The sequence below is a fragment of the Brucella anthropi genome (assembly GCF_046630315.1).
In the GTDB taxonomy this organism is placed as follows: Bacteria; Pseudomonadota; Alphaproteobacteria; order Rhizobiales; family Rhizobiaceae; genus Brucella; species Brucella anthropi_A.
On sequence record NZ_LQBD01000005.1, the window covers coordinates 114,286 to 166,446 of the forward strand.

The following is a 52,161-nucleotide window of genomic DNA, read 5'->3' on the forward strand; positions in this document are numbered from 1 at the left end:
AGGCAAAAATTAAGCATATCTGCCGGTTTCTTACCGGGTTATGCACCGGTTGGAAACCCGCCTGAAAACGCTTTCGCGATAGCGGATTTCCCCATCCACAGCCATGATCACTGGCCGAAAGAACCGGCAGCGCGAAATATGCCCTCCAGATTCACATTCAATTTCAATATATTACAGATATATCACACTCTTGGAGGAAAATTTGCGAAAGAAATATGACGCCGCAGAAGATTTTTCGTGACAAAAGCTGTGCAGTTCGCTATTTTTTTCATCATAAGAGCAACAACGGAATAAAACCGTTGGTTTCACGCGGTCAAAGTCTTGGGAGGATGGATCCAGGCGCGACTTTCGCAGCCGCCAGTCAAATGGAAACGGGTCGAACGCGTATTTGATTAGCAAGGCGAAAGCCTTGCTTTTTTTTTGCACGTGCCGCGCCGCTCATGCTTTCCGCAATCGCGCTGTTTTACGGCCTTCAATAACACATTGATTTTGTAGGATTTATATCGACCTTTTTCGGAAGGTCAAGTATTAAACTTCTCTTAAATATAGAATAATTTAATTTGAAATTATCAGATATGGGAAAGCCGCCCGCCGCGCCGACAAGGCCGGACCATGGCATGTCGGAAATTCAACAGGTTACGCCGTCGCGCTCAATATCCGATGCAACTTTTGGTCGTGCATCCACTTTTCTTTATACAAAAGAAGAGCTGCCTAATTTTTAGGCAGCCCTTCGATGCAAGCCGGATCGTATCGTCAAAATGCGCATCGCAGCCCAAAACCGCCTCATGGTTTGCGCAATGCGCTTCCCGAAAAATCAGGTCAGATCGGGGAAGAAATGCGGAATGTCATCCAGGCCGAAACCGCTGATCTGCGTGACATAATAATAGAGCGCGAAGATGAGCGTTGCGACAATGGTGGTCCGCAGAAAGGCCCGGCCGATGCGCGGTTTCGCAGGCGCGCTGGCAACCGTGCCCAGGGTCACTTCGTTTTCTTCCGCCTGCGTGCGCAGGCCGACCGGCAGGAGAGCGAACAGCGTCGTCCACCAGATGATGAAATAGATCGCGATTCCCGACACCAGAGACATGATTACACCTCTTCGAGTTCGATCAGCGTACCATTGAAATCCTTGGGGTGCAGGAACAGAACCGGCTTGCCATGCGCGCCGGTCTTCGGTTCGCCGTCGCCCAGAATGCGCGCGCCTTCCGCCTTGAGGCGGTCGCGCGCGGCGATGATGTCCGTGACCTCGTAGCACAGATGATGCATACCGCCGGAGGGGTTCTTTTCCAGAAAGGCCGCAATCGGCGACCCCTCGCCCAAAGGTTCCAGCAGTTCGATCTTGGTGTTGCCGACATCGATGAAAACCACGGTCACGCCATGTTCGGGCAGCGCCTGCGGCTCGGTCACTTTCGCACCGAGCTTGCCGCGATAAAGCGCTGCGGCGGCATCAATATCCGGAACGGCAATCGCCACGTGGTTCAAGCGTTCAAGCATCAGCACCTCCCATGCCGGTATTCATGTTTGTCCGGTTACCGTACCCTATTGACGAACACCGTCACTACCGGCTTTTTGCCCCATGCCTCATTTGCCGCAGCACGGACGGCACGGCGAACGGATTCCCGAACGAGTTCGATATCCTTGCGGCGAACGCGCGGAATGCTGTCGATGGCTTCGATCGCCGCATCCAGCAGGATGTCTTCCATCAGGTCGCCCACGGCGTTTTCTTCCGGCACGCCGAATGTCACAAGGTCGGGCTCGTCGATGATCTTGTGTTCGCGGTCGAGCAGAACCGAAACCGCGACATGGCCGACATAGGCAAGCTTGCGGCGCTCGACCATGCCGATTTCTTCCTCGTCGCCGATCAGCTTGCCGTCCTTGTAGATGCGGCCCACCGGCGCTTCATCGATGATCTCGGCCTTTCCAGGCGCCAGACGCAGCATGTCGCCGTCGCGTACCTGCGCGATCTGACCGATGCCTTCCATCGCGCCAAGCGAGCCTTGCGCCACCAGATGGGCGGCCTCGCCATGCACCGGCACCAGAATTTGCGGGCGCACCCAGGAATACATGCGGCGCAATTCGCTGCGCCGTGGATGGCCCGACACATGGACCAATGCATCATCATCGCCGATGATCTTGATGCCGCGATCGATCAGGCGGTTCTTGATGTCGAGAATGGCCTTCTCATTGCCCGGAATGGCGCGCGATGAATAGATGACCGTATCGCCCGCGGTCAGCGCGAGGCTGCGCATTTCATCCCGCGCCAGCTTGGCCAGCGCCGCGCGCGGCTCGCCCTGACTGCCGGTCAGGATCATCACCACGTTTTCACGCGGAATATAGCCGTAATCCTCTTCGCTCAAATATTCCGGCAGGCCTTCCATATAGCCAAGCTCGGTCGCAACGGAGATGGCGCGCTTCATCGAGCGCCCGACCACCAGCACCTGACGGCCCGCATCGCGCGCGGCTTCCGTGATCGACCGGATACGCCCGACATTGGAAGAGAAAGTGGTGATGGCAACACGTCCGCGCGCATTTTCGATCAGGTCGCGCAGGCTCTCGCCCACCTGACGCTCCGACGGAGATTCCCCCTCGCGCAGCGCATTGGTGGAATCGCAGATCAGCGCCAGCACGCCCGCATCACCGAGAGCGCGAAAACGCGCCTCATCGATAACGGGCCCGAGCGACGGTTCCGGGTCCATCTTCCAGTCGCCCGTATGCACGACCGTGCCGAGCGGGGTCGTGATGGCAAGCGACACGGGTTCCGGGATGGAGTGCGTGACCGCGACCGCCTCGACCTTGAAGGGGCCGACTTCGAATGCATCGCCCGCCTTGTAGATGGTGATCGGAATTTCAGGCGCGCCGTCTTCCGACTGCCGCTTGGCTTCCAGCAGACCGGCAGTGAATGGCGTCGCATAGACCGGAACCTTGAGGCGCGGCCACAGGTCGAGCAGCGCGCCGAAATGGTCTTCATGCGCGTGCGTGATGACGATGCCGCGCAGATTGTGCTTTTCAGCTTCGAGATAGCGGATATCCGGCAGGATAAGATCGGCGCCCGGCTGTTCCGGCCCGGCAAAGCTCACGCCCATATCCACGACCAGCCACTCACGGTTATCCGCAGGACCGAAGCCGTACATGGCCAGATTCATGCCGATTTCGCCGACGCCGCCGAGCGGCAGAAAGACGAGTTCCGTCGTGTTGGATCGGGCCATGAAATTTCCTCTGTAACTAGGGCGCATTCCTGCGGCATCAACTGGACCTAAATTTGGCCCGTTGCAACCCCGGCAAGATGCGACAAGGCAATTATTTGCGTATTGTAGCAGCCGTTCCGAAATAGACATCGCCAGCCGTTACCGCAACCCGCGAGCCGTCATCTTCGCGGATGACAAAACGGCACGCCTCATCGATCGTCTCAAAACGGCCTTCGACAAGGCGGCCTTCAACCTGCATGGTGACGTGCTGGCCAAGGCCATGGGCGCGTGTCAGCCAGCGCTTGCGAATATCATCGAGGCCGCGCCCTTCATTCCAGACGCGATAATTGACCGACCATGCATCCGACAGCGCCGCGAACAGCGTTTCGGCATCGCATTTGCTGCCGAGCGCCTGCAATGACGTTGCCGGATAAGGCAGATCATCCGGAAAGGCGACCACATTGGTCCCGATGCCGATGGCAACGGCGAAAAGGTTCTTCGCCAGAATGGAGGATTCCAGCAGGATGCCGGTCAGTTTGGCGCCATTGACCAGAATGTCATTCGGCCATTTGAGGCCGATTGTCGGCGGCACGGCAGGCCCGGTTGCGGCGAATACGGCATCGAGCGCATCGGATAGCGACAGGCCCGCGACGAAACCGAGCGTCGCCGCCGTCTTCATTTCATAGGATTCGACCAGAAGAAGCGTGGAGGCCAGATTGCCTTCCGGCGTGGACCAGGCGCGGCCCCGTCTTCCGCGGCCGCTTTCCTGCTTCTTGGTGACAAGCCAGAGCTTGCCCGGATCACCCGCGGCTGCCCTTTCCAGGGCGACCGCATTGGTGGAGCCTACCGTCTCGAAACTTTCCAGACGGTAGCCTTCATGTGCCGCCACAGGCGAAAGCGCAAAACTCATCCCGGCTTCCGCCTATAGCTTTGATTAAAAGAACGTCTTGGCCGCGGCTTCTGCAAGTCCGCCAATCGGACCGGCAAGGAAGACGTAGAAGAGCACGAAGGCACCCGTCACACCAAGCACGAGGCGAAGCTCGCCCGCGACCGGAACGAAACCGCCCGTCGGCTCATCGAACCACATGATCTTGATCATGCGCAGATAGTAGAACGCGCCTACGACCGAAGCCACGATGCCGATGATGGCAAGCGGATAGAGGCCCACTTCCACGGCGGCAAGGAAGGTATACCACTTGCCGAAGAAGCCTGCGAGCGGCGGAATGCCTGCGAGCGAGAACAGGAAGATGGTCATGATCGTTGCCAGCACCGGATTGGTGCGGGACAGACCGGCCAGATCCTCGATGTTCTCGACATTGCCGTCCTTGGTGCGCATGGCCAGGATGAAGGCAAAGGTGCCGAGCGTCATGGCAAGGTAGATCGCCATATAGATCATCACGCCCTTCACGCCGATCACCGTTCCGGCGGCCAGACCAACGAGCGCATAGCCCATGTGGCTGATCGAGGAATAGGCCATCAGGCGCTTGATGTTGCGCTGGCCGATGGCGGCAAAGGCACCGAGGACCATCGAGGCAAGCGCGATGAAGATCACGACCTGCTGCCAGTCATGGGTGACGGGCGCAAAGGCTTCCGAGACGACGCGGATGATGAGCGCCATGGCGGCCATCTTCGGCGCGGCGGCAAAGAAGGCCGTTACCGGGGTCGGCGCGCCTTCATAGACGTCCGGCGTCCACATATGGAACGGAACGGCGGAAATCTTGAATGCCAGGCCGGCCAGAATGAATACCAGACCGAAGACCAGGCCGAGTTCACGCTGGCCGCCCGAAACGGCCTGTGCGATTTCGGCAAAGCCGATATGGCCGGTGTAACCATAGACGAGCGAAATGCCGTAGAGCAGCATGCCCGAGGACAGCGAGCCAAGAACGAAATATTTCAGGCCGGCTTCCGTCGAGCGGACGCTGTCGCGGTTGAACGCCGCCAGAACATAAAGCGCCAGCGATTGCAGTTCGAGGCCGAGATAGAGCGACAGCATGTTGGATGCCGAAACCATCAGCAGCATGCCGAGCGTGGAAATCACGATCAGGACCGGGAATTCGAACTTGTCGAATTTTTCCGCCTTGGCGAAGCCGACCGACATCACCAATGTCACGATGGAGCCGATCAGCGTCAGCACCTTCATGAAGCGGCTGAAACCGTCCGTGACGATGGCGCCGCCGAATGCGGTGCCGTTCGTCGGGAAAAGGACCACCAGTGCCAGCGCCGCAATAAGCACCGCGACGGATAATCCGTTGACGAGCGTGGTCGCCCGTTGGCCGGAGAACACGCCAATCATGAGCAGTGCCAAGGCGCCCACAGCAAGGAGAACCTCCGGTGCTGCCAGGGTCAGATGAGCTATGAGATCAGTCTGCATGACCTACGCCTTTATTTCTTACTGTGCCGGCACGGCACTCGCGGTGCCCGCGAGTGCTGCGTCGTAATGTTGGACCAGGGCGTTCACGGCACCGGCGGTCACGTTGAAGACCGGGGTCGGATACACACCGAAGAAGATGGTGAGCGCCACAAGCGGATAGAGAATGAGCTTCTCACGCGGGCTGAGGTCAAGGAGCGCCTTCAGGCTTTCCTTGGTCAGCGCGCCGAAGATCACCTGACGGTAGAGCCAGAGCGCATAGGCCGCCGAAAGAATGACGCCCGTGGTTGCAAACAGCGCCACCCAGGTATTGACCCGGAACACGCCGAACAGCGTCAGGAATTCACCGATGAAGCCCGAAGTACCCGGCAGGCCGACATTCGCCATCGTGAAGATGAGGAAGGCCACCGCATATTTCGGCATGTTGTTCACCAGACCGCCAAACGCCGCGATCTCACGGGTATGCATGCGGTCATAGATCACGCCGACGCAGAGGAAGAGCGCGCCCGACACGATGCCGTGCGACAGCATCTGGAAGATCGCGCCCTGGATGCCCTGCTCATTGGCTGCGAAGATACCCATGGTCACATAGGCCATGTGGGCAACCGACGAATAGGCGATCAGCTTCTTCATGTCTTCCTGCACCATCGCGACGAGCGAGGTGTAGATGATCGCGATCACCGACAATGCGAAGATGAACGGCGCGAAATCAGCCGAAGCCAGCGGGAACATCGGCAGCGAGAAGCGGAGGAAACCGTAGCCGCCGAGCTTGAGCAGGATACCGGCCAGAATGACCGAGCCCGCCGTCGGTGCTTCCACGTGCGCATCCGGCAACCAGGTATGGACCGGCCACATCGGCATCTTCACCGCGAAGGATGCGAAGAAGGCAAGCCATAGCCATGTCTGCATCCCCGCCGGGAAGTCATGCTTCAGCAGTTCGACGATATTCATCGTGCCGGCCTGCCAGTACATGGCCATGATGGCGATGAGCATCAGCACCGAACCCAGAAGCGTATAGAGGAAGAACTTCAGGCTCGCATAGACGCGGCGCTTGCCGCCCCACACGCCGATGATGATGAACATCGGGATCAGGCTTGCCTCGAAGAACACGTAGAACAGGAACAGGTCGAGCGCGCAGAACACGCCGATCATCAGCGTTTCCAGAATGAGGAACGCGATCATATATTCCTTGACGCGCTTTTCCACCGACACCCAGCTTGCCAGAATGCAGAAGGGCATGAGGAAAGCCGACAGCACCACGAACAGGACGGAAATACCGTCCACGCCCATGTGGTAGCTGATGCCGCCGCCCATCCAGTCGACCTGCTCGACCATCTGGAAGCCGGGGTTCGAATTGTCGAACCCTGCCCAGACGACGAGCGACAGGATGAAGACGAATATCGTCGTCAGAAGCGCGACGTTGCGGATATTGCGACGCGAAGCCTCGCTGTCATCCTTGATCAGAAGGATCAGTAACGCGCCGACGAGCGGCAGAAACGTGACCGTTGAGAGAATTGGCCAGTCGGTCATCAGAAAGAGCTCCCGAGCATCATCCAAGTGACGAGCGCGGCGACGCCGATCAGCATCGCGAATGCGTAGTGATAAAGATATCCGGACTGCATCTTGACGACGCGGTTGGTGACATCGAGCACGCGGGCCGAGATGCCATCCGGGCCGAAGCCGTCAATAAGCCAGCCGTCGCCACCCTTCCAGAACAGGCGGCCAAGCCAGCGGGCCGGACGCACGAAGAGGAAGTCGTACAGTTCGTCGAAATACCACTTGTTGAGCAGGAACTGGTACAGGCCACGGTGACGGGCCGCCAGCGCCTTCGGCATTTCCGGCGAACGGATATAGAAAATCCAGGCGACGATGAAGCCGAGCACCATCGCAATGAAGGGCGACAGCTTAACCCACAGAGGAACATGGTGGTATTCCTCAAGGATCTGGTTGGTGTTTGCCGTGAACAGCGACCCTTTCCAGAACTCGACATAGTCGTGGCCGAAGAACAGATCCTTGAACACAACGCCTGCAAGAATGGCGCCGATCCCGAGGATCAGAAGCGGCACGAGCATGACGGGCGGGGATTCATGGACATGGTGCATGACTTCCGTCGAAGCGCGCGGCTTGCCGAAGAAGGTCATGAAGATCAGGCGCCAGGAATAGAAGCTCGTGAAGAGCGCGGCGACGATGAGCAGCGTCGAAGCGTAGCCGCTGGCAGCACTGTGCGAAGCGAAGACGGATTCGATGATCGCATCCTTGGAGAAGAAGCCCGCAGTGCCGATGACGGTGCCCGGAATGCCGAGGCCGGTGATCGCAACCGTGCCGATGACCATCATCCAGTAGGTGACGGGGATCAGCTTGCGCAGGCCGCCCATGCGGCGCATGTCCTGCTCTTCCGAAACGGCATGGATGACCGAACCGGCGCAAAGGAACAGAAGCGCCTTGAAGAAGGCATGCGTGAACAGGTGGAACACGGCGGCGCCGTAAGCGCCGACACCGAGTGCCGCGAACATATAGCCAAGCTGCGAACAAGTCGAATAGGCGATGACGCGCTTGATGTCGTTCTGCACGAGGGCGACGGTTGCCGCGAAGAAGGCGGTTGTCGCGCCGATGATGGTCACGACCAGAAGAGCGGTCTGCGACAGTTCGAAGATCGGCGACATGCGGGCCACCATGAACACGCCCGCGGTCACCATGGTGGCGGCGTGAATGAGGGCCGAAACAGGCGTCGGGCCTTCCATCGCGTCGGGAAGCCAGGTGTGCAGCAGGAACTGCGCCGACTTGCCCATCGCGCCCATGAAGAGCAGCAGGCAGGTGATGGTGATCGCGCCCTGCTTGTCGAGCTGATAGCCCAGGAAATTCAAAACGACCTGATTGGCATCGGCAGCGCCTTCAGCCGGCAGATAATGGGCGGCAGCGGCGAAGATCGTGTTGTAGTCGACCGACTGGAACAGCGCGAACACGCCAAAGATGCCGAGCAGGAAGCCGAAGTCGCCGACGCGGTTGACGACGAAGGCCTTCATGGCGGCGGCATTGGCCGAAGGCTTCTGGAACCAGAAACCGATCAGGAGATACGAAGCCAGACCCACGCCTTCCCAGCCGAAGAACATCTGGACCAGATTGTCCGATGTGACCAGCATCAGCATGGCGAAGGTGAACAGCGACAGATAGGCGAAGAAGCGCGGACGGTGCGGATCGTGGTGCATATATCCAATCGAATAGATATGCACGAGGGCCGACACCGAGTTCACCACGACCAGCATGACGCCGGTGAGCGTATCGACGCGCAGCGCCCAGTCGAAGGTCAGCGCGCCCGACGTCACCCAATGGAGGACCGGGATGCGGATGGTTTCCGCGTCAGGCCCTAGCGGAATCCGGAAGAACACGACCCAGGACAGGATCGCGACGATGACCATGAAGCCGGAAGTGATGTATTCGCTCGCCTTGGCTCCGATCTGATTGCCGAAAAGACCGGCAATCAGGAAGCCCAGAAGCGGAAGGAAGACGATCGCGTAGTAGAGCATTTGCCCGTCAACCTTTCATAACATTGACGTCTTCCACCGCGATGGAGCCGCGATTACGGAAGAAAACAACGAGGATTGCCAGACCGATGGCCGCTTCGGCAGCCGCGACGGTCAGTACGAAAAGGGCGAAGACCTGCCCGACCATGTCGCCGAGCTGGCTGGAGAACGCCACGAAGTTGAGATTGACCGAAAGAAGGATCAATTCGATCGACATCAGGATGACGATGACATTCTTGCGGTTCAAAAAGATGCCGAAGACGCCAAGCGTGAACAGGATGGCCGAAACGGTGAGATAGTGGGCGATACCGATTTCCATATGCTTATCCTCAGATGCCTTTGCCCGTTTCGACCTTTTTGATCTCGATCGCCGTTTCGGGCGTGCGAGCAACCTGGGCCGGGATGGACTGGCGCTTGACATTCGGCTTGTGCCGCAGCGTCAGAACGATGGCGCCGATCATCGCCACCAGAAGGACGAGACCTGCGACCTGGAAGTAGAAGACGTAGTCGGTGTAGAGAATGTCGCCAAGCGCAGCGGTATTGGTCCGCGTGGCAACATCGGGGATCGGCACGGCGCCCTGCCCCAGCTTCGGCGCAAACATGTTGCTTGCGAAAACGAAGATCAGCTCGCCGAGCAGGATGAGGCCGACCAGAGCGCCGACGGGTGCATATTGCAATGCGCCGCGCTTCAGTTCGGCAAAGTCCACATCCAGCATCATGACGACGAAGAGGAAGAGAACCGCCACCGCGCCGACATAAACGACGAGCAGGATCATGGCGAGGAACTCGGCCCCCGTCAGCAGGAACAAAGCTGCCGCATTGAAGAATGTGAGGATCAGAAACAGCACCGAATGCACGGGGTTGCGTGCCGCGATCACCATGAACGCGGATGCGATCATGATGAAGGCGAACAGATAGAAAAACGCTGCCGCAATACCTGTCAGCATGGGGTTCCCCCAACACCTTTCCGTGAGCAAAGCCCTATTGCTTCGCCCGCTTTATTCAAATTCATGTTCAAGTATCGGATTAAAAAGGCTTTTCCAATCCAATGCCTAAACCCTTTATCGCATCGTCCCGTGCAAAACCGCTTCGCGCTTCTGCCGGACATGCTCAAACCAATCAGCGATATGGCGCATCCATCGCGATATTGCGCGCGATTTCGCGTTCCCAGCGGTCGCCATTGGCAAGGAGCTTGTCCTTGTCATAGTAGAGTTCCTCGCGGGTTTCGGTCGCGAATTCGAAATTCGGACCTTCCACGATGGCGTCCACCGGGCATGCTTCCTGGCAGAAACCGCAATAGATGCACTTCACCATGTCGATGTCGTAGCGCACCGTGCGGCGGGTGCCGTCATTGCGGCGCGGACCGGCCTCGATGGTGATGGCCTGCGCCGGGCAGATCGCCTCGCAAAGCTTGCAGGCGATGCAGCGTTCCTCACCGTTCGGATAACGGCGCAGCGCATGTTCGCCGCGAAAGCGCGGCGAGACAGGGCCCTTTTCATGCGGGTAGTTCAGCGTCGCCTTGGGCGCGAAGAACTGGCGCATGGAAAGAAAGAACGCGCCGACGAATTCCTTGAGCAGGAGCGATTTGGCTGCTTGAGCAAATGTTGCCATGGGTTTTACTCCTTACGCCAGACCGAAGACTTTGAGGAAGGTCGCGGTTGCGACAACCATGAAGAGCGAGATCGGCAGGAACACTTTCCAGCCAAGGCGCATCAGCTGGTCGTAGCGGTAACGCGGAACGAAAGCCTTCACCATTGCGAAGAGGAAGAAGCAGAAGCAGAGCTTCAGCATGAACCAGATAATGCCCGGAACCCAGCTGAGGAACCACACATCCACCGGAGGCAGCCAGCCGCCGAGGAAGAGCACCGTCATCAGGGCGCACATCAGCGTGATCGCCACATATTCGCCGAGGAAGAACAGAAGGAACGGCGTGGACGAATATTCGATCATGTGACCGGCCACGAGTTCGGATTCGGCTTCCACAAGGTCGAATGGCGGGCGGTTCGTTTCGGCAAGCGCCGAAATGAAGAAGATCACGAACATCGGGAACAGGCAGAGCCAGTTCCAGTCGAGGAACGAAGCCGGCAGGCCAAGCATGGTGCCAAGGCCGGTATTCTGCGACAGCACGATGTCGGTCAGGTTGAGCGAGCCGACCGTCAGGAGAACCGTGACGATCACGAAACCGATGGAAACTTCATACGAAACCATCTGCGCGGCGGAACGAAGCGCGCCGAGGAACGGATATTTCGAGTTCGATGCCCAGCCGCCCATGATCACGCCGTAAACTTCGAGCGAAGAAATGGCGAAGATATAGAGAATGCCGACATTGATATTGGCGATGGCCCAGCCTTCATTGACCGGGATGACCGCCCAGGTCGCCATTGCCAGAACGGCGGAAATGAAAGGCGCAAGGAGGAAGACACCCTTGTTTGCGCCAGACGGGATGATCGGTTCCTTGAAGACGAACTTCAACAAGTCGGCAAAAGCCTGGAACAGACCCCAGGGACCGACGACGTTCGGGCCGCGACGAAGCTGCACCGCCGCCCAGATCTTGCGATCCGCGTAAAGCAGGTAAGCGACGACGATCAGCAATACGACGAGCAGAACGACCGACTTCAGCGCTATGATAAGCGCGGGCAAGACGTAAGCTGCAAAAATTCCTTCCATTGTTCCGTCTCTCTCTCGCTTACTCAGCTGCCTGTTGGAAGCCGCCGGCCGCGAGCGCCGAGCATTCGGCCATGACGGCGGAAGCGCGCGCGATTGGGTTCGTCAGGTAGAAGTCCTTGACCGGGGAAACGAACGCAGCGCCGTTGCCCGGATTGGATGCTTTCGCCGCCAGCGCGACGAGATCGTCGGCCGAAGCGGGCGTGATGGTGTCGATGGCCAGCATATGCGGATAGTCCGCATAGAGCCTGGCGCGAAGCTGCTGCAACGAATCGAACGGCAGGCGCTTGCCAAGGCTGTCGGAAAGAGCGCGCAGGATTGCCCAGTCTTCCTTCGCCTCGCCCGGTGCGAAACCGGCGCGGCTGCCAAGCTGCACGCGACCTTCGGTGTTGAGCCAGGTGCCTGACTTTTCCGTATAGGCCGCGCCGGGCAGGATCACGTCGGCGGCATGTGCGCCGGCATCGCCATGCGTGCCGATATAGACGACGAAGCTCGATCCCTTTCCGGTCATGTCGAGTTCGTCCGCGCCGAGCAGGAACACGATGTCGAGATTGCCCAGCATGTCGCCAGCCGCCTTGCCGCCCTCGCCCGGCACGAAGCCGAGGTCCAGAGCGCCAACGCGCGAAGCGGCGGTGTGCAGAACGGAGAAGCCATTCCACCCATCCTTGATCGCGCCGACTGCCTCCGCGAGCTTGGCGGCGGTCGACAGAACCGCGCGGCCGTTTTCGCCGGTCAGCGCGCCCTGGCCGATGATGATCAGCGGACGCTCAGCCTTGGCCAGCACGTCGCGGAAGGCGTTGGTGCCAGCAGCGACGGATGCCAGTGTGTCGGCACCTGCGCCCAGATATTCGTAATCGTAACGCAGTTCGGCCTGTTCACCGATCAGGGCGACCGGGAAATGGCCCATGCGCTGACGCTTGCGGATGCGGGCGTTGAGGACCGCGGCCTCGATGCGCGGATTGGAACCGATGATGAGCAGAGCATCAGCGTTTTCAATGCCTTCGATCGTGGAATTGAAGAGATAGGTTGCGCGGCCCAGTGCCGGATCGAGCGCTGCGCCATCCTGGCGGCTGTCGATATGGACGGAGCCCAGCGAAGCCATCAGGCCCTTCAGCGCATAGATTTCCTCAACCGAAGCCAGATCACCGGCAACAGCGCCGATCTTGTCGGCGGAGGTTGCGGAAACCTTGGCGGCAATGGCGGCAAAGGCTTCCGGCCAGCTTGCGGCAACCAGACGGCCATCCTTGCGCACATAGGGGCGGTCGAGGCGCTGGGTGCGCAGGCCATCCCAGATGAAGCGGGTCTTGTCGGAAATCCACTCTTCGTTCACCGCTTCATTGACGCGCGGCATGATGCGCATCACTTCGCGGCCACGGGTGTCGACACGGATGTTCGAGCCGACCGCATCCATCACGTCGATGGTTTCGGTCTTGTTCAGTTCCCACGGGCGGGCCTGGAACGCATAAGGACGCGAGGTCAGTGCGCCGACCGGGCAAAGATCGATCACATTGCCCTGCAATTCCGAGGTCATGGCGCGTTCGAGATAGGTGGTGATCTCGGCGTCCTCACCGCGGCCGATGAGGCCGAGTTCGGAAATGCCAGCCACTTCCGTCGTGAAGCGGACGCAGCGCGTGCAGTGGATGCAGCGCGTCATCACCGTCTTGACGAGCGGGCCGATATATTTGTTTTCGACCGCACGCTTGTTCTCGCGATAGCGCGAACCGTCCGTGCCGAAAGCCATTGCCTGATCCTGCAGATCGCACTCGCCGCCCTGATCGCAGATCGGGCAATCCAGCGGGTGGTTGATGAGCAGGAATTCCATCACGCCTTCGCGGGCCTTCTTGACCATCGGCGTGTTGGTGAAGATTTCCGGCGCCTCGCCATTCGGGCCGGGACGCAGATCGCGCACGCCCATGGCGCAGGATGCCGCCGGCTTCGGCGGTCCGCCCTTCACTTCAACCAGGCACATACGGCAGTTTCCGGCGATGGAAAGCCGTTCGTGGAAACAGAAACGCGGGACTTCCGCACCCGCGGCTTCGGCAGCCTGAAGGAGCGTATAGTGATCGGGTACTTCGATCTCTGTGCCGTCAACCTTGATCTTTGCCATCGCTTATCCAAACCTGCGGCTTAGGCCGCATCTTCCAGATCTCAAACTCTTGCGCCTGCCCTTGTATCGGCATGGCCTTTTCCGAAAACCACCAGGCACTTTTCGGGGCCATGCCCTGCCGGGCAGGCTCACACAACCTATTCAGCCGCTTCCAGACGGATATTGCGGCTTTGAACGGCGTTGCGGGTATAATCGTCAATGCGCTTTTCAATTTCCGGACGGAAATTGCGGATCAGGCCCTGGATCGGCCATGCAGCCGCATCACCAAGCGCGCAGATCGTGTGACCTTCAATCTGCTTGGTGACATCGAACAGCATGTCGATCTCGCGCTTCTGCGCATTGCCCTTGACCATGCGTTCCATCACGCGCCACATCCAGCCGGTGCCTTCGCGGCATGGCGTGCACTGGCCGCAGCTCTCATGCTTGAAGAAGGCGGACAAGCGCGCAATCGCCTTGATGATGTCGGTGGACTTGTCCATGACGATCAGGCCGCCGGTGCCGAACGACGATTTCTTGTCGCGCATGCCGTCAAAGTCCATGATGGCGTCCATCATGTCCTCGCCCTTGATGACCGGGCACGACGCGCCGCCGGGAATGACCGCCAGCAGATTGTCGAAACCGCCGCGAATGCCGCCAGCGTGCTTTTCGATCAGTTCGCGGAACGGAATGCCAAGGCCTTCCTCCACGACGCAGGGCGTGTTCACGTGGCCCGAAATCTGGAACAGCTTGGTGCCGACATTGTTCGGGCGTCCGATGGACGAGAACCAGGCCGCGCCGCGACGCAGGATCGTCGGCGCAACGGCAATCGATTCCACATTGTTCACCGTCGTCGGGCAGCCATAAAGGCCCATATTGGCCGGGAATGGCGGCTTGAGGCGCGGCTGGCCCTTCTTGCCTTCAAGGCTTTCGAGCAGCGCCGTTTCCTCGCCGCAGATATAAGCGCCGGCGCCGTGGGAGACGAGAACATCCATATCCCAGCCGCACTTGTTATTCTTGCCGAGCAGGCCCGCTTCATAGCATTCGTCGATAGCGGCCTGAAGGGCTTCGCGCTCGCGCATGAATTCGCCGCGAATGTAAATATAGGCGGTGTGTGCGCCCATGGCGCAACCGGCGATCACGCAGCCTTCGATCAGCGTGTGCGGATCGTGGCGCAGGATTTCGCGGTCCTTGCAGGTGCCGGGTTCGGATTCGTCGGCGTTGACAACCAGATAATGCGGGCGGCCGTCGCTCTGCTTGGGCATGAACGACCATTTGAGGCCCGTCGGGAAGCCGGCGCCGCCGCGGCCGCGCAGGCCCGACGCCTTCATCTCCTCGATGATCCAGTCACGGCCCTTTTCGATGAAGCCCTTGGTGTTGTCCCATTGGCCGCGCGCCATGGCACCCTTCAGGGACTTGTCCTTGAAGCCGTAGATATTGGTGAAGATGCGATCTTTATCAGCCAGCATGTCTCACCTGTTTCCGTTCGTGTTTGCCAATATCGAAGTCATCATACCGGCTTCTTTCCGAATACCTTGATGTATTCCTCGACGCCGCCCTTGGCCAAAGCCTTGGCCTGCTTCACCCAGTCCTCACGCTCGATGCGACCGTGGAAGTTGAGATAACCGTCGACCCATTCGCGCTCGGCCTTCTTCCAGGAAGCGACCTGCCGGAAGGTGAAGATGCCCAGCTCATGCAGGGTTTCCTCGATCTTCGGACCGACGCCCGAGATCAGCTTCAGGTCGTCGACCGCTTCCGGGCGCTCCATGGCTTCCGGACGGTTCTTGTCGTCAAGCTTGACGCCCTGCCCGGCTTCGACCGATGCGGCCTTTTCGGCGGCATTGGAAACCTTGACCGGCGAAGGCGTCTTCAGCGCCGGATCGGTTTCCGGTGCGTTGGTGACAGGCTTTGCCGTGTTCGACGGCGTGGCCGCCTTGGCTTCGGCTTCCGCCTTGGCCTTGGCTTCCGCTTCGGCCTTCGCCTTGGCTGCTGCGGCGTCCGATGCCTTGCGGGTTTCAAGGCCGATCTTCTTGTAGTCCAGATCTTCGGTGAGCGACGTCAGGCCGTTGATCGGCTCGGACGTCACGCGACCGTCCTGCGGGCCCGGCTTGACCGTGTCGCCCTTGCCCGCTTCGAAAGCGTCGATGATTTCGGCAAGGCGTTCCGGCGTCAGGTCTTCATAGGCGTCCTTGAAGATCATGACCATCGGTGCATTGGCGCAGGCGCCCTGGCATTCCACCTCTTCCCACGACAGCGTGCCGTCGGCATTGAGCTCAAACGGGTCGTGGTTGATCTTGTGGCGGCAGACATCCATCAGCGCTTCCGAACCGCGCAGCATGCAGGGCGTGGTGCCGCAAACCTGGATGTGGGCGCGCGTGCCGACCGGCTTCAGCTGGAACTGCGTATAGAAGGTTGCCACTTCCAGAACGCGGATCAGCGGCATGTCGAGCATGGCGGCGACATATTCGATCGAAGCCTTCGTGACCCAGCCCTGCTGTTCCTGCGCTCGCATGAGCAGCGGAATGACAGCCGACTGCTGGCGGCCTTCGGGGAATTTTGCAATCGTCTTGCGCGCCCAAGCCTCATTTTCCGCGCTGAACGCGAAAGTAGCTGGCTGGACGGCATCATCTGCGAGACGGCGAACGGACATCAGCGGTCAACCTCACCAAACACGATATCGAGCGAGCCAAGAATTGCCGACACGTCGGCCAGCATATGGCCGCGGCACAGGAAATCCATGGCTTGAAGATGGGCAAAGCCCGGAGCGCGCAGCTTGCAGCGATAAGGCTTGTTGGAGCCGTCCGAGACGAGGAAGACGCCAAATTCGCCCTTCGGGGCTTCAACTGCCGCGTAAACTTCACCGGCAGGCACATGGTAGCCTTCCGTGTAAAGCTTGAAGTGATGGATGAGCGCTTCCATCGAACGCTTCATCTCGCCGCGCTTCGGCGGCACGATCTTGTTGTCGGTGTTGGAAACCGGACCGACGCGCTCCTTGCCGAGCAGGAGATCGACGCACTGGCGCATGATCTTGGCCGACTGGCGCATTTCTTCCATGCGGATCAGGTAACGGTCATAGCAGTCGCCGTTCTTGCCGACCGGAATGTCGAATTCCATCTCGTTGTAGCACTCGTAAGGCTGCGACTTGCGCAGATCCCATGCAGCGCCCGAACCGCGAACCATGACGCCCGAGAAGCCCCATGCCCATGCATCTTCCAGCGAAACCACGCCGATATCGACGTTGCGCTGCTTGAAAATGCGGTTGGGCGTGATGAGGTCATCGAGATTGTTGAGCGTGGTGAAGAACGGATCGATCCATTTGCCGATGTCTTCAACAAGCTGATCCGGCAGGTCCTGATGGACGCCGCCCGGACGGAAATAGGCGGCGTGCATGCGCGCGCCGCAGGCGCGTTCATAGAACACCATCAGCTTTTCGCGTTCCTCGAAGCCCCAGAGCGGCGGCGTCAGCGCGCCAACGTCCATGGCCTGCGTGGTCACGTTGAGAAGGTGGTTCAGGATACGGCCGATTTCCGAATAGAGAACGCGGATCACCTGGCCGCGCTTGGGCACATCGATGCCCAGCAGGCGTTCGACGGCAAGCGCATAGGCGTGCTCCTGGTTCATCGGCGCCACATAGTCGAGGCGGTCGAGATAAGGCACAGCCTGAAGATAGGTCTTGGCTTCCATCAGCTTTTCGGTGCCGCGATGCAGCAGACCGATATGCGGATCGACGCGCTCGACCACTTCGCCGTCGAGCTCCAGCACCAGACGCAGCACGCCGTGCGCGGCAGGGTGCTGCGGACCGAAGTTGATATTGAAATTGCGGACCTGAGTCTCAGCCATGTTCAGCTTCCTGTTTGGCTGCAAGAGCCGCCAAGAACTCCTCGCCGGTCATCCGGTGGGTGTCATTGGCAAAATCGTAATTCGCAGGCTTGTTATCGATGAAGATTTCTTCGGCGAAATGGAACCGTTCCGGCTCGGCGAAAGCCTGCATCGAAACGACCGTCATTCCATCATGGACACCGCGCCAGAACAGCGAAGAACCGCACGTCGTGCAGAAGCGGCGCTCGCCCCATTCCGAAGAGGAATAGGTCGTCAGGGCAGCCTCGTCCTCGATCTCGACGGACGTGCCGCAATTGACGGCCATGAATGTGCCGCCCGACCATTGCCGGCACATGCTGCAATGGCAGACATCCATCTCCATCTTGGCCGGAACGGCGGTGAATTTCACCGCTCCGCAAAGACATTGACCGTTCAATCTTTCGCCTGCGCCCATGAGTCTGTCCTCAGTTCGCCTTGGCTTTCTCGTCGCCCGGCAGAACGTAATCCGTTCCTTCCCATGGCGAGAGGAAGTCAAAATTGCGGAATTCCTGACGCAGCTGCACCGGCTCGTAGACGACGCGCTTCAGCTCGTCATTGTAACGAACCTCGACGAAGCCGGTCGTCGGGAAATCCTTGCGCAGCGGATGGCCTTCGAAACCATAGTCGGTCAGGATGCGGCGCAGGTCCGGATGGCCGGAGAACAGAACGCCGTACATGTCGTAGGTTTCGCGCTCGTACCATTCGGCGCCGACGAAGACCGAAACGGCCGACGGCACCAGCGTGTCCTCATCGGCCTGAACCTTGACGCGGATGCGCTGGTTCTGGCGCGGGGACATCAACTGGTAGACGACATCGAAGCGCTTTTCGCGCTGCGGATAGTCGACGCCCGAAATATCCGTCAGATTGACGAACTGGCACTGCACGTCGTCACGCAGGAAGGTCAGGACGCTGATGATGCTGGCGGCCGGAACCGACAGCGTCAGCTCGCCATAGGCCAGCTTCGCCTCCTCGATCGCGTCGCCGAGACGTTCCCTGATATAGCCGGAAAGTTCACCCAGAGCTTCTTCGCTCATGATCAAATGTCCTTTTCTTCGGCCTTAGCGTTCAATGGTGCCGGTGCGGCGGATCTTCTTCTGGAGAAGAAGAATGCCGTAAAGCAGCGCTTCGGCAGTCGGAGGGCAGCCCGGAACGTAGATATCGACCGGAACCACGCGATCACAGCCGCGCACCACCGAATAGGAATAGTGGTAGTAGCCGCCGCCATTGGCGCAGGAGCCCATCGAAATGACGTAACGCGGCTCCGGCATCTGGTCGTAGACCTTGCGCAGCGCAGGCGCCATCTTGTTGGTCAGCGTGCCGGCGACGATCATCACGTCGGACTGACGCGGTGAAGCGCGCGGCGCGATGCCGAAACGTTCGGCGTCGTAGCGCGGCATGGAAATATGCATCATCTCCACGGCGCAACATGCGAGGCCGAAGGTCATCCACATCAGCGAACCGGTGCGCGCCCAGGTGATCAGGGCATCGGCCGAGGTGACGATGAAGCCCTTGTCGGAAAGCTCGCTGTTCAGATCGTTGAAGAATGCATCGTCGGAACCGACAGGCTTGCCCGTGCGCGGGTCAAGAATGCCCTTCGGCTGCGGAGCCACGAGCGTCGTGGTGGCTGAGGTCAATCCCATTCCAGCGCTCCCTTCTTCCATTCATAGATGAAGCCGATGGTCAGAACGCCAAGGAACACCATCATCGACGCAAAGCCGAACCAGCCGATTTCACCGAAGGACACGGCCCACGGGAAAAGGAAGGCGACTTCCAGGTCGAAGATGATGAAGAGAATCGACACCAGATAGAAACGGATGTCGAACTTCATACGGGCGTCATCGAAGGCATTGAAGCCGCACTCGTAAGCGGAAAGCTTTTCGGGGTCGGGCTGTCTATAGGCGACAAGAAACGGTGCAACCAGGAGGGCTACACCAATTACCATCGCAATGCCGAGAAAGATGACGATCGGCAGGTAGGAACTTAAAAGCTCGTTCATGGTCCTTTATCCGGCTTGAATACGAGGCTGCGCCGCCTGTCATAAGCTTTTTGAAGCTGACGACCATGCGACACATTGCATCTGTTGCAACCTCGTCGCCCCAAGCAGCTTCAAAAGGCATGCCGTGCGAACTAAGCGCTTTTCGCCGGGACGGTTATCGCAGCGCGTGCGCAAGCGCAACCCCTCCGGCACGATCTATTGGGCAAAGACGAACCAAGATGCTTAACAACACATGGCATCAAGCCCGCTTATCCCACTGAAAAACCCTATAACATGAAAAGATCATAATTTCGTGAGGAAAACTTGCACGCTCTCCCCTGTCAAGCGGTCTTGTTCAGTGATTTGGCAGGCATTTGCAGCCGCCGCGCGGGGACGCCGGGCAAATGCCGGAAGAATCAATCGAACGGGAGTTCGGGTCGGCGCCCATTGGGGATAACTTACGGAGCAGCGGAAGCCGTCGCCCCCACCAGCCGCCCCGGCAGATACAGCACAAGCGACGCGGCGCCCATGATTGCGGAAGCGCCATCCGCCAGCACCGCCTCCCCGGATGGCCGGCCTTCACGCCCGTTCAGGGCATCCAGCGAAAGAGCGCCGTTGCGGACCAGCGCCATCAGCGACGGCGAGGACGCAAAGACATTATGCGCGCCGCCATCCAGATTGGTCGCGTCGATCACGGCTATTCCATATTTCTGGAGCGTCGGAATACTGGTCCCTTCCCCCACCCGCGCATGACCGCCCGTGATGAAGGAGGAGACACTGAGCGCGCGGTCGCTGCGCGATGTCATCACCGCTATCGGGTGCGGCAGGGGATCAATATCCCTGATCTGCCTTTCAAAGACATCGAGATCGATGTCGGGCGCCGCGAGCAGCAATGCCGTGATGCGGCGCAGCACATTCTTCTCGCCTTGCAGCGACAGGGTTCTCAGCGCTTCCATGGTGACGAAGCTGCCCATGGAATGCGCGACCAGAACGATGCGCTCCGCCTTGCTGCGGGCGACAAGCTCCAGCAAACGCGCCAGACCGTCGCGCGCGAAATTCGCGCTGTCGCGATCATAGACATAAAGGCCAAGATCCCCGCCCGATGGCCAGGCATATTCCACCGTCACCGAATTCATCTTGTAATCATGGACGAATTGCGCGGTGCGGAATGTGCTGTCGGCAAAATTATTGTTGTAGCCATGCACGAAGATGAGGATTTCCCTGTCCTTCGGGGCCCGTTTTTCAAGGGCGGCATTCAGTTGGGCGAGAAACTGGTCGGCATTGGCGTAGGGCTGGAATGCCGTCGCGGCGAAATGTTTGGCGGGGTTGGGCTTGTAGCCGGTCGACTCGACCTGCCCTCTCACATGGGCCGCCGGAATGCCGACATCGACCAGGGCAAAATTCAAGGTTTCCGAGCGCTTTGAATTGTAAGGCTGCGAGAAATCATCCGAGCGCTGGCGGGTTGTCGCCACATAGATGGGCACAATGGCCGCCGGCTTGGCGGGCTTGACGATGGCGGCCTCGGCAGCGGCGACCGATTGCGGGCTCGAATGCGGGCCGTGCCACAAAACCGCGCGGGGCGTGTCGCAGCCGGCGAGAATCAAAAACGTTGCAAGCACACCAAGAATAGCGCGTCGGGTCATCGGCAGCGATCCGTTCCTGTCATCCCGTCCCGTGCGATTGAAAACAGGAAATTCGTCCCAAGGCAATGCATCAGCCGGACGGCTGGCTGTTTGCCCACTCATATTCCCGCGACAGGACTGATCCATGCCGGTTAAAAAATTCCATTCGCGTTTGCGAATAAAGTTGGAATGGAACCGCCCCAAAAGGCGAAAGCCCTGCCAAGCCATGCCTTCATATCCAGACAGGGGGCGTTATCATGAAAAGCATAATCGGCGAGGACACAATAAGGAGGTCACGCATGAGCCATTATCTGCTCGCCAGCGGCGATCTTCTCGCCATTGCAGCGATCATTCTGTCGGTCGCCTATCTGTCGTGGAAGCAATTTTCCGAATAAAGCCGCATCACCGGCGGAACGGACGCGATCCGGCGCCACTTTCAAGTCAACGTTCAATCCAACGATCTGTTGAGAGGAAAGTGGCGCGAGTGACGGGGCTCGAACCCGCGACCTCCGGCGTGACAGGCCGGCACTCTAACCAACTGAGCTACACCCGCGCATTTTCCGGCAACCCTGAGGCTGCGTCGCACCGGCGTTTCCGTCCGGTGTGAGCGGTCGTTTAAGGGGTTCTCGAACACGTGTCAAGCACGTGTCTTGAGAAGAATTGCGATATTGGAAAAATCATTCACAGGAGTTTCAACACCCCTGCCCGGCCAATCATTATCTTGTCTTCATGCCTGCCCGAATCCCCTCGCGACGGGACCAAAAATCAGTCCGGTGAGGCGATTTTTGCGCGAGGACGGTTCGCGGCTTCGCAAGACATGTCGTGATTTGAAGAAAACAAAAGGCGGTAGCGCCACTTTCGTGTCAACATTCAATCTAACGATCTGTTGAGAGGAAAGTGGCGCGAGTGACGGGGCTCGAACCCGCGACCTCCGGCGTGACAGGCCGGCACTCTAACCAACTGAGCTACACCCGCGCATTTCTCCGCAACCCTGAGGCTGCGTCGCACCGGCGTTTCCGTCCGGTGTGAGCGGTCGTTTAAGGGGTTCTCGAACAAGTGTCAAGCAAGGCTTATGCAGAAAGAAAAAGATTTTTCATTTTTCCCTCCGAACACCCGATTTTCGGGGAATTTTCGGGGAATTTCAATGACATCTAATTTGTCCACACGCCCGGCCAAGCCGCCGGAATCACGCCATTCCCCAGAATCATCCACATCGGACGAACCGACGGCCCTCTCCGGCCTTGGTGGAATGGCGATTGCGGAACAGTCTTTGCTCACTTGATTTCATACCAACTGGTTGGTATTATATTGGGAGGAGCACAATCATGGCACGCAAGCAAAATCCCTCAACCCGGCCCAATCTGCTTGATGCGGCGTTGAGCGTCATTCGCACCAAGGGCTACACAGCCACGACGGTCGATGACATCTGCGCCGGCGCATCCGTGTCGAAAGGCGCTTTCTTTCATCATTTTTCCAGCAAGGAAGATCTGGCCGTCGCCGCGGCCAATTACTGGTCGCAGATGACGGGCGCCTTGTTCGCGAATGCCGATTATCACAAGGCGGATGATCCGCTTGAGCGCGTGCTGGCCTATGTCGAATTGCGCAAGCAGCTCATTCGGGGCGACCTGCCCGATTTCACCTGTCTTGCCGGCACCATGACGCAGGAGATCTATGCTACCAGTCCGGTGATCCGGGATGCCTGCTGGGACAGCATATCAAGCCACGCCGATACGCTGGTCCCCGACATCAGGGCCGCCATGGAGCGCCATGGCGGGATTGGCGCGGTCGGAGGCGCGTTCACCGCCGAAAGTCTCGCACTTCATATGCAGGCGGTCATTCAGGGGGCTTTCATCATCGCCAAGGCCAGCGGCGACCCGCTGCGTGCGGTGGAAAGCATCGATCATCTCAAGCGATATATAAGCCTGCTCTTCCAACCGCCTGCCAACCATTGAACCGAAACGACAAAGGAGGAAATCATGCCCAGCACCATTCGCCTGCACCGTGTATTCGCCGCCAAGCCGGAAAAACTCTATCGGGCATTTGTCGAGCCGGATGCGATCGCAAGCTGGCTGCCGCCCTACGGCTTCACCTGCACCGTCCACGCAATGGACGCAAAGGTCGGCGGCACCCACAAAATGTCGTTCCGCAATTTCACGACCGGACACAGCCATTCGTTCGGCGGCACATATGTCGAACTCGTTCCAGGGGAACGGCTGGTCTATACGGACAGTTTCGACGACCCGAACCTGCCGGGTGAAATGAAAGTCACAATCACATTGAAGGCTGTTTCGGTCGGAACGGAAATAAACATCGAACAGCAGGGCGTGCCCGATATCATTCCTGCTGAAGCCTGCTATCTCGGCTGGCAGGAAAGCCTCGACAAGCTCAAAAGGCTCGTGGAACCCGAAATCAACCCGTAATATCGTTCGGGCAATGGCGAGATGGAAAGGCGCCGCTGCCCCCCGGCACTGGACCTTGCAATAGGTCCATGCCGGTTGCGAGAGCGGCAATTCAAGGCGACCGCATCGCCATATCCGCCTTCAATCAGTTTGCAGCGGCTTTCGACGCAACGCCCTGAAGGTCCGACAGGTCGGCGACAATCGCCGCCGCCTCATCCCGCAGGACATCCTTGGCGTTCTTGCGGTTTTTTTCCAGCGCCATGTCGGCACTCAGGCTGCGCTCGTCGGACTGCAGGCCGTCGTCCTTGTTCTTATCGAAACCGTCATCCATCTCATTGCGCGATTTCAGGCGATTTTCCTGCGCCTGCATTTCGTTGCGGCGTTCGGTTTCATTGAGAGAAAGCGCCGATTTCGCGCGCTGTTTCTGCAATTCCGAGACATCGTCGACAAAAAGCTGGAATTCGGGATCTTTCTGCACACGCGCATCGTGCAGGGTTTGCAGTTGCGGCAGCAACGCCTTGACCTCCGCGAAGGACTTGTATTTCGCGGGCTTGACCTGCGTCCACGGCAAGGCGTTGTCGAAACTCGATTCGCCCACGGCCTTGAGATCAAACAGTCCCGGCAGGCTTATATCGGGTGTCACGCCGCGCAATTGCGTCGTGCCGCCATTGACGCGGAAGAACTGCGCGATGGTGAGTTTCAGCTCGCCGAACTTCGGAGTCGGATTACGGGCAACCTCATCGAGATCGACCACGGTTTGCACGGTGCCCTTGCCGAAGCTCGGCTCACCGATAACCACACCCCGGTCATAGTCCTGGATGGCCGCGGCAAAAATCTCGGATGCCGACGCCGAACCGCGATTGATGAGGACACCGAGCGGACCCTTCCAGGCGGGAGCAGCGGCATCGTCGCTTTCCACCTTGACCTCACCATTCGCGCTGCGCTGCTGCACCACCGGCCCCTTGCCAATGAAGAGGCCCGTCAGGTCGATGGCCTCGGACAACGAGCCGCCGCCATTGTTGCGAAGGTCGATCAGCACGCCGTCAACCTTTTCGTCCTTCAACTCCGCGATGAGCCTGGCGACATCGCGGCTGGCGCTGCGATAGTTCTTGTCGCCCTTTCGCCGCGCTTCGATATCCTCATAGAATGCCGGCAGGGTAATGACGCCGATCCTGCGGATGGCGTCACCATCCTTGACCGACAGCACCTTTTTCTGCGCCGCCTGCTTGTCGAGGCTGATCTTGTCGCGGACGAGACGGACGATATGGTGCTTGCCGTCCGGTCCGGCATCGGCCGGCAGAATATCGAGACGCACGACAGACCCCTTGTCGCCACGGATCAGCTGCACGACCTCATCGAGCCGTGTTCCGACGACTTCCTTGATCGGGCCTTCCTCGCCCTGCCCGACGCCGATGATGCGGTCGCCGACCGCAAGCTTTCCCGAAAGCTGTGCCGGACCGCCGGCCACGACTTCGCGGATCGTGGTGTAATCGTCCCTTTCCTGCAGGACCGCGCCGATGCCGACCAGCGAGAGCTTCATCGAAATATCGAATTCAGCCGAAGCGGCGGCACCGAAATAATCCGTATGCGGATCAACCGAGGTCGTATAAGCGGCCATGAAGAGCTGGAATACATCGTCGCTCTTGGACTTGTTGGTTCGCTCGATCGAGTTTTTATAGCGCTTGTCGAGCGTGTCGCGGATGGAAGAATCGTCCTTGCCCGCAAGCTTGAGGCGCAGCCAGTCGTTCTTGACCCGCTTGCGCCACAGATCGTTGGCTTCCGCTTCGGATTGGGGCCACGGCCCCTTGTCCCGGTGAAGCGGATAGCTTTCGTCGACGCTGAAATCGAACTTCTGGTTCAACAGGCCGCGCGCGTAAGTCATGTGATCGACAATGCGCTTTTCGTACACATTGAAAATGTCAAAGGGGATACTGAGATTTTCCTGCCTGATCGCGTCATCGATCCTGGTGCTGTCGCGCTTGAAGCGGTCGATATCGCTTTGCAGGAAAATAAGCCGGTCCGGATCGAGCGAATCGATGAAGCGATTCATGACCTCGGCCGAAAGCTTGTCGTCCAGCGGAAGAGGTTGATAATGAAAGCGCGTGAGAAATTCCGACGTCAGACGTGCAGCCTCCGCCTGCTGCTGCATTGGTTTCAGAACCGGGGGAGAACCGGCCTCCAAAGCATGGGCAGATGAAGCAATTGTCAGAAAAAGACAAACAAATCCCAGTTTTAAACGTTTCAAGCTTTATTCCATTTCTCAACGCTCGTCATCAAACGAGACTTATGTTGAGCAATTATGTTTTTTTGGCAACCGCGAAGTACAAGATAGTAACAAATGCGCTCTTGCTCCTGCCTTTTTTCCGTCCGTCCAAAGGGCGTTCCCGATGCGGACGCCGTCTGCCGGATCAGGTGAACCGCGGCCAGAAATTCCACTTTTCTTTGAGATACAACAAATCCGGTTCGCGCCTGTCATTCTAGAATGGTCCGAATGATGATGCGGCTGTCGTCATCATGCTTCGAAGCCTGACAGCCACGGAACAATACGATGTCGGCAGAACCTGTCTCAATGACCCCAGTAATCGATGTTCGCACCATTCCGCCCGTTTCGCGGCATGCCACGATCTTTTCGATGATCGATGCGCTTGATCCCGGCGAGGCGCTGGAAATCGTCAACGATCACGATCCGGTGCCGCTGCGCCGCCAGCTTGAAACCCGCAATCCCGGCCTGTTTTCATGGGTTTACAAGGAAACGGGGCCCTTGTGGCGGGTCGAGATCGGCCGCCGGAAAGGCCATCATGGCGCCGACCATGAATGCACCTGCGGCAATCACTGAAGTTTTATAGGCACGGTGCGGGACGAAAGAGATGATCGGCGCGACGCTTTCCCGTTGGACCCTGTCCTATTTCACCGCTTCGCTGGTTTTCCTCGTCTTCGCACTTGGCCTCATGGCAAGCGGTTTCGGCTTTCCGGGCCATGGGATTCGCGCGCCTGAAACGCTCATCATCGTGCATGCCGTCGCCATTGGATGGCTCGCCTTGCTGATGAGCGGCGCGCTTTTGCAATTCGTGCCGGTTCTGGTGAACAGGGCCCTGTGGGGAAGCCGGGGCAGCCTCCCCGCCTTGCTTCTGCTGGTCGCGGGCCTGTCCGGCCTGCTTGCCGGTTTTGCGGGCATGGCCGGGCTGATAGAGAGCCCGGCATGGTTGCTTCCCGCTTCCGGCATCCTGCTTGCCGGCGGATTTTCCATCATTTTCGCCATATTGGGCATGACGCTCTGGCTTGCGCGCCCGGTCGCCCTGCCCGCCCGTTTCGTCGCGGCGGGCATCTGCTGCCTTCTCGTCACCGCCTTGCTTGGCACGATATTCACCTTCGCGCTTTCGGGCTTCACGGAAGATACCGTTCTGCTCGATATTGCCGGAGCGGCCTTGCCGGCTCACGCCGCGCTTGGCCTTGGCGGCTGGATGACCTTTACCGCCATGGGCGTGAGCTACAGGCTGCTGACGATGTTCATGCTGTCGCCCGACGCCGTGCGGCGGACCACCGGAATCATATGGTGGGAAGGCGCGGCGGCGCTCACCATCCTCGCGGCCGGAGTTGTCGTGGTGGCCCTGGATATGGGATCGATGGAGATTGCGGTGACGGCAGCCCTCATTCCCGGCATTGCCTGTATTGCGCTCTATATCGTCGATATCCGGACGATCTACCGGCAGCGCAAGCGCAAGACGATAGAACTGAACAGCGCCGCCAGCATTCCGGCCTTCATCGCGCTCGGGCTCTCGCTCGTGCTGGCAATCGCCCTGTCCTTGACCGGCGCGACCGATCCGATGATCGGCGGACTTGTCTATCTGTTCACCTTTGGGTGGCTGACCGGCCTCAGCCTTGCCCAGCTCTACAAGATCATACCTTTCCTGACCTGGCTCGAATGTTACGGCCCCGTCATGGGCCGGGCTCCAACGCCGCGCGTGCAGGACATGGTCAGCGAACGGCGCGCGCGGCAATGGTTCGCGCTCTATTATACCGGTGTCGCCCTGGCGACGCTCGCCCTGATTGCCGGCTACCCAGCCGCATTTCGTCTGGCCGCGATCTTGAATCTCGCGGCAATCCTTGCCTTGATCATCCACTTCTTCCGCGCCCGACGGCTTCTCGATGTGCCGGACGGCATACGCCTGCCGAAAGGGGCAACCCGGCCGCATCTCATCTATGCGGGCGAACCAATTATCAGGAGATCGAAATGACACTCTCGGTTCAGGACATTTCGCACCATGTGCTGGACGTGCGCCCCTTCATCAAGGGCGGCGTGGAACCATTCAATGCCATCATGGAGGCGGTCGACGGCCTTTTGCCGGGGCAAGCGCTCCTGCTGATCGCACCGTTCAAACCCGCGCCGCTGTTCAGCGTCATGGAGCGGAAAGGGTTTGCCGCAACCCCCGAGCCGCTGGACAATGGCGACTGGCAGGTTCTGTTTACCCCCGCGACCGAGGCCGCACCCGAACTCAGCTTCTCCGGCAATGTCGTATCGCCGGATGCCTGGCCGGAGCCGTCGCGCTATCTCGATTGTACGGACATGCAGCCGCCGGAACCGCTGGTGTGCATTCTTGCCGAAGTGGAAGACATGGCGGCGGGTGACGTTCTGTTCGCGCTCCTGCACCGCGAGCCCTTGTTCCTCTTCCCCGAGCTTGAAAACCGCGGCCACGAATGGGTCGGCAATTTCGACGAGACCGGCGCCGCCTATCGTATCATGATCCGCGTCGGTGAGCCGGGGTGATGCCATGCAACAGGCGGCGCAGACCCATCTGGAAAAGCAGATCATCGACAGTCTTCGTCTGGTGCTCGATCCCGAACTCGGGTTCAACCTCGTCGACCTCGGCATGATCTATAGTATCGATGTCGCGGATGACGGATCGGTCAAGATCGACATGACCACAACGACACGCGGCTGCCCGGCGGCGGGTTTTCTCACCGATGCCGTTCGCGCCAGCGTCGAAACGGTCGAGGGCGTGCGCGCGGTCGAAGTCGAACTGACCTACGAACCGGAATGGATACCGGAAATGGCCCTGCCGGACGTGCAGGCGCGGTTCGCCCTCTGACCCCACATCCCGCCACGCATATGCCAGCCAGCGGACAGCGCAACTGTTCGCTGGCTTTTTATCGGGATGATGTGCTTCGCTTCGGCCTTTGATCCAGCGCAAACAAATCTCCATATTTATCAAGCGATAGCCTTATCCAACTGATATCAAACGATTTTTATTAGCATCATTTCCGCACAACCTTGATCGCAGTCAAGGAAGGGGTGCGCGTCTCTACCTATAGTCGAAGTGACAGAGCAGGACATGCTCGGTCCTATCGTAAAGGAGAGTATCGATGGCCGACCAGATGCAAATCAGCCGCCGCACCATACTGGCAGGAGCCGCCTTGGCCGGCGCTCTCGCCCCGGTTCTGGCAACCACATCCGCCTGGGGGAAAGGCGCTGTGAGAAAGGCAAGTGCGGCAGAAATAGCGGCACTTCCGCGCCAGAAAGTCGAATTGGTGGACCCTCCCTTCGTGCACGCCCACAGTCAGGTTGCGGAAGGCGGACCCAAGGTGTTCGAATTCACTATGGTGATCGAGGAAAAGAAGATCGTCATCGACGATGTGGGCACGGAAGTCCATGCCATGGCGTTCAACGGCACGGTGCCGGGGCCGCTGATGGTCGTGCATCAGGATGATTATGTCGAGCTGACCCTCATCAACCCCGAAACCAACACGCTGATGCACAATATCGATTTCCATGCGGCAACGGGCGCATTGGGCGGCGGCGGGCTGACCGAAATCAATCCGGGGGAGAAGACCATCCTGCGCTTCAAGGCAACCAAGCCCGGCGTCTTCGTCTATCACTGCGCACCTCCCGGAATGGTTCCGTGGCATGTCGTGTCGGGCATGAACGGCGCCGTCATGGTGCTGCCGCGCGAGGGGCTGCATGACGGCAAGGGTAAAGCGCTGACCTATGACAAGGTTTATTATGTCGGCGAACAGGATTTCTATGTGCCGCGCGACGAAAACGGCAATTACAAGAAATATGATGCACCCGGCGATGCCTATGAGGACACGGTCAAGGTCATGCGCACGCTGACGCCAACCCATGTCGTGTTCAACGGCGCTGTCGGCGCGCTGACCGGCGACAAGGCCATGACGGCAGAAGTGGGCGAAAAGGTCCTGATCATCCATTCGCAGGCCAATCGCGATACCAGGCCGCATCTGATCGGAGGCCATGGGGACTATGTCTGGGCGACCGGCAAGTTCAACACGCCGCCCGATGTCGATCAGGAAACCTGGTTCATTCCCGGCGGTGCCGCGGCAGCAGCCCTTTACACTTTCCAGCAGCCCGGCATCTACGCCTATGTCAACCACAACCTGATCGAGGCCTTTGAACTCGGCGCTGCGGCCCATTTCAAGGTCACGGGTGAATGGAACGACGACCTGATGACATCGGTTCTGGCGCCATCCGGCACGTAAAGCAAAAAGCATGAAGGCGCTTCGCCTCCCAGAGCGCCTTTGGCTGAAACTTCCCCAATGATGCTTCAGGATGAAAGGCTTGGGCTGCATCCATCTGCCTCCCGGATGGATGCCGTCCCTCGATACCCGATGAACGAAAGCAAAGGAAAGAAGCGCCTGCGTGAGCTTGCCGTGGCCGTTCCGGCGGTTCTGCTGGCCGTTGTCGCAGGCCTGTTTGTCGTCGATGCCGTCGGGCGTCCGGGCCGGGCGATACCGGACACATCGATTGCCGGTCCCGAAACGATCCTCATCGCGCCGCGCACCATGACCTATCGCGAGGATGGCGATTTTCAGAAGAACAATTATCCCGTCGATGCGCCATTGACCACGCGCAAGCTGCAACGGGCCTTCGAGATCATGAAGTACCAGGTCAGCACGGCCGACTACGAGCGCTGCGTTGCCGACGGCGATTGCCAGCCCGCCGAAGCCCTGCCGCACAATCACGATGGACCGGATGCCGATGGCCCGGTCGTCGGCGTCAGCTATGACGATGCGCAGAATTATGCCGACTGGCTCTCCCGCAAGACCGGGGAGATCTGGCGCCTGCCCACCGACGAGCAATGGGCTTTCGCGGCAGGCTCGCGCTTTCCAGATGATGCGCTTGGCGTCGAGGACGAGGCTGCGGCCAATCCGGCGCTGCGCTGGCTCAGAGACTATGAAAAGCAGAGCGCCCGCAAGCAGGACCGGAACCCCGCCAGACGCCCCGCAGGCGCATTCGGCGTCAACGAACTGGGCGTGGCCGACATTGCGGGCAATGTGTGGGAATGGACCCAGACCTGCCACCGCCGCGTCAATATCGATGCCTATGGCAAGCAGGTTGCGGAAATGCCGGCTTGCGGCGTCTATGTCGTCAATGGCAAGCACCGCGCGGCCATGAGTTCGTTCATTCGCAACCCCAAAACCGGCGGATGCAGCGTCGGCGTGCCGCCCGACAATCTCGGTTTCCGGCTGGTGCGCGACAATCGCTGGCATGCCCTGGTGTGGAAGCGCATCCAGAACATCGGCGCATGAGGGATTAATTGTGAATGCCCGATCCCCGGCCCCGAAAACAATTCCAAGCCCGCTTTGCTGTGCTAAGGTGAATGCGTGGTCCTGGAGTGTGAGAAACGCAATGTCCATCATAGATCGCGGGCTTGTCAGGAAACTGTCATTGTTCGCAAAAATGAGTGATAGCGAACTCGATAAGCTTGTTTCCTATGCCTCTATAAAGCGCATTCCTCCCGGAGAGGCGATTTTCGAACAGGGCGATGAGGCCATTCTTTTCTATCTCCTCCTGCACGGGCGATTGAAGGTCAATCAGGTGACGCCGGACGGACAGCAGATCATCGTCCGCATGGTGCATCCGGGCGATCTTTTCGGCTTTGCCAGGGCCTTGCAGAGAAGCGATTATCCCGGCACCGCGATCGCCGTCGCGGAAAGCATCGTGCTTGCCTGGCCGACGGAGCTTTGGGACTATTTCGTGGAACAGAATCCGGGCCTGGCCATGAATGCCATCCAGACCATCGGCAAGAGGCTGGAAGAAGCCCATACCCGCATCCGCGAAATGTCGACGGAGGAAGTGGAGCGGCGCGTCGCACACACGGTCCTGCGCCTTGCCCGCCATGCCGGACGCAAAGAAGAAGACGGTATTCGCATCGATTTTCCGATCACCAAGCAGGATATTGCCGAGATGACGGGAACGACGCTGCATACGGTGTCGCGCATCCTCAGCGGCTGGGAAGCGCAGGGATTTGTGCGCGGCGGACGCCAGAAGCTGACGGTCCTCAATATGGCGGGCGTGCGGCGGCTTGCCGACGGCGAGCCAAAATAACGGCGAAAACATAAAGCGCCGGGCGAAAAACGCCCGGCGCCAATCCATTAAATTGAAATAAAAACAATCTGTTGAGAATATTTCTTATCAATGCGATTCGGAATAATGCCTTCGCATCATCCGAAGACTTCGCGTTCCTCGTATTTCGCGGCCAAAAGCGCCTCTATCATCAGCTTTTCCGACAGGATATGGCGGCGCACGCTCTCCATGAAGCCGCGCAGCATGTATGAAACCGTGTCGGAAGCGAGCTTGCTGCGCCTTTCCGCAATCGCGGTCAGGGTCTGCGACAATTCCTCGGCGGCCAGCCGGTCACAACGATGTTCTGCCTTCAGCCGTTCGATGATGGCATTGGCAAAATGGGAATGGGCCTGCCGGCTGAAATCGGGAAAAAGCACCTCTTCCTCCAGCGCATGGGCTTCGCCGACAAGACGGGGAATGAGCGTGGCGATGCGCCGATATTCCGGCATCGACGCGCTGGATTCGAGATCGCCCGCGATTTCCTCCAACTGGAGACACAGTTCCAGAAGGTCATGATGGTGCGCTTCAAGGCGGCTGATGTCGGTCGCGTGCAGGGCTGGCGGCGTGTCCATGACTTCCTGGCTCACTATTGACCGAGGAAAAGAACGGCTGCGATCACGATGGAGGCGGCAACCGCGGACAGCGTGCCCGCGCCCTGCAAGGCCCCCATGCGATAAAGAACCAGCGAGAAGCCGATGATCGCCGGCGTGGCGACCATGAGACCGATCTGTGCATCCGTCATGGAAATTTCCTTTGCTCTGACCGGCATAGAATGTCGCGCCCGACGCATTTCTTCTTTGCCAAAACGCAAAGAAGGCCAAAACTGCCAGCGCTAGGCATGTGCCATGTCTGGAATTGAACATATGGCCGTAACGGCAACAGAGCCGGGGGATCGCGCAGCAGACGATCTCCTGCTCTGGATTCTCGTGTGGAGCGAACTCATCGCCTTCGCAATCCTGCTCACAGCCTTCATGGTGATGTCGGTGATCGATGTGGAAGGGGTTGCGCAGTTGCGCGCGCATCTGAGCCCCGGTCTCGCGGCAACCAACACGGTCGTGCTGCTGATGAGCGGCTGGCAGGCGGCGATTGCCGTGCGCAGGCGCAACACCATAAATCAGGTTCGCCGACCGCTGTTATGTGCCGCCTTTTTCGGCCTTGTTTTCGTGGCGATCAAGCTTGTCGAATATTCGCACGAAATCCGCTTTGCGGGCGATGCGGCTGCCGGGTCATTCTTTGAGCTTTATTTTCTCCTGACCGGGTTTCACCTTCTGCATGTGCTGTTCGGCTCGGTCGTGCTGGCACTCGTCGCATGGCGACCGACCAGCGCCAATGTTCTGCTGATCACGACGCTCTGGCATGCCATCGACCTTGTATGGCTGGTGATGTTTCCCGTTCTTTATCTCGCTTGAGGCCCGCAGTGTCCGATCGCAATGCCCCTTCGCTCAACCGCACATTCATCATTCTGATTCTGCTGGCTGTGAGCGGCGCCGCCATCGCAGCCACCAGCGGCGGAATGCTCTGGGCCATCGTCATCGTGTTGATTCTGGCTTTTGCCAAAGGCTGGTATGTCATTCTCGATTTCATGGAAATGCGCGGAACCGACGGCCTGCTGAAGCCTGCCCTTCTGGCCTGGCCCGCCATTTTGCTGGCGCTTGCGCTGGCGCGCTCCATCATTGTCCGTGTTCTCTTCTGAACATCTGTATTGGTCTTTGCCAAATCGCAAAGAAGGCTTTCCCCCGACCGATAGAACAGTCCCGTCCCGTGATGCCGGCGAGGGGTTGACCAGCCGCATTATCGACGGGGGGATTTGTTGCCGGGGCCTTGTCCCCCGGCATATGAAAGGACGAAGGGATGGCAGAACGCCTAACCAAGACCGGCGCACGAAACGTCTTCTATGGCGGGTCTATTTTCTTTTTCGCGATCTTCGTGGGGCTGACGGCGCACAGCCACTATTACATGAAAACAACCTCCACGGATGAATCCACGCTGACGGCCTCGGTCGCGCGCGGCAAGCACATCTGGGAGAAAAACTCCTGCATCAACTGTCACACGCTGCTGGGTGAAGGCGCCTATTTCGCGCCCGAACTTGGCAATGTCTGGAAGCGCTGGGGCGGCGAAGAAGACCCCGAAGGCGCACGCGAGACGATGAAAGCCTGGATGCAGTCCCAGCCGACGGGAATCGAAGGGCGTCGCCAGATGCCCCAGTTCAACCTGAGCGAACAGGAACTCAACGATCTGGCTGATTTCCTCGAATGGACCAGCCGCATCAAGACGCAGGACTGGCCGCCCAACGAGGCAGGCTGAGCGCGGGATGAACGGAGTTACACATTATGAAATATGAAAGCCAAAAGGTCGCGATGCTCTATTTTTATGGAGCGCTCGTCCTGTTCCTCGCGCAGGTTGCGTTCGGCGTGCTCGCCGGTACGATCTATGTTCTGCCCAATACGCTGTCCGAGCTCCTGCCCTTCAACATCGTGCGCATGATCCATACCAATGCGCTGGTGGTCTGGCTTTTGATGGGGTTCATGGGCTCGACCTATTACCTCCTGCCGGAAGAAACCGAAACCGAACTTTACAGCACCAAACTTGCCGTCATCCAGTTCTGGCTGTTTTTCGTGGCTGCGGCCATCGCTGTCGTCGGCTATCTGTTCCATATTCACGAGGGGCGTGAATTTCTCGAACAGCCCTTCATCATCAAGGTCGGCATCGTCGTCGTCTGCCTGATCTTCCTGTTCAACATCACGCTGACGGCGCTCAAGGGCCGCAAGACCACCGTGACCAACATTCTCCTGTTCGGTCTGTGGGGGCTGGCGCTGTTCTTCCTGTTCGCCTTCTATAATCCGATCAATCTCGCGCTCGACAAGCTCTACTGGTGGTATGTCATCCATCTTTGGGTTGAAGGCGTGTGGGAACTCATCATGGCGTCGATCCTCGCCTTCCTGATGATCAAGCTCAACGGCATCGACCGCGAAGTCGTCGAAAAATGGCTCTATGTCATTGTCGGCCTTGCCCTGTTCTCCGGCATTCTCGGCACCGGCCACCATTATTACTGGATCGGCGCCCCCGGTTACTGGCAGTGGATCGGTTCGCTGTTCTCGACACTGGAAGTGGCTCCGTTCTTCACCATGGTCATCTTTACCTTCGTGATGACATGGAAGGCCGGCCGCAAACATCCAAACCGCGCCGCCCTTCTGTGGTCCATCGGCTGTTCGGTCATGGCCTTCTTCGGCGCGGGCGTATGGGGCTTCCTGCACACGCTGTCGTCGGTCAACTATTACACCCACGGCACGCAGCTGACCGCCGCCCACGGGCACCTCGCCTTCTTCGGCGCCTATGTCATGCTCAATCTCGCCGTCATGGCCTATGCGATACCGGAAATCCGCGGGCGTGCGCCCTATAACCAGATGCTCTCCATGGTGAGCTTCTGGACCATGTGCACCGCCATGTCGGTGATGACCTTCGCGCTCACCTTCGCGGGCGTCGTCCAGACCCATCTCCAGCGTGTGCTCGGAGAAGCATTCATGACCGTGCAGGATCAGCTGGCCGTATTCTACTGGATACGCCTCGGTTCCGGTGTCGTGGTGGTGATCTCGGCCTTCATGTTCATCTGGGCCGTGCTGGTTCCGGGCAAGGCGCGCCGTGAAACCACAAAGGCCCTGATACAGCCCGCCGAATGATCGTTATCGACATCGTTGTCGACAAGGCCCCGCCATCCGGCGGGGCTTCCCTGCCCGATACAAAGGAAAACGGCCATGAACCCCATTCTCAGAAATGTCGAAAATACCGGCGCTTCAATCCCTCCCTACAGCCCGTCCGGCAATGAATGCGCGCTCTTCGAGATGGCGTGGAAGCGCAAGCTGCCGCTGCTTCTGAAAGGCCCGACCGGCTGCGGCAAGACGCGGTTTGTGAGCCATATGGCCGCAAAGCTCGGCCTGCCGCTTTCCACCGTTTCCTGCCATGACGATCTGGCTGCCGCCGACCTGACCGGGCGTTATCTGCTGAAAGGCGGCGACACGCTTTGGGTCGACGGCCCGCTAACGCGGGCGTTGCGCGAAGGCGGCATCTGCTATCTCGACGAGATTGTCGAGGCCCGCAAGGACGTGGCCGTCGTCCTGCATCCGCTGACCGATGACCGCCGCCTTCTGCCGTTGGAGCGCACCGGCGAACTGCTTGAAGCGCCGGACCGTTTCATGCTCGTCGTGTCCTACAATCCGGGTTATCAGAACCTGTTGAAGTCTCTCAAACCAAGCACACGCCAGCGCTTCGTCGCCATTGAATTCGACTTTCTGCCCAAGGAACAGGAAATCGCGGTGGTGAGCGAGGAAAGCGGCCTCGCCGCCCATAAGGTTGCGCCGCTGGTGGCGCTGGCCCATCGCTTGCGCGGCCTGAAAGGCCACGATCTGGAAGAAGGCGTTTCGACACGCCTGCTGGTCTATTGCGCCGCGCTGATCGAGGCGGGCATGCCGCAGCGCGAAGCGGCGCGCGCCGCGATGATCGAACCGCTGACCGATGAGCCGGATGTGAAAGCCGCCCTGATCGAAATTGCCGATGCAATGTTGAAATAGGCGGGCGCGCAATGCTGGATTTTCTGGAGCTGGAGGAAACCGTCGGCCGCGCCTGGCATCGCCTGATCGGCAAGACGGGATCGTGGCCGCATTATCCCCAGCACGCCGTACAGCTTGGCGATATTCGCCACAAGCTTGCGATCTGCTTCCGCGGATTTGGCGGCGATGCCACCGTGCAGATTGCTCCTGCCCGCGCGCGAACCTCCGGGCACCGGCTGGGATTGCGCCAGCGCATGGCCCTGGGCGAAGAAAAACTCAGCCAGCCCTTGCGGGACGAAGCGACATTGATGCTGCCGCCGGAAATCGCGCTTTTTCCCGACCGCGTGCTCAATTACGACCTCTATGTCTGGCTTGCGGGTTATATGGCGGTCATGCCGACGGACGCGGATGACCTTCCGCACGATCCGCTGCGCCGCGATCTTGCAGCCCTTGCACTGGCAGCGGATACGGTTGCGAAGACCTGCCGGACATTTCCGGGCTTGCAGAAACGCTATGCGCGCCTTTGCGAAGCGGTGTTGGCCGTGCGTCCCAAACGGTCGCTCCACGGTCTTGAACAACAGGTGGAAGAACGCATTCTTTCGGCTCTGAAACAGGGTGCCGGCCTGCCCGATGACGGTCTTCCCACGATCTTTCCGCATTGCGCGCCCGCAGGCTATCTGCCCGCCCTGCCCGTTCCGCTCTGGCCGGAACTGACAAGACGCAGCGAAACCGCGCCGCGCGACAGCGATGACCAGCCGGTCCTGAGCAGCAGGGCGGAAGGCGTTGAAACCGGGCGGCAGATCGCCAACCGCGAAAAGCAGGACCCCAGACTGGCCGACCGCAGCCCGTTCATTCTCAATCGCTTCGAGAAAATCCTCGCCATGGCGGAGATGGTGAGCGTCGACAGGCCAACCGACGACAGTGACGAGCAGAACGCAAAATCCGCCGATGAGCTTGACGAACTGACATTGGGCGAGCGCAAGGGCAGACCCGCCGCCCGCTTCCGTTTCGATCTCGACCTGCCGCCGGAAGCCGTCGACCGGACGGCGCTTGCCGCCAGGCTGACCTATCCGGAATGGGATTACCGCAAGGCAACCTATCTTCAGGATCATTGCAGCGTTCTGGCTGCACCGGCGCTGGCCCGCGACGACGTGCTGGAACTGGACGACGAAGCGCAAAGCCTCGTGCGCCGCGTGCGCCGCCAGTTCGAAATCCTGCGTCCGGGCCGCGAATTGATGCGGGCGCAGCTTGACGGCAACGATCTCGATCTCGATGCCGTGGTGCGTTCGCGATGCGATTTTGCCGCCGGGGGGCAAGGCAGCGAGCGCGTGCATCTGATGAGCCGCCCCAGGGCAAACGACCTTGCCGTCACCATTCTGGTCGATGTCTCGCTGTCCACCGATGCCTGGATCGACAATCGGCGCGTGCTGGATGTGGAAAAAGAGGCGCTTCTGGTTCTGGCCAACGGCATTGCCGCATGCGGCGATCGCTGCTCCATCCAGACATTCACCTCGCGCCGCCGCTCATGGGTGCGGGTCGAGACGGTGAAGGATTTCGACGAAGCCTTTGGGCCAGCGGTCGAACACCGGATCGCGGCCCTGAAACCGGGCTTCTACACGCGCATGGGAGCCGCCATCCGCCATTCGACCGCAAAGCTTGCCGAACAGCCCAACCGAAAGAAACTCCTGCTGGTCCTGACCGACGGCAAGCCGAACGATGTCGACCATTATGAGGGCCGGTTCGCGCTGGAGGACAGCCGCAGGGCGGTCCAAGAAGCGCGCGCCAGAGGCGTCAACGTGTTTGCCGTGACGGTTGACCGCGAGGCGAGCGCCTATCTTCCGGCGCTCTTTGGCCGCAGAAACCATGCCCTCGTCGCCAAGCTGTCGAAACTGCCGGTCGCACTCCCGGCCATCTATCGCATGATGACCGGGTGAGCGCGCCAGGTCCTGCCGAAACAGGCCGATCGTTCCACAAGGCGATGCCTGGAAGCTACAGTGCCTGCGGCTCTATCGCGGTGGCGAGCATGATCCGCCGGATTGCCGTGGAATAAGGCGCCGTCGTCCGCAATTGCGGTCGGCAGCATATCCTGTATTTGCGGCCCGAACGGATCGTCTCCGGATAGAGCTTGACCAGCGCGCCCGATTGCAGCCGGGTTCTTGCCAGAAAATCCGGTATCAATGCGATGCCGAGACCGCGCGTGGCCATTTCCAGCGCCAGAACAAAATGAGACGCACGCAGGATCCGGCGGTTCTCCACCGGCAATTCGGTTTCAGGCAATGCCTGCTTGTAGATCAGCCAGCGGCATTCGTTGGTGAACTCTAGGGCTTCATTCTCGATGAAGGGGACCGACCTCGTCGCCAGTTCTTCATCCCGACAGGCGGGTGAGCAAACGGCGACAAGTTCTTCAACGAAGAGATCGGCAGACCAATAGCCATGCGGAATATTGTCAGCGGTCACGAAAATATCCGCAACGACAGAGGTGAGCTGCGGGTCATTGGCATACATGCGCATGTCGATTTCATAACCGGTTTCCTGCGCCAACAGGTCCGCCGCCAGATCGATCAGAAAACCCTGACAGAAACTGCTGCAAGCGGCCACGCGCACCCGATCGTTCTGCCCCCCGCGCCCCTCCACCATCGCAAGCTGCACGTGGCGAAAGGCATCCTGCAAATGCCTTGCGAACTGCACCCCCCGTTCCGTCAGGACGATGTTTCGTCCATCGCGCTCGATCAGATTACCACCCAGATCCTCGGTCAGAATTCTCAACTGGTGACTGACCGCGCTCGAGGTAATGCCCAGTTCTTCCGCAGCCTTCAGGACAGAAAGATGTCGCGATACGGCTTCGAACGCCTGTAGGGCTCTCAAGTTGAATTTCAAGTGAAGCTGTCCTTCAAGGATGTGTGTAGCCGCATGATCTTTCAAAATCAAAATCAAGCCTTTATTGCGGCAGAAGCCCGTCAATAATGACAGGCCGTATCGATGTCTTTATCGATGGCACAATAAAACTGCGCGGAATACTGATTGATGATTTTCAGGGACTTGACTTTAGACTGAATACTTTACATGTGCAATGGCTAAATTTATCTCCAAAAACAGGCCCCAAACACCAAAATGGGCGCCAACCCGGTTTACGAACCGCGCCAGTTTAGCGACCATAGGGCGCCGGAGTCCGCGCTTCGCGCGTCAAATGAAGGTGCCGTTCGCAAGGCCGGCTGGTTGCAGCGGATCGCAATGCACGTCGGGAGAAATATATGTCCTATGAAAATCCGTTTCACCTGAATGGAGCTGTTGCAATCGTCACCGGAGCGGCGGCCGGTATCGGGCGGGCCATTGCCGAAACCTTCGCCAAAGCCGGTGCCGCGGTCGTCGTGACCGACCTGAAAAGCGAGGGCGCGCAGGCCGTTGCAAGCGCGATAGAACAAGCGGGCGGCAAGGCCATCGGGCTTGAATGCGACGTGACCAACGAGCAGCATCGCGAGGCCGTCATCAAGGCCGCTCTCGACGGGTTCGGCAAGATCACCGTCCTCGTCAACAATGCGGGCGGCGGCGGGCCAAAGCCCTTCGATATGCCGATGAGCGATTTCGAATGGGCCTTCAAGCTCAACCTCTTTTCCCTGTTTCGCCTGTCGCAACTGGCCGCGCCCCACATGCAGAAGGCCGGCGGCGGCGCCATTCTCAACATTTCCTCCATGGCCGGAGAAAACACCAACCAGCGCATGGCCTCCTATGGTTCGTCCAAGGCAGCGGTCAATCACCTCACCCGCAACATCGCCTTCGATGTCGGCCCGATGGGCATTCGCGTCAATGCGATTGCGCCGGGCGCCATCAAGACCGACGCGCTGGCAACCGTCCTGACGCCTGAAATCGAACGCGCCATGCTCAAGCACACACCGCTTGGCCGTCTGGGCGAAGCGCAGGATATCGCCAATGCGGCGCTGTTCCTCTGCTCGCCCGCCGCAGCCTGGGTCAGCGGCCAGGTCCTCACCGTTTCGGGCGGCGGCGTGCAGGAGCTCGACTGAGGCAAGCCCTTTCCAGAACAGCCCCTTCATTCCAATCTCCGGAGAAACAGCCATGGCCTATGACGCATTCGCCGAATTTCGCATGACAGGCCACAATGTCATCATCACCGGCGGCGCGCAGAATATCGGCGCGGGCATTGCCAAAACCCTGTCGGGCGCGGGCGCGAAGGTGATGATCGCCGACCTTAACGGCGACATGGCGAAAGAAACGGCGGCGGCAATCCGGAAGGAAACCGGCAATGAATGCCGCGGCATGACATGCGACGTCACATCGCTTCACGATATCGAGCAGGTTGTGCGCGAAACCGTCGCGGCCTTTGGCGGCATTTCCACACTCGTCAACAATGTCGGCTGGGGCGGCCGTCACGAAGATCCAACCGCGATCAGCGAGGAAGACTTCATCGCATCCTACAAGCTCAATACGATCAGCGCCTACCGCATGAGCATGGCCTGCCTGCCCCATCTGCTTCAGTCGCGCAATGCGACGATCACCAATTCCGGCTCGTTTTCGGCTTCGGTGCCTGCCTATGACATTCTGGCCTATGGCACGGCCAAGGCCGCCCTCAACCAGATGATGGTTTCGCTGGCGCATATGCTGGCCAAGAAGGTGCGCATCAATTCCGTGCTGATCGGCACGGTGATGACCGAGGGCTACGGTTCGGCCGGTATCGATGAAGAGATGCAGGAAAAGCTGCGTCATCCCGACAATCTCACCGGACGCGCCGGGCGGCCTGAAGATATCGCCAACACCATGTTGTGGCTGTGCTCGCCCGCCAGCGGATGGGTCAGCGGACAAACCATCAATGTGCATGGCGGCGGCGCCGTCGTGCGCCTTTTCGGCAGGTAAGCAGGCTTGGCGGGGCGCATGGGAAACAGAAAGCGGGCGCTGCGAATTGCGGCGCTGCCGCTATTTGCCCTGTGCGGCCTGCCGCAAGCCGAAGCGCAGGATGTGAGCGCCGCGCGCCCGGCCGTATTGCCCCTGCCCGGCGAAGCGGAGGGAGCCGGTATCGGCGCTGTCTCCGTGCGTCTTCGCAAGTCGAGCGGCAATGCGGAACGCGACGCAGCCGCGCAGGCAACCGCGCGCCGCCTCACCCGGTCGCTCGGCGGATCGGAATTCAGCGCCATTGAAGCCGGCAGGATCCTCGCCCAACTCACCGCCGAGGAAACGATTTCGGATGCCGAATTCTATCTCCTTCAATCCGCCCCGCAGACCGGCATCACGCTTGTCTTCGAAATCGACGCCGCTTCAGGCCCCAAGGCGAAGCGGGAGCCGACCGGCCTTTTTCTGGGCGACACATCGTCCTTTCCGGTTCTTTACGAGAATGACCGCGCGATCCTGCGGACCATTATCGGCGCTGGGCTTGGCGGCTATTCGGATGTGAATGCATGGTTCGGCAGGCCGGACCTGTTCAACCGGCGAAACCCGCTTGCAGGCAGGCTGCCGGGCCGCGCAAGCGCGTGGAACGAAGGCTATCTGGAACTCGGCGTCGGCGGGGCGGCCCAATTGGGCGACAGCAATCTCTACGGGTTCGGCGCGGTCACAGGCCTGTTTTCGTGGACGCTCGGACAGGATATTTTTCGCGACGACAACCGCAGCTTCCTCGATTTCGAGAAAGCCTATGCGGGCGCGCTTTATGTCTCGCCGGAAAACAGGAAGAACCATCTCAAATTCTCGGTCGGACGGCAGACCTACACGCTCAATGACGGGTTTCTGGTCAATGCCGTTCGCGGCTCGACCAATGCCGGCGAACGCGGCGGGCTCTATCTCGGCCCACGGCTTACCAATGATTTTTCGGTGCTGGCCCAAGGCGCCTATGACCGCTGGAACTATAGCGCCTTCTTCATCGATCCCAACGAGGTTGAATCGCTGGAATCCGACAGCACCTTTCTGGGCGCAAACCTGCGCTACAATTTTTCCGACAGGTTTTCCGCCGACACCACCTTTATCACCATTCCCCACTCGAAATCGCGCTTTTCCACCCCGTCCGGCCTTTCCATCCCGCGTGAAGGGCTGAACACGGTTGCCGGGCATGTGAAATGGACCGGCGCTTTCGAAACGCCCGGCCTGTGGCTGGAAGGCGAACTGGCGCATCAGTTCCACCCCGGCGAGGATGTCTCGGCCTTCGCCTATTATGGCACGGTCGGTTATCTCATCAAGGAGATGAGCTGGACGCCAAGCCTGTCCTATCGCTATGCCTATTTTTCCGGTGATGACCCGAATACGCCGCGCTACGAACGGTTTGATCCCCTGCTGTCGACCGGGCTCGGCATCTGGCTGCAAGGTGTGTCGTTCGGCAAGATCACCACGAATTCCAATCTCGAAACGCACCGCGTCCAGCTCAATGTCGCGCCCGATGAACGGCTTAATCTCACATTCGACTATTATCTGCTGCGTGCGCCGGAATTGAACAATCTGGGCTCCAATCCCGCGCTGTCGACGCTGTCATCCCACGATCTCGGACAGGAACTGTCGCTTGCGGCGCGCTGGAGCGCCACCAAGAGCCTCTACGTGCAGGCTCTCGTTTCTCATGCCATTCCCGGCAAGGCGCTGCGCAATATCGGCGCCGACCGGAACTGGACGACGTTCCAGATCAGCCTCTATGGGGGCTTTTAAGGCATGGCACGTTTCATCATAGTCATACGAAACGCTTTAAGTTTTTGTTTTCATGCATGTCTTTACCCCAAAACCGGGGCCCGCCTTTGGGAGACATGCATCAGCGATTGGATTGAGCCATGGAAACCGGAATGATCGTCGGCAAACTGCTCCCATTGTTGTTCAACATGATGGGGCCGATTGGCCTGATGCCCATCTTCGCGGCCATGACCGCACGGATGGACAAGCCGACGCGCAACACGATTGCGCTGCGCGCGGCCGTTTTCGCGGCACTGGGCATTCTCATCGCCGTTTTCATCGGCGATCCGATCCTGCGAAGCTGGGGGATCAACAGGCCCGCGCTGATCCTCGCGGCTGGTGTCATCCTGACATTGAGTTCGATCCGGGCCGTGCTGATGCCCGCAGCCGCGCCCGCACTCCCCACGGCAGTCGGCGACCCCAAGGCACTGGCCGTCAGGCCGCTGGCCTTCCCCACCATCGTATCCCCGCAAGCCGTCGGGGTTCTGATCATATTCGTCGCCTTCCTGTCTACATTTTCCTCCACAGTCACGATTCTGACGGTGGCCGGCGTCATCATCCTGCTGGACTATGGCGCGATGCGGATTGCACACTGGTTCATGGCCACGGTCGGCATGGTGCCGCTGATGGTGCTGGGCGCCGTCTTCGGTGTGCTTCAGGTGGCGCTGGGCATCGAAATGATGCTTTCGGGCCTGCTGATGGTGGTAAAACCGTGACGAAGAAGCAGAGGATGCAATCGATAATGCAGGGGAAGGAATAGTTTGAAGCGCAATCATTGGCTTATTGCCACCGCCGTCTGCATCGCCTTTGCGATTATCGCCCCGGTTCTGGCGGCGATCTACACATCCTATGTCATGGCCACGCATGAGGAACAGGCCCGGCTCACGGCAATCGCCACCCATGCCATCGAGCGCTCCGACGCGACTTTCGCCGATGTATCGCAGACCCTCGTTCGCGCACGGAAGCTGGCCGATGCGCCGTGTTCAAAGGGATATATGGACAATCTCAAGCAGATGGTCATGGAAATACGGCCAATCTCGGAGATCGGCTATTTCGAAGCCGGCCTGCTCAAATGCACAAGCTGGGGCCTGCCCGAAATGCGGGTGACACCCGGCACGCCAGCCTTCACCACACGCAACGGCGTGAAAGTCGTCCTGAACAAGACGGCGTCGATGCCGATCAAGACCAAGATGCTCGGCCTTCAGCAGGGGCCGCTGTCTATCCTGGTCGATCCGAAATGGTTCGTCGACGTGCTCGTTCCGCACTCGGTCCAGATCGCGGTCGCCTCGACCGGCGGCACGATTGTCGCCTCGCTGAACAATCCCGATCCGGCTGTCGTTCACCAGTTTCTCCATCATTCCGACACGGTCCCGAACGGGCGCTATCTTGGGGCCGTCGTCCTTGGCGCCGACTGGATCACCGTCGCCATGACGCCGCGAACGTCGATCTGGGAATCCGTGCAGGAGGAGGCGATAATTTTCCTGCCCGTTGCCGCGGTCATCTCGACAGGAATGGTCGCGCTCACCGTCTGGCTGTCCCGGCGCCGCCTGTCGCTTCGCGGCGAGCTGGCGATCGCCATCCGCCGCAGGGAGTTCGTCATTGCCTATCAGCCGCTCATTGAGCTGAAAACCGGCATCTGCGTGGGCGCGGAGGCGCTCGTCCGCTGGCAGCGGCCGGATGGAACGATGGTGCAGCCCGATCTTTTCATCCCCGTCGCGGAGGAAAACGGCATGATATCGCAGATCACCAGCCAGGTGGTTGCCAATGTGGTGCGGGAGCTGGGCGACACCCTTGCAGCCGATGCATCCTTGCATGTCGCCATCAACATCGCTGCCGACGATCTCGTTCAGGGCCGTATTCTCACCCTCCTGCAAAGCGCCACCCTCGGCACCGGCATCCGCGCCGAACAGATATGGCTGGAGGCGACGGAGCGCGGTTTCATGGACCCGGAAAGCACGCGCGCCGTCATAGAAAAGGCCCGCGAAAACGGGCATTCCATTGCCATCGACGATTTCGGAACCGGCTATTCCAGCCTGCAATATTTGCAGGAATTGCCGGTCGATGCGCTCAAGATCGATAAATCCTTCATCACCACGCTGGGAACCGATTCTCCGACCAGTCCAATCGCGTCGCATATCATCGGGATGGCGAAATCACTCGACCTCATCATCGTGGCCGAAGGCATCGAGCGGCAGGAACAGGCCGACTATCTGCTCAGGCATGGCGTGCAATTCGGACAGGGCTGGCTTTATTCCCCGCCGCTTCCCGCGCCGGAATTCATCGAATTCTACAAGGCGCGAAAAGCGACAAGAGGTTCAGGGCCAGCCGTCATCAGAAAGAAGAACAGCGCGTAAAGGCTGGCTGTTCCGGGACGCTGTCCGGACCAGACCCGAAGCGGTTCCCACTTTCGGGAGACATGCTCTTAATATCCATACGCATGTCTTTATCCCAAAACCGGTTCCCACTTTCGGGAGACATGCTTTATATAAGCTTGAAAAAGCGGACGACCGCCCAAAAGGTGACCGCAAGCGCAAGAATAATCATCACCAGGCTTTTTTGCCTGATCGCGCCCGCGACAGCGAGAACAATCAGGCATAAAAGCGAAATCACATCAATGAATGTCGCATAGTCATTTAGAAACTGCATAAGCCTCTCCTCCTACCGATATAGTGGCATGTTCCCGTAGCCGGCAGATCAGACATCACGGCAACCGGGTGAAACAGTATAGAACCGACGATCCGCCAGACCCATCCCATCACGAAATGTAGAAGCGGCTCCGGGGATGACAATCCCCGGAGCCGTTCCGCTGCCTCGGGAGGGAGGGGCTAGGCAGCGGCATACCCTCAGAATACCTTCTTCAGTTCTGCTTCAGCTTTTTTCCAGAACGAAGCTTTCGGTTCCTGCTTGCAGGCCTCGATGATGACGGGCGTTACGGTTTCGATACCATCGATATTGATCGCCACCTCATCCTCGTCGTCGCCCTGGTCAAAACCTGCGATCCAGCTCACAACGGTCGGCTTGAAAGTGTCTTCCAGCCCATTGAAATCGGCGCAGGTCAGTTCGCTGACCTTCTTTTTTGCCAGATCCGCCTTCGAGGTCTTGCCATCTTCAGCCATGGCCGCGCCAGAGAAAACAAGTACAGCCGCAGCCGCAAGAACAGTACGCTTGTTCAAGATATATCCAATCATGATCTTCTCCTTTGTTTTCCTACTGCATTGTATTAAGAAGCTTTTTCACATCAGGTTTTCTATAAAAACGGATTTTTTTATAAATTCTTTATAAATAATCCCTGATAAGAAAGCCTGTCTTGAGCAGTCCAGCCAAAACGAACGCGCTTGAACCGCTCCAGATCGTTATTCTCCAAGACCTCCCTTCCCTGGTTTTGCATAAAGATTGTAGCCAAGCGCATTCGCCACTGCCGCGACGGCGGCCATCGCTTTCACGCTGTTGCCTGCCGGATCGAGCGGTGGAGAAAACGCGGCAATGGCCAGTTCGCCCGGCACAACCGCGAGAATGCCGCCGCCGACGCCGCTCTTACCGGGCAGCCCCACCGTGTAGGCCCAATCGCCCGATGCCGTATAAAGGCCTTCCATGGTCATTTCGGCCAATATGGGCCCGGTGTTGCTGGCAGAAATAACGCGGTTTCCGCTGATCGGATTGACGCCTCCCGCCGCAAGGGTTGCCCCCATCGTGGCGAGGTCTGTCGCGGTCACGAGCGTCGAACATTGCCGGGTATAGACATCCACGGCCTGCATCGGGTCGCTGTAGCAGGTGCCCGCACTGTAAAGCAGCCAGGCAATGGCCCGATTGTGGAAATTGGTCGTCTGTTCGGACTGGTTGACCTCGTTGCTGAGTTTCAGCCGGCGGCCTGCGAAGTTGCACTGGCATTCCAGAATCCTGTTCCAGCAGGCATCGGCGCTGTCACCGGGAACAAGGCTCGCGGTCGCAATCGCACCGGCATTGACCAGCGGCGAAAGCGGTTTGCCGTCATGGAGTTCAAGCGCCACAACGGAATTGAAGGGAAGCCCGGTCGGGTCCGCGCCGATTTTTTCCCGCACGGCCTGCGGCCCGATTTCCTCCATGACAAGGGCAAGGGTGAAAACCTTGGAGATCGACTCGATCGCAAAGGCGAAATCGGCATCGCCCATCTTGAAGGTCTGGCCGTCCGCCGTCACCACGGCAAGGCCGAACAGGTCGGAAGGAACCGAAGCGAGGAACGGAATATAGTCGGCATTCTTGCCGCCCGTTGCCGCAAGACCTGCGATTTGGCCTTTCTCGAGCGCGGCTTTGATCGCATCTGGTGAGCTTGACATGGATATCTCCGTTACTTGCCTGGGGCCTGCGGCGAGCCGGGCATGCGGCCTTCCTTTTCCCAGTTGAAGGGTTCGAAATCGGCGGAACCTTCCGGCGTCTTCCAGTGCGGCTTGCGAATTGCGTATGTTATCAACGGGATAGCCACGAAAATCACATTGCCTGCAATCAGTATCCAGATATAGGCGCTGGGGCTGCCGACCGCGATCTGTGACGGCGGCACGAAGCTCAGAACAAAGGCGATGAGCGAACCGATCAGGCCCACGCCGGCAAAGAGCCACATGCCGAACGCACCGAAGGGAACCTTGTAGGGCCGCGGCGTATTGGGCTCGCTGTAGCGCAGATGAATGGCCGCAGCGAACATCAGCAGATACATGATCAGATAGAGGGTCACGGTCAGCTGGCTCAGGATCTGATAGGCCGCCTGGACGGATGGCAGCACCACGAACATGATGGCCAGGAATGTAACGATCAGGCCCTGCACGATGAGGATGTGGCTCGGCGCGCCATTGGCATTCATCTTCTGGAAGAAGGGCGGCAGATAGCCCGCGCGCCCCACCACCGAGAGCGCCGAGGAGGGACCGGCGACCCAGACCGTCACGCCGCCGAGGACGCCGAAGGCGAGCGCGATCGCCATGACGGGGGAAAGCCAGTCAATGCCGAAGAACTTGAAGAAGGAATCGTAGGTGATCAGGAGGCTCTGCACCAGATTGATCTGCGAGGCGGGAATGATGAAGGCGATGGCCATCGTTCCCAGCACGAAGATCGCGACGGTGACGAGCGACGAGATCAGGATGGCGAGCGGATAGTTTTTGGACGGGTTGTCGATTTCACGCACATGGATGGCGTTCATTTCCATGCCGGCATAGAACAGGAAGATACCCGCCGCCAGAACCAGATTGTTGAAGTTGGTGAAATCCGGGATCAGGTCGCCCCAGGCAAGCTGCACCTGAATGGTGTTGCCCGAAAAATAATAGGTGAAGCCCAGAACGATGAGGATCGCCGCCGGAATGATGGTTCCGATCATGCCGCCCCATTTTGCGATGCGCGCGGCGGATTTCAATCCGTGCAGGCTCACCCAGGTTGCCGCCCAATAGACGGCAAGCACGATGGCGATCGTATAGAACTTGTTGGCGGCCAGCGCCTCGTCCCACTTCTGTTCCGGCCCGGCGAAGGCGATGGCCACGGCACCGAATGTCAGAACGGTCGGAAACCAGATGGTCGATTCCACCCAGACCAGAAAGATCGCGAGGAAGCCCCATCTCGGGCCGAAGGCCTCACCCACCCAGCGGAACACCCCGCCCTGCTGCGGCCAGCCGGTCGCAAGCTCCGCGGCAACGATCGATACGGGGATCAGGAAGAAGACCGCCGCGAAAATATAATAGAAAACCGAGGTCAGGCCGTAGGTTGCTTCCGACGGCAGGCCGCGCAGGCTGACCACAGCCGTCACATTCATGATGGCAAGCGTGAGAACGCTGAGCTTTGCGATCCTCGCGGGCGTCGAAGCGGCGGGCTTGCCTGCGGATGGTGTTGCTGGTGTTGTCATTATCATCACCGGAAAAAAAGACGGAAATCAAACAGGCGGAAAGGCCGCTCGCGCGGGCCGGCGCCCGGAATCACGTGTGGTGAAAACCTGTACCTGTCGAGGGATGGACCTTGGGCGCCGGATGCGACTTGAAGAAATCGACCGAAGCCTTGAAATCGCGCATGAACAGCGCGGCCATGTCCATTTCGAATCCGCGGCGGCACATCACGCGCATGACCGTGATGTCCGATGCCTTGCCCGACAGGGCGAAAGCCGGAACCTGCCAGCCATGCAGGCGCAGCCGTTCGGAGAGGTCGTAAAGCGAATAGCCCGGATCCTCACCCTCGCGAACCCGGAAACAGACGGCGGGAATGCCGTTTTCCTCCGCCCCGGTGCAGATGAATTCAAAAGGCCCGAGCGGCTCGACTTCCCTGGCGATATATTGCGCCACACGATAGGCGGCCTCCTGCACCTTGGTATAGCCTTCGCGGCCAAGACGCAGGAACTCGTAATATTGCGAAATCACCTGACCGGCAGGCCGCGAGAAGTTGATCGCGAACGTGCCGACCTGACCGCCGAGATAATCGACATTGAAGATCAGCTCTTCCGGCAAGGCTTCCTTGTCGCGCCAGACCACCCAGCCGCAGCCAAGCGGCGCAAGGCCGTATTTATGGCCCGAGGAACTGATCGACTTCACGCGCGGCAGACGGAAATCCCATGGGATGTCCGGCGCGCAGAACGGCGCCAGGAAACCGCCGCTGGCGGCATCGACATGCATGTCGATATCCAGCCCCCTGGTCTTCTGCAACTTGTCGAGCGCATCCTGCAAGGGCTCCGGAAACTCGTAATTGCCGGTATAGGTCACGCCGAATGTGGGAACGACGCCGATGGTGTTTTCGTCGACCGCCTCCAGCATCTGTTCCGGCCCCATGAACAGGCGTCCGGGCTCCATCGGGATTTCACGGATTTCGACATCCCAGTAGCGGGCGAATTTGTGCCAGCACACCTGCACCGGGCCGCAGACGAAATTGGGCTTGTCGGTTGGCTTGCCCATTTCCTGCATCTTCTTGCGCCAGCGCCATTTCATGGCCATGCCGCCAAGCATGCAGGCCTCGCTTGAGCCGATCGTGTTGGTGCCCGTGGCATTGTCGGCGGATTTCGGCGCATTCCACAGGTCCGCGACCATGTTGACGCAACGCAGATCAATGGCTGCGGACTGCGGATATTCCTCCTTGTCGATCCAGTTCTTGTTGATCGACAGGTCCATCAGCTTGTGGACATAGTCATCATCCCATGTCTGGCAGAAAGTCGCCAGGTTCTGCCGGGCATTGCCGTCCAGAAACAGCTCGTCATGAATGATCTGGTAAACAGCATTCGCCTGCGTTTCATCTCTGGGAAAACCGCGTGACGCGGCAATCTCCTGAAGGGCCTCGGTTCCAAAAACAGAAGCGATCAAGTCACGTGCCGGATAGTTCGAACCAGTCATCGCCAATCTCCAGGCTATTTTCCACTGACGCCTTGCATCCACGGCAGCGCGCGCCGCACGCAGGATCGCGCTCGAAATATCGGATGATATTCGACACGCACCTCGCCCAATATTTTTGTACTATTACTTCCGAAGATAGAATGTTTTGTATATATTTTCTGTATTTCGTAGAAGATACTACCTAAAGATGCCAAATTTTTCGAAACTGTAAACAAAATGACTGCCCATAATGGGCTTACAATTAATTGGAACCTTCTCCCCAATATCCGTCGGCACGGTTCCAGCAGGTTTGATGATACTTTTTATATATGGGTCCGTTTCCAGCCTGTTTTCGGGAAATTTCGCCCGAGTAAACCCCAAAATGGGCACCAATGGTGTTTACCGACAAAAAATTCTTGCTGAAAATACATATGAGTGACCGATATCGATACAATAGACTTGTATTGGGAAGCAGCAATGCTTCCAGGCTTTATATTGAGTTTAACTCGGAGGAGGGATCAACATGTTTAACCGGCAACGTTCCGGCCGGCCGCGATAGCCATCCTGGATTTTCGGGAACCGTAACGTCCAGGCAAGGGCAGTCCGTCTTGCGTGCGCCCACAGAGCGCGACGCTCCCGCAGAGCGCGATGCTGAAGTCCATGCCTCCATCTGCCCCCGCCCGGCAGGTTTTGCCGCTTCTCCAGCACCTTTTCTCTCCATCGAGAGCGTGCAGTATTTCCGTTTTCATGTACCCTGGCTTTTAAGGAGCAGCCCATGAGTGATCTCGTATTCATCGCTTTTCCCAACGAACAGCAGGCCGAGGGCGTGCGTCGGCGGGTGCTGGAACTTCAGCGCGAATATCTTATCGAACTGGGCGATGCCGTCGTGGTGGTCAAGGATTCCGAAGGCCGTGTGAAGCTCAACCAGCTCGTCAATTCGACCGCCGCCGGTGCCGTTTCCGGCGCGCTCTGGGGCACGCTGATCGGCTTCATTTTCTTCATGCCCCTGGTGGGAACCGCGCTTGGCGCGGCAACGGGAGCGATCGGCGGCAAGTTCACCGATGTCGGCATTGACGATCAGTTCATGAAGGATGCGGCCAGCGTCCTGCAACCGGGCGGCGCGGGCCTGTTCCTGCTGATCCGCAAGATGACGACCGACAAGGTTCTGGCCGATCTGAAGGGCATTGGCGGCACGGTTATCCGCACGTCACTGGACGAGAAGGCCGAAAATGCCCTGCGCAAGGCCATCGGGGAACATGTCGCATCCGCGCCTGCGGGACAGGCTTCCACCGAGGCTTCCGGCGCCTGATTTTAGAAAGGGCGCGGCATAACCTGCCGCGCCCGAAATGTATGCGACAAAGAAAATCCTGGAGCGCCAGTCCGGTCAGGCCGGATCGAAACGCGCTCCACGGCGCAAGGAGTGCTGATGATGGTTGCCCTGTTGACGTGCCGAAACACTGTGTTCCAGCATCTTTCCCATGCAAGGCGGAGCGATGGAAACACCCGATATGGGGCACGGCGGCTGCGGCCATGGTTCGTCGTTCTGGCGCTCGGCCTTGCGGCGTGCAGCGAGGAAAAACCGGCAGCCCAGGACGCCGCCCCCCTGCCCCCGATCCCTGTCGGCACCATCAGGA

The 52,161-nt window shown here is 59.1% G+C and carries 51 protein-coding genes, 2 tRNA genes and 1 pseudogene; 22 read left to right on the plus strand and 32 right to left on the minus strand.

Going from position 1 to position 52,161, the window contains the following annotated elements:
• Window positions 1-814: 814 nt before the first annotated feature.
• The 23 genes from AVM02_RS03810 to AVM02_RS03920 form a co-directional block, all read right to left on the minus strand.
• Window positions 815-1,084 carry a DUF1467 family protein gene (locus tag AVM02_RS03810; RefSeq protein WP_411505694.1) on the minus strand — a complete coding sequence of 90 codons (270 nt, stop codon included), beginning with the start codon at window positions 1,082-1,084 and terminating at the stop codon, window positions 815-817.
• Between the two features lie 2 nt (window positions 1,085-1,086).
• Entirely contained in the window at window positions 1,087-1,491 is a 405-nt protein-coding gene (gene mce, locus AVM02_RS03815; protein ID WP_114215560.1) for a methylmalonyl-CoA epimerase, read from the minus strand.
• Window positions 1,492-1,526: 35 nt separating this feature from the next.
• Window positions 1,527-3,203, minus strand: coding sequence for a ribonuclease J (locus tag AVM02_RS03820; protein WP_411505695.1), 1,677 nt, complete (start codon window positions 3,201-3,203; stop codon window positions 1,527-1,529).
• A gap of 91 nt (window positions 3,204-3,294) precedes the next feature.
• Window positions 3,295-4,092 carry a biotin--[acetyl-CoA-carboxylase] ligase gene (locus tag AVM02_RS03825; RefSeq protein ID WP_411505696.1) on the minus strand — a complete coding sequence of 266 codons (798 nt, stop codon included), beginning with the start codon at window positions 4,090-4,092 and terminating at the stop codon, window positions 3,295-3,297.
• Between the two features lie 24 nt (window positions 4,093-4,116).
• A complete protein-coding gene (gene nuoN, locus AVM02_RS03830) occupies window positions 4,117-5,553 on the minus strand; it encodes an NADH-quinone oxidoreductase subunit NuoN (RefSeq protein WP_411505697.1) in 1,437 nt (478 codons plus the stop codon).
• A gap of 18 nt (window positions 5,554-5,571) precedes the next feature.
• Window positions 5,572-7,080, minus strand: coding sequence for an NADH-quinone oxidoreductase subunit M (locus AVM02_RS03835; RefSeq protein ID WP_411505698.1), 1,509 nt, complete (start codon window positions 7,078-7,080; stop codon window positions 5,572-5,574).
• Window positions 7,080-9,074, minus strand: coding sequence for an NADH-quinone oxidoreductase subunit L (nuoL, locus tag AVM02_RS03840; protein ID WP_411505699.1), 1,995 nt, complete (start codon window positions 9,072-9,074; stop codon window positions 7,080-7,082). Before nuoL ends, AVM02_RS03835 begins: the two co-directional genes overlap by 1 nt.
• Window positions 9,075-9,081: 7 nt before the next feature.
• Window positions 9,082-9,390 (minus strand): NADH-quinone oxidoreductase subunit NuoK, encoded by a 309-nt coding sequence (nuoK, locus tag AVM02_RS03845; RefSeq protein ID WP_006466598.1) that lies wholly within the window; start codon window positions 9,388-9,390, stop codon window positions 9,082-9,084.
• A gap of 10 nt (window positions 9,391-9,400) precedes the next feature.
• Window positions 9,401-10,018, minus strand: coding sequence for an NADH-quinone oxidoreductase subunit J (locus tag AVM02_RS03850; protein ID WP_411505700.1), 618 nt, complete (start codon window positions 10,016-10,018; stop codon window positions 9,401-9,403).
• 172 nt (window positions 10,019-10,190) lie between these two features.
• On the minus strand, window positions 10,191-10,682 hold the full coding sequence (gene nuoI / locus AVM02_RS03855) for an NADH-quinone oxidoreductase subunit NuoI (protein ID WP_140019677.1): 492 nt from the start codon (window positions 10,680-10,682) through the stop codon (window positions 10,191-10,193).
• Between the two features lie 12 nt (window positions 10,683-10,694).
• On the minus strand, window positions 10,695-11,738 hold the full coding sequence (nuoH, locus tag AVM02_RS03860; RefSeq protein ID WP_411505701.1) for an NADH-quinone oxidoreductase subunit NuoH: 1,044 nt from the start codon (window positions 11,736-11,738) through the stop codon (window positions 10,695-10,697).
• Between the two features lie 19 nt (window positions 11,739-11,757).
• The gene (gene nuoG, locus AVM02_RS03865; RefSeq protein ID WP_411505702.1) at window positions 11,758-13,842 is read right to left on the minus strand and encodes an NADH-quinone oxidoreductase subunit NuoG; all 2,085 of its coding nucleotides are present in this window, start codon (window positions 13,840-13,842) and stop codon (window positions 11,758-11,760) included.
• A 137-nt stretch (window positions 13,843-13,979) separates the two neighbouring features.
• Window positions 13,980-15,287: an NADH-quinone oxidoreductase subunit NuoF gene (gene nuoF, locus AVM02_RS03870; RefSeq protein ID WP_411505703.1), complete on the minus strand. Its 1,308-nt coding sequence runs from the start codon at window positions 15,285-15,287 to the stop codon at window positions 13,980-13,982.
• A 41-nt stretch (window positions 15,288-15,328) separates the two neighbouring features.
• Window positions 15,329-16,468 carry an NADH-quinone oxidoreductase subunit E gene (locus AVM02_RS03875; RefSeq protein ID WP_411505704.1) on the minus strand — a complete coding sequence of 380 codons (1,140 nt, stop codon included), beginning with the start codon at window positions 16,466-16,468 and terminating at the stop codon, window positions 15,329-15,331.
• Complete coding sequence (locus AVM02_RS03880; protein ID WP_411505705.1) at window positions 16,468-17,658, minus strand: NADH-quinone oxidoreductase subunit D; 1,191 nt, start codon at window positions 17,656-17,658, stop codon at window positions 16,468-16,470. The genes AVM02_RS03875 and AVM02_RS03880 overlap by 1 nt, the downstream gene beginning before the upstream one ends.
• A complete protein-coding gene (locus AVM02_RS03885) occupies window positions 17,651-18,091 on the minus strand; it encodes a GFA family protein (protein WP_411505706.1) in 441 nt (146 codons plus the stop codon). The genes AVM02_RS03880 and AVM02_RS03885 overlap by 8 nt, the downstream gene beginning before the upstream one ends.
• A 10-nt stretch (window positions 18,092-18,101) precedes the next feature.
• A complete protein-coding gene (locus AVM02_RS03890; protein ID WP_411505707.1) occupies window positions 18,102-18,710 on the minus strand; it encodes an NADH-quinone oxidoreductase subunit C in 609 nt (202 codons plus the stop codon).
• A 24-nt stretch (window positions 18,711-18,734) separates the two neighbouring features.
• Window positions 18,735-19,316: a NuoB/complex I 20 kDa subunit family protein gene (locus AVM02_RS03895; protein WP_411505708.1), complete on the minus strand. Its 582-nt coding sequence runs from the start codon at window positions 19,314-19,316 to the stop codon at window positions 18,735-18,737.
• Window positions 19,307-19,672, minus strand: coding sequence for an NADH-quinone oxidoreductase subunit A (locus tag AVM02_RS03900; protein WP_006466588.1), 366 nt, complete (start codon window positions 19,670-19,672; stop codon window positions 19,307-19,309). The genes AVM02_RS03895 and AVM02_RS03900 overlap by 10 nt, the downstream gene beginning before the upstream one ends.
• Before the next feature lie 437 nt (window positions 19,673-20,109).
• A complete protein-coding gene (locus AVM02_RS03905; RefSeq protein ID WP_411505709.1) occupies window positions 20,110-21,294 on the minus strand; it encodes an alpha/beta hydrolase in 1,185 nt (394 codons plus the stop codon).
• A gap of 455 nt (window positions 21,295-21,749) precedes the next feature.
• Window positions 21,750-21,826, minus strand: a tRNA-Asp gene (locus AVM02_RS03910).
• 345 nt (window positions 21,827-22,171) lie between these two features.
• A tRNA-Asp gene (locus tag AVM02_RS03915) sits at window positions 22,172-22,248 on the minus strand.
• 84 nt (window positions 22,249-22,332) lie between these two features.
• Window positions 22,333-22,551: a hypothetical protein gene (locus AVM02_RS03920; RefSeq protein WP_411505710.1), complete on the minus strand. Its 219-nt coding sequence runs from the start codon at window positions 22,549-22,551 to the stop codon at window positions 22,333-22,335.
• Window positions 22,552-22,598: 47 nt separating this feature from the next.
• Between AVM02_RS03920 and AVM02_RS03925 the strand changes: the two genes are divergently transcribed.
• Together AVM02_RS03925 and AVM02_RS03930 are read left to right on the plus strand one after the other, a co-directional pair.
• On the plus strand, window positions 22,599-23,225 hold the full coding sequence (locus AVM02_RS03925; protein WP_411505711.1) for a TetR/AcrR family transcriptional regulator: 627 nt from the start codon (window positions 22,599-22,601) through the stop codon (window positions 23,223-23,225).
• A gap of 24 nt (window positions 23,226-23,249) precedes the next feature.
• Window positions 23,250-23,693: an SRPBCC family protein gene (locus tag AVM02_RS03930; protein WP_411505712.1), complete on the plus strand. Its 444-nt coding sequence runs from the start codon at window positions 23,250-23,252 to the stop codon at window positions 23,691-23,693.
• Window positions 23,694-23,817: 124 nt separating this feature from the next.
• On the opposite strand, the gene AVM02_RS03935 is transcribed toward AVM02_RS03930, so the two are convergent.
• Window positions 23,818-25,821, minus strand: coding sequence for a carboxy terminal-processing peptidase (locus AVM02_RS03935; RefSeq protein WP_411505713.1), 2,004 nt, complete (start codon window positions 25,819-25,821; stop codon window positions 23,818-23,820).
• A gap of 399 nt (window positions 25,822-26,220) precedes the next feature.
• Here AVM02_RS03935 and AVM02_RS03940 point away from each other — a divergent pair, with 399 nt between their 5' ends.
• The 7 genes from AVM02_RS03940 to AVM02_RS03970 all read left to right on the plus strand — a co-directional run bounded on the left by AVM02_RS03940 (window position 26,221) and on the right by AVM02_RS03970 (window position 32,013).
• The gene (locus tag AVM02_RS03940; RefSeq protein ID WP_411505714.1) at window positions 26,221-26,508 is read left to right on the plus strand and encodes a DUF2249 domain-containing protein; all 288 of its coding nucleotides are present in this window, start codon (window positions 26,221-26,223) and stop codon (window positions 26,506-26,508) included.
• Window positions 26,509-26,539: 31 nt separating this feature from the next.
• Entirely contained in the window at window positions 26,540-27,907 is a 1,368-nt protein-coding gene (locus AVM02_RS03945; protein WP_411505715.1) for a hypothetical protein, read from the plus strand.
• Window positions 27,904-28,437: a DUF2249 domain-containing protein gene (locus AVM02_RS03950; protein WP_411505716.1), complete on the plus strand. Its 534-nt coding sequence runs from the start codon at window positions 27,904-27,906 to the stop codon at window positions 28,435-28,437. Before AVM02_RS03945 ends, AVM02_RS03950 begins: the two co-directional genes overlap by 4 nt.
• Window positions 28,438-28,441: 4 nt before the next feature.
• Window positions 28,442-28,759 carry a metal-sulfur cluster assembly factor gene (locus AVM02_RS03955; RefSeq protein ID WP_411505717.1) on the plus strand — a complete coding sequence of 106 codons (318 nt, stop codon included), beginning with the start codon at window positions 28,442-28,444 and terminating at the stop codon, window positions 28,757-28,759.
• A gap of 274 nt (window positions 28,760-29,033) precedes the next feature.
• Entirely contained in the window at window positions 29,034-30,164 is a 1,131-nt protein-coding gene (gene nirK, locus AVM02_RS03960) for a copper-containing nitrite reductase (RefSeq protein ID WP_411505718.1), read from the plus strand.
• Between the two features lie 129 nt (window positions 30,165-30,293).
• A complete protein-coding gene (locus AVM02_RS03965; protein WP_411505719.1) occupies window positions 30,294-31,214 on the plus strand; it encodes an SUMF1/EgtB/PvdO family nonheme iron enzyme in 921 nt (306 codons plus the stop codon).
• Window positions 31,215-31,314: 100 nt separating this feature from the next.
• Window positions 31,315-32,013 carry a Crp/Fnr family transcriptional regulator gene (locus tag AVM02_RS03970; protein WP_411505720.1) on the plus strand — a complete coding sequence of 233 codons (699 nt, stop codon included), beginning with the start codon at window positions 31,315-31,317 and terminating at the stop codon, window positions 32,011-32,013.
• Window positions 32,014-32,129: 116 nt separating this feature from the next.
• Here AVM02_RS03970 and AVM02_RS03975 read toward each other — a convergent pair whose 3' ends face one another.
• Window positions 32,130-32,603, minus strand: coding sequence for a hemerythrin domain-containing protein (locus AVM02_RS03975; RefSeq protein ID WP_411505721.1), 474 nt, complete (start codon window positions 32,601-32,603; stop codon window positions 32,130-32,132).
• Between the two features lie 14 nt (window positions 32,604-32,617).
• Window positions 32,618-32,773 carry a hypothetical protein gene (locus AVM02_RS03980; protein ID WP_010660610.1) on the minus strand — a complete coding sequence of 52 codons (156 nt, stop codon included), beginning with the start codon at window positions 32,771-32,773 and terminating at the stop codon, window positions 32,618-32,620.
• Window positions 32,774-32,876: 103 nt separating this feature from the next.
• On the opposite strand from AVM02_RS03980, the gene AVM02_RS03985 reads away from it, so the two are divergent.
• From AVM02_RS03985 to AVM02_RS04010, 6 genes are all read left to right on the plus strand, one after another.
• Window positions 32,877-33,440 (plus strand): cytochrome c oxidase subunit 3, encoded by a 564-nt coding sequence (locus AVM02_RS03985; protein WP_411505722.1) that lies wholly within the window; start codon window positions 32,877-32,879, stop codon window positions 33,438-33,440.
• 8 nt (window positions 33,441-33,448) lie between these two features.
• A complete protein-coding gene (locus AVM02_RS03990) occupies window positions 33,449-33,724 on the plus strand; it encodes a cytochrome C oxidase subunit IV family protein (protein ID WP_411505723.1) in 276 nt (91 codons plus the stop codon).
• A gap of 158 nt (window positions 33,725-33,882) precedes the next feature.
• A complete protein-coding gene (locus tag AVM02_RS03995; protein WP_411505724.1) occupies window positions 33,883-34,335 on the plus strand; it encodes a c-type cytochrome in 453 nt (150 codons plus the stop codon).
• 26 nt (window positions 34,336-34,361) lie between these two features.
• On the plus strand, window positions 34,362-35,708 hold the full coding sequence (locus AVM02_RS04000) for a cbb3-type cytochrome c oxidase subunit I (protein ID WP_411505725.1): 1,347 nt from the start codon (window positions 34,362-34,364) through the stop codon (window positions 35,706-35,708).
• 75 nt (window positions 35,709-35,783) lie between these two features.
• On the plus strand, window positions 35,784-36,596 hold the full coding sequence (locus AVM02_RS04005) for a CbbQ/NirQ/NorQ/GpvN family protein (RefSeq protein ID WP_411505726.1): 813 nt from the start codon (window positions 35,784-35,786) through the stop codon (window positions 36,594-36,596).
• 11 nt (window positions 36,597-36,607) lie between these two features.
• Complete coding sequence (locus AVM02_RS04010) at window positions 36,608-38,509, plus strand: nitric oxide reductase activation protein NorD (RefSeq protein ID WP_411505727.1); 1,902 nt, start codon at window positions 36,608-36,610, stop codon at window positions 38,507-38,509.
• Window positions 38,510-38,564: 55 nt separating this feature from the next.
• Here AVM02_RS04010 and AVM02_RS04015 read toward each other — a convergent pair whose 3' ends face one another.
• The gene (locus AVM02_RS04015; protein ID WP_411505728.1) at window positions 38,565-39,452 is read right to left on the minus strand and encodes a LysR family transcriptional regulator; all 888 of its coding nucleotides are present in this window, start codon (window positions 39,450-39,452) and stop codon (window positions 38,565-38,567) included.
• Between the two features lie 374 nt (window positions 39,453-39,826).
• On the opposite strand from AVM02_RS04015, the gene hdhA reads away from it, so the two are divergent.
• The 5 genes from hdhA (at window position 39,827) to AVM02_RS04040 (ending at window position 45,580) form a co-directional block, all read left to right on the plus strand.
• Window positions 39,827-40,594 (plus strand): 7-alpha-hydroxysteroid dehydrogenase, encoded by a 768-nt coding sequence (hdhA, locus tag AVM02_RS04020; protein ID WP_411505729.1) that lies wholly within the window; start codon window positions 39,827-39,829, stop codon window positions 40,592-40,594.
• A gap of 52 nt (window positions 40,595-40,646) precedes the next feature.
• Window positions 40,647-41,441: an SDR family oxidoreductase gene (locus AVM02_RS04025; RefSeq protein WP_411505730.1), complete on the plus strand. Its 795-nt coding sequence runs from the start codon at window positions 40,647-40,649 to the stop codon at window positions 41,439-41,441.
• Between the two features lie 18 nt (window positions 41,442-41,459).
• Window positions 41,460-43,208, plus strand: coding sequence for an alginate export family protein (locus tag AVM02_RS04030; protein WP_411505731.1), 1,749 nt, complete (start codon window positions 41,460-41,462; stop codon window positions 43,206-43,208).
• Between the two features lie 119 nt (window positions 43,209-43,327).
• Entirely contained in the window at window positions 43,328-43,942 is a 615-nt protein-coding gene (locus AVM02_RS04035) for a MarC family protein (protein ID WP_411505732.1), read from the plus strand.
• A 45-nt stretch (window positions 43,943-43,987) separates the two neighbouring features.
• Complete coding sequence (locus AVM02_RS04040) at window positions 43,988-45,580, plus strand: EAL domain-containing protein (RefSeq protein ID WP_411505733.1); 1,593 nt, start codon at window positions 43,988-43,990, stop codon at window positions 45,578-45,580.
• Window positions 45,581-45,707: 127 nt separating this feature from the next.
• Here AVM02_RS04040 and AVM02_RS04045 read toward each other — a convergent pair whose 3' ends face one another.
• The 5 genes from AVM02_RS04045 to AVM02_RS04065 form a co-directional block, all read right to left on the minus strand.
• Entirely contained in the window at window positions 45,708-45,872 is a 165-nt protein-coding gene (locus AVM02_RS04045) for a hypothetical protein (RefSeq protein WP_411505734.1), read from the minus strand.
• Window positions 45,873-46,069: 197 nt separating this feature from the next.
• Window positions 46,070-46,414, minus strand: a complete 345-nt coding sequence (locus AVM02_RS04050; RefSeq protein WP_411505735.1) for an acid-activated periplasmic chaperone HdeA — start codon at window positions 46,412-46,414, stop codon at window positions 46,070-46,072.
• Between the two features lie 165 nt (window positions 46,415-46,579).
• Window positions 46,580-47,539 carry a glutaminase A gene (gene glsA, locus AVM02_RS04055; RefSeq protein WP_411505736.1) on the minus strand — a complete coding sequence of 320 codons (960 nt, stop codon included), beginning with the start codon at window positions 47,537-47,539 and terminating at the stop codon, window positions 46,580-46,582.
• Between the two features lie 11 nt (window positions 47,540-47,550).
• Window positions 47,551-49,083 (minus strand): putative glutamine/gamma-aminobutyrate antiporter GadC, encoded by a 1,533-nt coding sequence (gene gadC, locus AVM02_RS04060; protein WP_411505737.1) that lies wholly within the window; start codon window positions 49,081-49,083, stop codon window positions 47,551-47,553.
• 70 nt (window positions 49,084-49,153) lie between these two features.
• Window positions 49,154-50,548 carry a glutamate decarboxylase gene (locus AVM02_RS04065; RefSeq protein ID WP_411505738.1) on the minus strand — a complete coding sequence of 465 codons (1,395 nt, stop codon included), beginning with the start codon at window positions 50,546-50,548 and terminating at the stop codon, window positions 49,154-49,156.
• A 754-nt stretch (window positions 50,549-51,302) separates the two neighbouring features.
• On the opposite strand from AVM02_RS04065, the gene AVM02_RS04070 reads away from it, so the two are divergent.
• Together AVM02_RS04070 and AVM02_RS04075 are read left to right on the plus strand one after the other, a co-directional pair.
• On the plus strand, window positions 51,303-51,836 hold the full coding sequence (locus AVM02_RS04070; protein WP_411505739.1) for a DUF1269 domain-containing protein: 534 nt from the start codon (window positions 51,303-51,305) through the stop codon (window positions 51,834-51,836).
• 120 nt (window positions 51,837-51,956) lie between these two features.
• Window positions 51,957-52,161 (plus strand): annotated as a pseudogene (locus tag AVM02_RS04075) (efflux transporter periplasmic adaptor subunit); the annotation flags it as partial.

Excerpts from the sequence above, each read along its gene's own strand:
- AVM02_RS03810 (WP_411505694.1), bottom strand. The coding sequence starts at position 1,084 with ATGTCTCTGGTGTCGGGAATCGCGATCTATTTCATCATCTGGTGGACG.
- mce (WP_114215560.1), bottom strand. The coding sequence starts at position 1,491 with ATGCTTGAACGCTTGAACCACGTGGCGATTGCCGTTCCGGATATTGAT.
- AVM02_RS03820 (WP_411505695.1), bottom strand. The coding sequence starts at position 3,203 with ATGGCCCGATCCAACACGACGGAACTCGTCTTTCTGCCGCTCGGCGGC.
- AVM02_RS03825 (WP_411505696.1), bottom strand. The coding sequence starts at position 4,092 with ATGAGTTTTGCGCTTTCGCCTGTGGCGGCACATGAAGGCTACCGTCTG.
- nuoN (WP_411505697.1), bottom strand. The coding sequence starts at position 5,553 with ATGCAGACTGATCTCATAGCTCATCTGACCCTGGCAGCACCGGAGGTT.
- AVM02_RS03835 (WP_411505698.1), bottom strand. The coding sequence starts at position 7,080 with ATGACCGACTGGCCAATTCTCTCAACGGTCACGTTTCTGCCGCTCGTC.
- nuoL (WP_411505699.1), bottom strand. The coding sequence starts at position 9,074 with ATGCTCTACTACGCGATCGTCTTCCTTCCGCTTCTGGGCTTCCTGATT.
- nuoK (WP_006466598.1), bottom strand. The coding sequence starts at position 9,390 with ATGGAAATCGGTATCGCCCACTATCTCACCGTTTCGGCCATCCTGTTC.
- AVM02_RS03850 (WP_411505700.1), bottom strand. The coding sequence starts at position 10,018 with ATGCTGACAGGTATTGCGGCAGCGTTTTTCTATCTGTTCGCCTTCATC.
- nuoI (WP_140019677.1), bottom strand. The coding sequence starts at position 10,682 with ATGGCAACATTTGCTCAAGCAGCCAAATCGCTCCTGCTCAAGGAATTC.
- nuoH (WP_411505701.1), bottom strand. The coding sequence starts at position 11,738 with ATGGAAGGAATTTTTGCAGCTTACGTCTTGCCCGCGCTTATCATAGCG.
- nuoG (WP_411505702.1), bottom strand. The coding sequence starts at position 13,842 with ATGGCAAAGATCAAGGTTGACGGCACAGAGATCGAAGTACCCGATCAC.
- nuoF (WP_411505703.1), bottom strand. The coding sequence starts at position 15,287 with ATGCTGGCTGATAAAGATCGCATCTTCACCAATATCTACGGCTTCAAG.
- AVM02_RS03875 (WP_411505704.1), bottom strand. The coding sequence starts at position 16,468 with ATGTCCGTTCGCCGTCTCGCAGATGATGCCGTCCAGCCAGCTACTTTC.
- AVM02_RS03880 (WP_411505705.1), bottom strand. The coding sequence starts at position 17,658 with ATGGCTGAGACTCAGGTCCGCAATTTCAATATCAACTTCGGTCCGCAG.
- AVM02_RS03885 (WP_411505706.1), bottom strand. The coding sequence starts at position 18,091 with ATGGGCGCAGGCGAAAGATTGAACGGTCAATGTCTTTGCGGAGCGGTG.
- AVM02_RS03890 (WP_411505707.1), bottom strand. The coding sequence starts at position 18,710 with ATGAGCGAAGAAGCTCTGGGTGAACTTTCCGGCTATATCAGGGAACGT.
- AVM02_RS03895 (WP_411505708.1), bottom strand. The coding sequence starts at position 19,316 with ATGGGATTGACCTCAGCCACCACGACGCTCGTGGCTCCGCAGCCGAAG.
- AVM02_RS03900 (WP_006466588.1), bottom strand. The coding sequence starts at position 19,672 with ATGAACGAGCTTTTAAGTTCCTACCTGCCGATCGTCATCTTTCTCGGC.
- AVM02_RS03905 (WP_411505709.1), bottom strand. The coding sequence starts at position 21,294 with ATGACCCGACGCGCTATTCTTGGTGTGCTTGCAACGTTTTTGATTCTC.
- AVM02_RS03925 (WP_411505711.1), top strand. The coding sequence starts at position 22,599 with ATGGCACGCAAGCAAAATCCCTCAACCCGGCCCAATCTGCTTGATGCG.
- AVM02_RS03930 (WP_411505712.1), top strand. The coding sequence starts at position 23,250 with ATGCCCAGCACCATTCGCCTGCACCGTGTATTCGCCGCCAAGCCGGAA.
- AVM02_RS03935 (WP_411505713.1), bottom strand. The coding sequence starts at position 25,821 with ATGCAGCAGCAGGCGGAGGCTGCACGTCTGACGTCGGAATTTCTCACG.
- AVM02_RS03940 (WP_411505714.1), top strand. The coding sequence starts at position 26,221 with ATGTCGGCAGAACCTGTCTCAATGACCCCAGTAATCGATGTTCGCACC.
- AVM02_RS03945 (WP_411505715.1), top strand. The coding sequence starts at position 26,540 with ATGATCGGCGCGACGCTTTCCCGTTGGACCCTGTCCTATTTCACCGCT.
- AVM02_RS03950 (WP_411505716.1), top strand. The coding sequence starts at position 27,904 with ATGACACTCTCGGTTCAGGACATTTCGCACCATGTGCTGGACGTGCGC.
- AVM02_RS03955 (WP_411505717.1), top strand. The coding sequence starts at position 28,442 with ATGCAACAGGCGGCGCAGACCCATCTGGAAAAGCAGATCATCGACAGT.
- nirK (WP_411505718.1), top strand. The coding sequence starts at position 29,034 with ATGGCCGACCAGATGCAAATCAGCCGCCGCACCATACTGGCAGGAGCC.
- AVM02_RS03965 (WP_411505719.1), top strand. The coding sequence starts at position 30,294 with ATGAACGAAAGCAAAGGAAAGAAGCGCCTGCGTGAGCTTGCCGTGGCC.
- AVM02_RS03970 (WP_411505720.1), top strand. The coding sequence starts at position 31,315 with ATGTCCATCATAGATCGCGGGCTTGTCAGGAAACTGTCATTGTTCGCA.
- AVM02_RS03975 (WP_411505721.1), bottom strand. The coding sequence starts at position 32,603 with ATGGACACGCCGCCAGCCCTGCACGCGACCGACATCAGCCGCCTTGAA.
- AVM02_RS03980 (WP_010660610.1), bottom strand. The coding sequence starts at position 32,773 with ATGACGGATGCACAGATCGGTCTCATGGTCGCCACGCCGGCGATCATC.
- AVM02_RS03985 (WP_411505722.1), top strand. The coding sequence starts at position 32,877 with ATGTCTGGAATTGAACATATGGCCGTAACGGCAACAGAGCCGGGGGAT.
- AVM02_RS03995 (WP_411505724.1), top strand. The coding sequence starts at position 33,883 with ATGGCAGAACGCCTAACCAAGACCGGCGCACGAAACGTCTTCTATGGC.
- AVM02_RS04000 (WP_411505725.1), top strand. The coding sequence starts at position 34,362 with ATGAAATATGAAAGCCAAAAGGTCGCGATGCTCTATTTTTATGGAGCG.
- AVM02_RS04005 (WP_411505726.1), top strand. The coding sequence starts at position 35,784 with ATGAACCCCATTCTCAGAAATGTCGAAAATACCGGCGCTTCAATCCCT.
- AVM02_RS04010 (WP_411505727.1), top strand. The coding sequence starts at position 36,608 with ATGCTGGATTTTCTGGAGCTGGAGGAAACCGTCGGCCGCGCCTGGCAT.
- hdhA (WP_411505729.1), top strand. The coding sequence starts at position 39,827 with ATGTCCTATGAAAATCCGTTTCACCTGAATGGAGCTGTTGCAATCGTC.
- AVM02_RS04025 (WP_411505730.1), top strand. The coding sequence starts at position 40,647 with ATGGCCTATGACGCATTCGCCGAATTTCGCATGACAGGCCACAATGTC.
- AVM02_RS04030 (WP_411505731.1), top strand. The coding sequence starts at position 41,460 with ATGGGAAACAGAAAGCGGGCGCTGCGAATTGCGGCGCTGCCGCTATTT.
- AVM02_RS04035 (WP_411505732.1), top strand. The coding sequence starts at position 43,328 with ATGGAAACCGGAATGATCGTCGGCAAACTGCTCCCATTGTTGTTCAAC.
- AVM02_RS04045 (WP_411505734.1), bottom strand. The coding sequence starts at position 45,872 with ATGCAGTTTCTAAATGACTATGCGACATTCATTGATGTGATTTCGCTT.
- AVM02_RS04050 (WP_411505735.1), bottom strand. The coding sequence starts at position 46,414 with ATGATTGGATATATCTTGAACAAGCGTACTGTTCTTGCGGCTGCGGCT.
- glsA (WP_411505736.1), bottom strand. The coding sequence starts at position 47,539 with ATGTCAAGCTCACCAGATGCGATCAAAGCCGCGCTCGAGAAAGGCCAA.
- gadC (WP_411505737.1), bottom strand. The coding sequence starts at position 49,083 with ATGACAACACCAGCAACACCATCCGCAGGCAAGCCCGCCGCTTCGACG.
- AVM02_RS04065 (WP_411505738.1), bottom strand. The coding sequence starts at position 50,548 with ATGACTGGTTCGAACTATCCGGCACGTGACTTGATCGCTTCTGTTTTT.
- AVM02_RS04070 (WP_411505739.1), top strand. The coding sequence starts at position 51,303 with ATGAGTGATCTCGTATTCATCGCTTTTCCCAACGAACAGCAGGCCGAG.